Origin of the sequence: Streptosporangium sp. NPDC050855, assembly GCF_044456585.1 — a bacterium.
Classification (GTDB): Bacteria; Actinomycetota; Actinomycetes; order Streptosporangiales; family Streptosporangiaceae; genus Streptosporangium; species Streptosporangium longisporum.
Genome location: NZ_JBITFY010000001.1, coordinates 904,807 through 962,477 on the forward strand (window position 1 = coordinate 904,807; position 57,671 = coordinate 962,477).

The window sequence follows — 57,671 nt, forward strand, 5'->3', positions numbered from 1 at the left end:
ATCGAGGACGGCTTCGCCGTGCACCCCGGCGCCGACGCGCTCGTGCACGCCCAGGACAAGGCCGTGATGCGGGAGCGGCTGACCGCGATCGGCGCCCCCTGCCCGCCCTGGCGGCGGGTGGAGACGGCCGCCGACGTCGAGGGGTTCGCCGCCGAGCACGGCTGGCCCGTCGTGCTCAAGGCGGTCCGCGGAGGGTACGACGGGCGGGGCGTCTGGGTCTGTCGCTCGGCCGGGGACGCGGCCGAGGTACTGGCCTCCGGCGTGCCGCTGATGGCCGAGGGGTTCGTGACGTTCGAGCGGGAGCTCGCCGTGCTGGTCGCCAGGTCGCCGCACGGGCAGGGCGTCAGCTACCCGGTGGTGGAGACCGTCCAGCGGGACGGGATCTGCGTCGAGGTGCTCGCCCCCGCGCCCGGCCTCGACCCGGAGCTGGCCGCGACGGCCCAGCGGATCGCCCTGGACATCGCCAAGGAGCTCGGCGTGACCGGCCTGCTGGCCGTGGAGATGTTCGCCGTCCCCTCCGGCCTGATCGTGAACGAGCTCGCCATGCGCCCGCACAACAGCGGGCACTGGACGATCGAGGGTTCCCGCACCTCCCAGTACGAGCAGCACCTGCGCGCCGTCCTCGACCTGCCGCTCGGCTCTCCCGCGCCGACCGCCCCCGTCGTGGTGATGGCCAACCTGCTGGGCGGCGACGACCCCGACGTCTTCGCCAGGTACGAGCACGTGATGGCCCACGATCCCGGGATCAAGGTCCACTTCTACGGCAAGGAGGTGCGGCCGGGGCGCAAGATCGGCCACGTCACCGCGCTCGGCACCGACCTGGACGAGGTCCGCGCGCGCGCCCGGCACGCCGCGGTCTACCTCACCGAGGGACGGTACACCTGAGAGCCGCCGTCACCGGGGCCCGACCGCCCCGGGTACGGCATCACCGAGGCACGCGGCCACCGGGCGCGACCTCCCCCGGGGCGTGACCCCCGGGAGCACGGCATCACCGAGAACGCGGCCCCCGCGGCCCGCAGGCAGGGAGAGAGCATGACCACCGTCGGCATCGTCATGGGCAGCGACTCCGACTGGCCGGTGATGAGACTCGCCGCCGAGGCGCTCGCCGAGTTCGGGGTGGCCTTCGAGGCCGACGTGGTCTCCGCGCACCGCATGCCCGAGGAGATGATCGCCTACGGCGCCGGGGCGGCCGGACGCGGGCTGAAGGTGATCATCGCGGGTGCCGGGGGAGCCGCCCACCTGCCGGGCATGCTCGCCTCGGTGACCCCCCTGCCGGTGATCGGCGTGCCCGTCCCGCTGAAGTACCTCGACGGCATGGACTCCCTGCTGTCGATCGTCCAGATGCCGGCCGGTGTCCCGGTCGCGACCGTCGCCGTCGGGGGCGCCCGCAACGCGGGCCTGCTGGCCGTACGGATCCTGGCCGCCGCCGACGAGGGGCTCAGGGCGAAGATGGAGGCGTTCCAGGTCGCCCTCAAGGAGCAGGCCCATGCCAAGGGTGAGCGGCTTCGTGCCGAGGCCGCCCAGCTCGGAGCCTGATTATTCCCATTTTGACCACCATTTTAGGGAATTGCGGATAGACGGGAATGCACGGGGAAGGAGAGGATTCTCGCAGATTCGGGAGGTTGAGAATCATGAGGAATGCGATCCGTGCCATCCTCGGGCTCACCGTGGCGGTCCTGGCCGTGTTCGGCAGCGTGGGCGCGGGTGAGAGCCGGTCACCGGCCCACTCCGACGTGAGCTCCATCTCGGCGCGCTGACGCCCCGCCCGCGGTTCCCCGTACGGATTCCCCGTCCTTTCCGGGCCTCGCACCCGCGGGGTTCCCCTGTGCCACGCCGACACCCTGTCCCTGGTCCCTCACCGGATCGTTCGTCCTTTGCGGGCCTCGCGCCCGCGGATCCGCGCGTCCCCGTGTCCGCGCGACCACCGGCGCCGAAGGCGGTCCCGGTCTATCGTGTCGTCTACGTGGACCGCGACATCGAGGGGACGGCATCGATCGCCCCGAGACGTGGCGGAGATCCACACCCGTTCCGAAGAGAGCTCCGCGCGGGGCCCCGTCCCGGCCGGCGGGCATTGAGCGACGAAGGTGATGGACGACATGGACGCGGACCTCAGCAAGGCCGTCTGGCGCAGGGCGGCTCCCGAGGGGGACGGTGACGGCAACTGCGTCGAGGTGGCCGTGGTCGAGGACGTCGGCGAGGGCCACAAGGCTGGGGCCGGGCCGCTCTACGTGCTGCGCGACTCCAGGAACCCCGAGGGGCCGAAGCTGTTCTTCACCCGGGCGGAGTGGGACGCCTTCGTCGGAGGGGTGAAGCTGGGGGAGTTCGACAACTGATCGCGCCGGGGCTCACGGTCCCGGCCGGTCCGGGCGGTCCCTGCCCTCGGGCGGCGGGCCGGAAAGCCCGTTCCCAGGGCCTTTCATGACCCAGGTCAACGATTCTTCGTGCCCGTCTCCCTGAAATATCCACTAAAAGTATCGTTAATCCAAATTGAAGGCGATTTTATGTATTTGTCTTTCATGGCGGATACGGTGGATATCGAAAGATTCGAGAGATCGGCAATGAAGAGAGGTGGCCATGAACTTCAATGCGATCTTTTCCGGGACTTCCCGGCTCGGGCACGACCCGGACCGCTGGAGACGCCGCTATCGGCGTCGGCGCCGCTGGTACAGGGACTACTGGTACTACTACTGGTGACGTAGAGCACGGCGGACCGAGGAGCGACAAGACTCCTTGGACGCCGGTTGCGAAAGCGGCGGGCCCCCGGCCGATATCGGGAGCCCGCCGCTTTCGTGTGAGACCAGCGCCGTGCCGGACGGCCGTCGCGCGAAGCGCCTTTCACGCGAATCGCCTCGTGCGAAGCCCCTCCCACGTGAAGCGGTTCTCGGCGTCAGGCGCCGTTCACGTGAGACGGCCTGCGTGCGAGGCGCTTCCTCGTACCCGGCGGCGTCCCCGTGAGGCGTCACCGTCACCGACCCGGATCATGATCGCGGGCCGAGACCGGAACTCAGGGACGGCCGAGAGCGCGATAGTGCCAGCCCGCCGCCCGCCAGACCTCGGCGTCGAGGGCGTTACGACCGTCAACGATCTTGCGGGAGGCCACCGCCGAGCCCAGTTCCTCGGGATCCAGGGCGATGAACTCCTGCCACTCGGTCAGCAGCAGCACGACATGGGCGTCCTTGGCCGCCTCCAGCGCGGACCGCCCGTAGGACAGGTTGGGGTGGGCACGGCGGGCGTTCTCCTGGGCCACCGGGTCGTAGACGGTCACCCGGCCACCCTGTTCCCTGATCTTCACCGCCACGTCGAGGGCCGGGGAGTCGCGGATGTCGTCGGAGTTGGGCTTGAAGGCCGCGCCGAGCACCGCCACCGTACAGCCGCGGAACGACCCCCCGGCCAGCTCGCGGGCCAGGTCGACCATCCGGGCGCGACGGCGCATGTTGATCGCGTCCACCTCGCGCAGGAAGGTCAGCGCCTGGTCCGCGCCGAGCTCCCCGGCACGGGCCATGAAGGCCCTTATGTCCTTGGGCAGGCATCCCCCGCCGAAACCGAGCCCCGGGTTGAGGAACTTCCCCCCGATGCGGTCGTCGAAGGAGAGCGCCAGCGAGAGCTGCTTGACGTCGGCGTGCGCGGCCTCGCAGACCTCGGCCATCGCGTTGATGAAAGAGATCTTCGTGGCCAGGAAGGCGTTCGCGGCCACCTTGACCAGCTCGGCCGTCGGGTAGTCGGTGATCACTATCGGGGTGCCCATCTCCAGCATGGAGGCGTACACCTCCCGCATGATCTTCTCGGCCCGGTCCGAGGCGACGCCCAGCACGATCCGGTCGGGGTGCAGGGTGTCCTTCACCGCGAACCCCTCGCGAAGGAACTCGGGGTTCCACGCCAGCTCGGCGCCCGCGCCGATGGGCGCGAGCCGGGCCAGCTTGTCGGCCAGCCGCTGGGCGGTGCCCACCGGGACGGTGGACTTGCCGACGACCAGGCACTCACGGTTCAGGTGGGGGGCGAGCGACTCGATCGCCGCGTCCAGGTAGGACACGTCCGCGGCGTACTCGCCGGGCTTCTGGGGGGTGCCCAGGCACAGGAAGTGCACGTCCCCGAAGGCCGCGGCCTCCTCGTAGGAGGTGGTGAAGCGCAGCCGCCCGTTGGCCAGGTTGCGCCTCAGCACCTCCTCCAGCCCGGGTTCGTAGATGGGCAGATCCCCGGCCTGCAGACGGCCGATCTTCTCCGCGTCCACGTCGAGGCTGAGCACCTCGAAGCCCAGCTCGGCCATGCATGCGGACGTCGTCGCACCGAGGTATCCGGTTCCCACCATCGTCAGGCGGTAGGCCACTGGTGCTCCTTTCGGTTCTGCCCAATTCTTTGCCGTCAGGGTATCGGCATCCGGCACGGTCACTTTGCCACCTGCGCAAACGCCGGGACAGAGATCTGACGGGGTGGATCGCTCCATACTTTGTTGGACGTCCTACTATTTGCCCATGAGCTACCCTCTCTACGCGTTGCCCGAAGAGCACCAGATGCTCCGCGAGACGGTCCGCGCCCTCGCCGACGAGAAGATCGCCCCCCGCGCCGCCGAGGCCGACGAGACCGGGGAGTTCTCCTGGGACGTCTACAAGGCGCTCGTCGCGGCGGACCTGCACGCCGTGCACGTTCCCGAGGAGTACGGCGGCGCCGGTGCCGACGCCCTCGCGACCGTCATCGTCATCGAGGAGGTGGCGCGGGCCTGCGCCTCGTCCTCGCTGATCCCCGCCGTCAACAAGCTCGGCACCGTCCCGCTGCTGCTGTCGGCCTCCGAAGAGCTCAAGCAGCGCTACCTGGCACCGGTCGCACGGGGCGAGGCGATGTTCTCGTACGCCCTGTCGGAGGCGGAGGCCGGCAGCGACGCGGCCGCCATGAAGACCCGCGCGGTGGCGGACGGCGACCACTACGTGCTCGACGGCGCCAAGATGTGGATCACCAACGCCGGCGTGTCGGAGTACTACACGGTGATGGCCGTCACCGAGCCGGGCGTCGGGGCCAGGGGCATCTCCGCGTTCGTCGTGGAGAAGGGCGACGAGGGCGTCAGCTTCGGCGCCAAGGAGCGCAAGCTGGGCATCAAGGGCTCCCCGACCCGCCAGGTCATCCTCGAGAACGTGCGGATCCCGGCCTCCCGCATGATCGGCGAGCCCGGCACCGGCTTCAAGACCGCGCTGGCCACGCTGGACCACACCCGCATCACCATCGCCGCCCAGGCGCTCGGCATCGCCCAGGGCGCCCTCGACTACGCGGTGGGGTACGTCAAGGAGCGCAAGCAGTTCGGCAAGGCCGTCGCGGAGTTCCAGGGCGTGCAGTTCATGCTCGCCGACATGGCCATGAAGCTGGAGGCGGCCCGGCAGCTCACTTACGCCGCCGCCGCCAGGTCCGAGCGGGCCATGGAGGGCGAGCCGCAGAAGGACCTCACCTTCTTCTCCAGCGCCGCCAAGTGCGCCGCCTCCGACGCCGCCATGGAGATCACCACCGATGCCGTCCAGCTCCTGGGCGGGTACGGCTACACCAGCGACTACCCGGTCGAGCGCATGATGCGCGACGCCAAGATCACCCAGATCTACGAGGGCACCAACCAGATCCAGCGCATGGTGATGGCCCGCCAGCTCCTGAAGTAGGCCTTGAGGTGCACAGACCCCGCCCTCGTCTCCTCAGGGGCGGGGTTGGCCGTCTCCCGGTTCCGACGCTGAACGATCACTGTTCCGTCCCGGGGCTCAGGTCGATCAGTGGTCAGAGGCAGTGCCGAGGCCTCTCCCCTTCACAAGGAGTCTTTCGTGTCCTCCCCCGCGTCCCGGCTGCTGCTGACGATGGACGATGTCGTCCGCGCGATTAGGAGGAAGGTCGATCGTTCATGGCGTCCGCCAGATCGTCCTCGGTCAGGCGAAGGGTGAAGGCGCTGCCTGTTCGGTGCGGATCCCAGCCGTGGTCAAGGGCCCTGCGGATGGTCGCCGACACGAGTGCGGGTCGTACGGTCATCGCTCGTTCCCCGTACCAGGCGTCCGGCCGGGAGCAGGGGAGCGATACCAGGAGGACGCGTCCCGGCCCGTTGGCCGACTCCACCGCGAAGGTCAGCGGCCCCCAGCTGTTCGCCTGGCAGTACGTGGGCTTGCGGCGGATCCGCCAGCGGTAGGCGATGTCGTCGACCGTGATGAGCCGTGAGCCCTTCTTGGGAATCGACATGGGGACGGCCTCCTGCTGTTGTTCCGTCGCTGTTCCACGGGGAAGCCGGAACCGGCGGCAAGTGACGCGAGACGCCCGCAAGCGTAACTCCTGCTCAAGGTGCGCGATCGAGTCGTTGTCGCAGACGGGCCGGATCCGTGACCGGAGATGCCCAGATCTACGAGGGAACCAACCAGATCCAGCGCATGGTGATGGCCCGCCAGCTCCTGAAGTAGGCCCCGGGGTGCACGGACCCCGCCCCACCCTTCGGGGACGGGGTTCGCCGGCCCGCGTCGCCGGCCGGTGACAGGAGAACGGCCGGACGTCACGGCCCGTGGCGGTCGCTGTCCGGGAGGGCGGTGTCAGGGTGAGGCGGGGGCGGGTGAGGGGCCGTGCCAGTCGAGGCACACGGTGGTCGCGTCGTCGGCCATGTGCCCCTGACAGGCGTCTATCACCGCGGCGACCAGGGTCTGGACGACCTGCCTGGGGTGCTGGTGGCGGGTGTCGCGCAGGAGGGCGGGCAGGTCGACGGCCGCGGCGCCGCGTTCGTGCATGCCGTCGGTGATCAGCAGCAGCCGGTCGCCGGCGCGTAGATCCAGGCGCTGCACCCGGTAGGAGCCGCGCACGGAACCGCGCAGAGCGACGCCGAAGGGCGGGTCGATCTGCAAGGTCACCTCCGTCACCGTGCCCTCGCGCAGGCGCAGCGGCCAGGGGTGGCCGGCGTTGACGAGTTCGGCGCCGGTGCCGCCCATGCCGATGCGCAGCAGTTGCCCGGTGGTCAGGGCGCCGCGACCGTGGTCCAGTATGGCCTGGTGGGCCTGGCGTGCCTGCTCGGCGATGTCGGCGCCCGCGCGGCGGGCTCCGCGCAACGCGTTGACCGTGAGGGTGGCCAGCAGGGCCGCGTCGACGTCATGGCCCATGGCGTCGGTGAGGGAGACGTGCAGATTCTCATGATCGAGGGCGTAGTCGTAGGTGTCGCCGCCGATGTCGTCGGCGGGTACCAGGCCCGCGGCGAGGGTGAAGTCGGCCGCCTCGCAACAGGAGGCGTCCGGCAGAAGCCGGTACTGGATCTCCGCGGCCAGGCTCGTCGGGGTGGTGCGGCGGCGCACGTGGTAGAGGTCGGTGAAGCGCCGGTCGGTGATGATGATGTACGCCAGGGCGTGTGCGGCCTGGGCGACCTGCTCCAGCACGTCCTGGTCGAGGGCGGGAACGGTTACCTCCAGCACCCCGATCGCGTCGCCGCGGTTGCTGACCGGTGCGATCACCCTCTGCCCGCCCTCGCCGTCCGCCACCGAGTACGGCTCCTGGGTGCGCAGCACGTCGTCGTACTCACTGCCGTCGAGCCGGATGTACTCGGCGCCCTGCTTGTTCTGCTCCGTGCTCTGCTCGGTCACCCGCACCAGTTCGCGTCCGATGAGGTCGACGAAGAGGAAGGACACCCGCTTGGCCCCGAATCGCTCCCGCAGGTTGCGCGCCACCACGTCCAGGGACTCCATCGGCGCAGCGGCCTCCGCGGCCGCCAGTACCTCGGCCAGCTTGAGCCGTTCCTCGGCCATGCCGCCTCCTTCGTCTTCTTTCGTCGGTTACATCCGGCGGGATGGCATATGAGCCGACCTTTCCATGGTCTCGTACCGCGGGGGTCGGGCAGCCACCGGATCGATCGGCGGGGCTGAACCGATGTCGGACGGCTTCATGCTTCCACCGGCCGGGTCGTGGACCGCCGATCCGGCCCTCCCGCGCGGCGGCGAAGGCGACGCCCGGCCACATCAGGGTGGTCCGGACTCGAGGTGAGGGGCCCCGGCCGGTGCCGGAGGTTTCCCGGCCGACCGTCAGGCCGGCCCCAGGGCCGGTGGGGTGCCGAACGTCGAGGGCCCCGGCGCATCGTGGCGCCGGGGCCCTGTCGGCGTTCTCCCGGAAAACGTACGACGTGAGCGGGTCAGCCCGGCACCAGGGTCCAGGACTGCTGGTCGTTGACGAAGGTCGCGGACGTTCCCGCGACGTGGAAGGAGTCGGCGCGGCCGTTGTAGGGGTCGAAGGTCGACTGCAGGGCGGTGCCGCGGGCCTTGTTGACCAGGCGGTAGTAGCCGTCGGACGTGGCCGTGATCCGCCAGAGCTGGGCGTCACCGGCCGCCGCCGGGGTGTTCATGATCTTGTGGTTGCCGGTGCCGCCCGGGTAGGGGTCGGCCGTGGCGGTGAGCCGGGCGCCGGGGTATCCGACGTTGGTCAGGGTGTGGTAGCCGCCCCCGGCGTCGGCGATCTGCCAGCGCTGCTGGTCCCAGCCCCAGGAGGCGGGGGTGACGGCGGAGGCCCGGCCGGCGCCGCCGTCGAAGGCCTCGCCCGCCGAGTGCAGCGCGACGGTCGGCTGCGCCTTGTTGACCACCCGGAACACCCCGACCGGGCCGGTCCGGCGTCCGGCCGCGAAGGCGGTCCCGTGGCTGGTCGGCCTGCCGCCGGCGTCGTGGAGCGTGGAGAACAGGCAGGTGGGGCTGTGGGAGCAGTTGTCGGCGAACCAGGCGTAGCGCTGGACATAGGGCAGGCTCTCCAGCAGCGCGACGATCTTCTGGATCGCGGTGTCGGCGCGGGCGTGGGTGGGCGTGCCGTACATCGCCTTCCAGGCCGAGGTGTCGATGGTGCCGATCTCGGTGAGCCAGATCGGCTTGTGCCACTTGTTCCAGGCGTCGGCGAGGATGCCGCGTACCTCCTCGACGACACCGGGGCTGGTCCAGTCGGGGTAGATGTGCAGGGTGATGACGTCGACCCGGTAGCCGCGCTGCTGCGCGCCGGTCATGAAGTCGTCCAGCCAGCCGCTCCAGTAGTTCGCGGGCGCGGGGCTGCCGAGGGTCAGGCCGGTGCTCTGCAGGGACGGCCACGCGTCGAGCGCCTGGGTGACGGTCATGTTCGCCTGGTCGGCGAGGTCGGGCTCGTTGAAGCCGAGCAGGTGGGTGTACCTTCCCTGCTGCCGCCCGGTCGTCAGCGCCGAGATCGTGGCCGGGGTGGCCGCCGCGCCGTTCCACACCATGGGGACGAACTCGACGCCGTTTCCCGCCTGCCCGGTGGTCGACCAGTTGTAGTACCAGCGGGAGCCGGTGGCCGCCAGGCGGGCCTGGTCGCCGCTGTAGGCGATCGCGCCGACGCCCTTCTTCGGGGTGGAGTTCACCGGTACGCCACCGGCGTAGTCGACGAGGTAGGCGACGTCGCCGGTGGCGGTGACGGCGGCTCCGGTGCCGTTGACGACGTGGTGGATGCCGCCGCTGCCGACGAGGAAGACCGAGGCCATGCCGTGCAGGGCGACGCCGGCGCGGTCGGGCACCTCGATCGCCCGGTCGGCGAAGACCGGCTGGTTCCGGTTGAAGAAGGAGTAGACGCCCAGCCCCCAGGCCTGGTGGGTGGTGACGGACGTGCCCACCTTGTAGGAGGCGTAGCCGTTGGACGCGCCGTTCCTCCAGGCGGCCTGGCCGGGCGGGTCGTAGGGCAGCTCACTCTGGTAGAAGACGGTACGCCCGCCCTGGCCGTTCCAGACGGTCTGGTGCTTCTGGTAGTGCTCGACGAACAGGCCGAGCGCGGTGACGTCGTCGCCGTTGACGGTGACGCCGGTGTCGGCGGTGTTGGCCGACCATCCCACGCCCGTCCCATGGTCGGCGCGCCAGGCCCAGATGTTGTCGATCAGGACGTCGTCGCTGTTGATCAGCAGGCTGTTCGCCGCCCTTCCCGCGGTGGCGCCTCCGATGCGGAAGAACACGTCCTGGACGGAGACGGGGTCGGCGGCGTGTGACACGCCGGTCTTGGCGGCACCGACCGTCAGGAGGTTCGGCGAGGTGACGGGTCCGGCGTCGACCATGAACCCGGCGAGCCGGACGCCGTCGACGTCCGCGACCTCCAGGGCGGCGGTGCCGGTGGTGGGCTGCAGCGTGGCGAGCCCGAGGCCCAGCACGACGGTGCCGGCCCGCCGCACCGCGAGCGCCCGGTCGAGCCGGTAGATCCCGGGGGTCAGCAGCAGGTGCCTGCCCGCCGCGAGGTGGGCGTTGATGGTGGCGGCGGTGTCGGCGGGCCTGGCGATGTGGAAGGAGGAGATCGGGATCGAGGTGCCCGGCGAGGCTCCCCCGGCCCACGTGGTGCCCGAGGACGCGGTGCGCAGCGAGGGCACGAACACCGAGTAGGCGCCGGAGGCGTCCACGGTCAGGAAGGGCTTCTCCCTGCTGACCGGTGTGGTGGCGAGCGTGGTGATCTGCGGGTCGGGGAAGCTCTGCGGAGGGGCGCCCCGGACGCCGGAGAAGACGGTGTTCCACACCGAGCCGCTCCAGCCGCCGATCCGGCTGTCGCGGGTGTAGTACTGCTGCTGGGTGGTGGCGTCCACCCGCCCGTCCACCGCGGAGTCGGCGATGAAGCCGCCGCTGGAGTAGCCGAAGTTGGCGGTGCGCAGCTGCAGGTCACCCCGTACGTGGACGCGCCGCAGCGGTGCGGCCTGGGAGACCGCCCACCGGTTGACGCCGCCGGTGGGCGTGATGGAGAGGTTCTCGGCCGAGCGCCAGAAGTTCGTGAGCGCGTTCTCCCCGGCGGGGGAGGAGTCGGGCCGTCCTTCGACGCGGACGGCGCCGTTGACGACCACGTCGTCGGGGGAGGAGCCGAGCCCGGCGACGGAGGTGTAGTAGCCGATCTTCGCGTCCACGGTGTAGCCGCCGGGCTTGAACAGGAAGGCGGTGCGCCGCGTACCGAACTCGTCGTCCTTCTGGGCGGCGTACGCGTCGTCGAGCCGGGCCTGGACGGTGGCCGCGGGCGTCGACGGGTCGAAGATCGTGACGTTGGGGCCGAAGTCCGGTGCGGCCGCGCCGGCGGTCGGGGCGGGAAGGACGGTGAGGGCGCCGGTGAGCAGGGCCGCCGCGGTGAGCGTGCCCGTCAGCCGCAGGGCGTGGCGGCGGTGGCCGCCGGGTGGCCGGAGCGGGCGTCTCCGGGCGTGGATGGACATGATGCGATCTCCGATCTCGGGGGGTGTGGGCATGGCGAACGGAACGCCGATCGGGGAGGGGAACGCGTGCGCGGGAGCCGCCGGGCCGCGGTGCGGCGGCGGTGCGGGTCCCGGGCGGGGAGGGGACGGATCCTGTGACGGGGGGCGGGTGGTGGGAGCCGTCCCGGCGGGAACGGCGAGGGCGGGCCCGGCGCGCGGCGGGGAGCGCCCACGACGCCGTCCCGGATTGTTAAATCGTTTTAGAAGATCCCGGGTTCCGTTAACGTACGTGTAATGCGGAAGGCCGTCAAGGGTCCTTCCGGCCAACGATGCCCGGCCCGGCCCGAGGCTCAGAAGGGTGCCTACGTGCTTCTGCGGCGCGAAGTGGGGAACGTTGCCCACGAGGGTCCCGCCTGTACCATTCGGATGTGACGTCGTCCGGAGGGGGAGACATGGATTCGGGCGCCCGGCGGCGGCGGGTGACGATCGTCGACGTGGCCAGCCGCGCCGAGGTCTCCACCACGGCGGTGTCGAAGGTCCTTCGCAACGCCTACGGGGTCAGCCCCGCGATGCGCGAGCGCGTCAGGGCGGCGATCGACGAGCTCGACTACCGGCCCCAGGCCGCGGCGCGCGCCATGCGGGGCCGGACGTTCACCATCGGCGTCCTGCTGCCCCACATCAGGAACCCCTTCTTCGCCGACATCCTCGACGGGCTCCAGGAGCAGGCCGGCAAGGCCGACTACCAGGCGATCATGATCCAGGGCGGGGAGAACCCGCAGGCCGAGGAACGGGCGATCAACGCGCTGGTCGACAGGCAGGTGGACGGGATCCTCATGGTCGTCCCCCTCACCTCCCGGCCGCGCCTGGAGGAGATCGCCAAGGACGTGCCGACCGTCGTGCTGGGCCGCCACGAGCGGTCCTCGGTCTTCGACTCGGTCTTCGACGACGACGAGCTCGGCGCCGAGCTCGCGGTGGAGCACCTGATCGCCCTGGGGCACCGCAGGATCGCGCACATAGGGCAGAAGGACAAGAGCCGCGCCCGGCCGGTGGACCTGCTGCACACCATCAGGGCGGAGACCTACCGGCGCGTCATGCGCGACCACGGGCTCGACGCCGAGATCGACGTCGTCGCCACCTCGTACACCGAGGAGGGCGGCTACGTGGGCGCCCGCGAGCTGCTGGGCCGTCCCCGGCGGCCCACGGCCGTCTTCGCCGGCGCCGACCTGGCCGCCCTGGGCGCGATGGCGGCGGCGCACGAGGCCGGGCTGTCGGTGCCCGGGGACATCTCCATCGCCGGCTACGACAACACCAGGATGGCGGCCCTTCCCAACATCTCCCTGACCACCGTCGAGCAGGACGGCGTGGTCATGGGGCGTACCTCCGGGCGTCTCCTGCTGGAGCGGATCGAGGGGCGGACGTCGTCGGTGCGCTTCTCGGTGACGCCGTCGCTGGTGGTCCGTGACTCCACCGGTGCCCCGGTCCGGCCCTGAGCCGGCCGGCCCGGAGAGGACGATCCAGATGGGGCGGGCCCGTGAGCTGGGAAAACAATGGGTAACGTTATCCGTGATGACGCGATATCGTGTCCACGTGCAGGATGATCTCCCAGCGTTTCGGCGGGTAACGGTTGAGAATCGTTGCCCGTCGGCGACCTTGACGGGCTGTCGTGTGACGCCTACGTTAACTCGCAATCGGGCCTTAAAACGATTTCATAGGACCTTGGAGAGCGTCATGAACACCTCTCACCGCGCGCTGGGAGCGGCCCTCGCCGTCCTCACCATGGCGGCCCTGACCTCCTGCGGCTCTGACCCCCGACCGGCGGCCGAGGGCGGGGGCCCCGTGACCCTGACGTTCCTGGTGGACAACAGCCAGGCCACCATGGACACGGCCAAGGCGCTCGCGGCCGCGTTCACACGGGCCAACCCCACCGTCAAGGTCGAGACGGAGACCCGCCCCGGCGGGACCGAGGGCGACAACATCGTCAAGACCCGCCTGTCCACCGGCGACATGGCCGACGTGTTCTGGTACAACTCCGGCTCGCTGCTCCAGGCGCTCAACCCGGCCCAGACCATGGTCGACCTCACCGGAGACCCGGTGCTCGCCAAGGTGCAGAAGGACTACCTGCCCGTCGTCACCCAGGGCGGCAAGGTGTACGGCGTCCCGGCCGGCACCGCCATGGGCGGCGGCATCCTCTACAACCGCAAGGTCTACGAGAAGCTCTCCCTGAAGGTGCCCACCACCTGGGCCGACTTCATGGCCAACAACGAGAAGATCAAGGCCGACGGTCTCACCCCGGTGATCGCCACGTTCAAGGACACCTGGACCTCCCAGCTCCTCGTGCTGGGCGACTACTACAACGTCCAGGCCGCGGTGCCGACGTTCGCGCAGGACTTCACCGCCAACAAGGCCAAGTTCGCGACCACGCCGGCCGCGGTGGCGGGATTCCAGCACCTGGCCGACCTGCACGCCAAGGACATGCTCAACAAGGGCTTCGGCTCGGCCACCAACGAGCAGGGCATGAAGATGCTGGTCGAGGGCAAGGGCGCGCACTACCCCATGCTCAGCGCCCAGCTCCCGCCGCTGGTGGCCACCACCCCGGCGGCGGCCACCGACATCGGCTTCTTCGCCGTCCCGGGCGACGACCCGGCCGTCAACGGCGCCACCATCTGGGAACCGCCGGGCATCTACCTCGCCAAGACCGGCGAGCACCAGGCCGAGGCGAAGAAGTTCCTGGCCTTCATCGCCTCCCCGGAGGGCGCCGACGCCGCCAACAAGGCCGTCCAGCCGGCCGGTCCGTACCGGATCGAGGGCGCCGAGCTCCCCGACGACGCCATCCAGGTGGCCAAGGACCTCCAGGTCTACATCGACAGGAAGGCCACCGCGCCCGCCCTGGAGTTCGTCTCCCCGGTCAAGGGCCCGGCCCTGGAGCAGATCACCTCCGCGGTCGGCTCGGGCCTGACGCCCCCGGCCGAGGGTGCCGCCCAGTACGACAAGGATGTGGAGAAGCAGGCCAAGCAGTTGGGCCTGGCGGGGTGGTGACCACCCCCCAGCGCACCACCGGACCCCGCACGGACGCGGGGTCCGGTACCCGCCGCCGGCCGGCCCGCCGCGCCGTGAGGAGCCCGTACCCCTACGCCCTCTACATCCCGGCGGCCGTGGTCTACGTCGTGATCTTCCTGATCCCGACCGTGATGGCCTTCTACTTCTCGCTGACCCGCTGGACGCTCTTCGACAGCACGTTCGTCGGGTTCGAGAACTTCGTCGACTTCTTCTCCGAGCAGAACCTGCGCATCGGATTCCAGAACACCATCGTCTACGCGGTGCTGACCAGCGGGCTCAAGGTCGTGCTGGGCATGGCGCTGGGGGTCCTGCTGACCTCGAAGCTGAGGCTGAGCGGATTCCTGCGCTCGGTGGTGTTCTTCCCGGTGCTGGTCAGCACCGTCGCGGTCGGCATCACGTTCAGCGCGCTGCTGCGCCCCGACACCGGGCTGGTCAACAAGGCACTGGCCCTGGTGGGCGTCTCCGGCCCCGACTGGCTGGGCGACGCGAGCACCGCCCTGCTGTCGGTGGTGATCGTCGACGTCTGGAAGGGCGTCGGCCTGGCGGTCGTCATCTACATCGCGGGCATCCTGTCCATCCCGCAGGACTACTACCAGGCGGTCGCCGCCGACGGCGGGACGGCCTGGCACAGGTTCCGCCACGTCACGCTCCCGCTGAGCTGGCCCGCGACGTACTCGGTCATCATCCTGTCGTTCATCGGGGGCCTGCGGTCGTTCGACCTGATCTGGACGATGACGCGCGGCGGGCCCGGGTTCACCAGCGACGTCATCGCGTCGATCATCTACAAGCAGTACCAGGCCGGGTTCTTCGGCCTGTCCACGGCGGGCAACGTCATCCTCTTCGTGGTGGTCACGGCCATCGTCGTGCCGCTCTCGTACGTCCTCGGCAAGCGGGAGGTCTACTCATGAGGACGCTGCGCAGGTCCGCGGGCGAGATCGCCGTCCTGCTCGTCGCGACCGTCGTCTTCCTCGTCCCGTTCTCCTTCATGGTGCTGACCGCGGTCAAGGACGAGGCCGAGTCGGCCGACCTGAGCTTCGCGCTCCCGACGAACTGGCCCGTCGTCGAGAACCTGATCGCGGTGATCTCCGCCCGGGACTACGTGCTGCTGAGGGCCTACCTGAACAGCACGATCATCACCGTCGCGTCGGTGGCGCTGGTCGTCGTCTTCGCCGCCATGGCCGCCTTCGTCCTGCAGCGCCGGGGCGGCGTCGTCGGCACGATCGCGAACGTCCTCGTGCTCTCCGGGCTGATCATCCCCCCGGCGATCGTGCCGACGATCTGGCTGCTGCAGGCCATCGGCCTGTTCAAGACCCTGCCGGGCATCATCCTGGTCGAGGTCGCCTTCCAGGTGTCGTACGCGATGCTGCTGTTCCGGGCGTTCATCGCCGCGATCCCGCGCGAGCTCGACGAGGCCGCGCAGCTCGACGGGTGCAGCGGGCTCCGGCTCTTCTTCAAGGTGATCTTCCCGCTGCTGCGGCCGGTGACGATCACGGTCATCCTCACCAGCTCGGTGACGATCTTCAACGACTTCGTCAACCCGCTGTACTTCCTGCCGGGCGACGACAACGTGACCGTCCAGGTCACCCTCTACAACTTCCAGAGCCAGTACAGCACCCAGTGGAACCTCCTGTTCATGGACATCGTGCTGATCACGATCCCGCCGCTGCTGGCATTCGTCTTCTTCAACCGCAAGATCGTCGCCGGCATGACCGCCGGGGCCATCAAGGGTTGACCCCGAAGGAGCATCACGCCCCGTGACCACCGAACCCGCCCTCCGCGTCGAACCGCCCGTCTTCGAGCACCACCGGGAACCGCTCGGCATCGGCCAGGAGGCTCCCCGGCTGTCCTGGAGGACCGTCACGGACCTGCCGGACTGGCTGCAGCGCGCGTACGAGATCGAGATCCGCGACGCCGACGCCGACGCCGACGGCGATGGCGACGGCGACGGCGCGCCCGTGTACGCCACCGGGATCGTCGAGGACGACGCCTGCGTGCTGGTGCCCTGGCCCGGCGAGCCCCTCGCGTCGCGCCGGAGCCGGCGGGTGCGGGTCCGCGTCCACGGCCGCGACGGGTCGGCGAGCGACTGGAGCCCGTGGGCCCGGGTCGAGGCCGGGCTGCTGGAGCCGGGGGACTGGCACGCCCGCGCGGCCGCACCGCCGGTGGAACTGCTCGGGGAGCCCGACGGGCCCGCCGTCCACCTGCGCCGGGAGTTCACCGTGCGCTCGCCCGTCGTGCGGGCACGGCTGTACGTCACCGCCCACGGGCTCCACGAGGTCGAGATCAACGGTTCCGTCGTCGGCGACGACGTCCTGGCCCCCGGGTGGACCAGCTACTCCCACCGGCTGCGCTACCGCACGCACGACGTGACCGCCCTGCTGCGGGAGGGCGACAACGCCATCGGCGCCACCCTGGCGGACGGCTGGTTCCGGGGACGGGTGGGGTTCGAGGGCGGGCGCACCGGCGTCTACGGCGACCGGACCGCGCTGGTGGCCCAGCTGGAGGTCGTCCACGAGGACGGCACCGTCTCGCGGGTGGTCACCGGCGAGGGGTGGCGGTGCGCGCGGGGCGCCGTCACGGCCGCCTCGCTCTACGACGGCGAGCGTTTCGACGCCCGCCTGGTCCCGGACGGCTGGTCGCGGCCGGGGTTCGACGACGCCGGATGGGTCCCCGCGGACGTCGTGGCGTTCGACCCCGCCCGGCTGGTCGCGCCGACGGGCGCCGCCGTGCGCCGCGTCGAGACGCTCGCCCCGGTGGCGGTGCTGACCGGCCCTTCCGGCGAGACCATCCTGGACTTCGGCCAGAACATCTCCGGCCGCCTGCGCATCCGCGTGCAGGGCCCCGCCGGTCACACCGTCACGCTGCGGCACGCCGAGGTGCTGGAGAACGGGGCCCTGTCCCTGCGCCCCCTGCGCCACGCCGCCGCGCGCGACGAGTACACGCTGCGCGGGGACGGGGACGCCGAGGAGTGGGAGCCCACGTTCACCGTGCACGGTTTCCGGTACGCACAGGTGGACGGCTGGCCCGGCGCCTTCGACCCCGAGGCGGTACGGGCGGTGGTCTGCCACACCGACATGCGCCGCACCGGGCACTTCACCTGCTCCGACGCCGAGCTGACCAGGCTGCACGAGAACACCGTGTGGAGCATGCGGGGCAACTTCGTCGACATCCCCACCGACTGCCCGCAGCGCGACGAGCGCCTCGGCTGGACGGGCGACATCCAGGTGTTCGCGCCCACGGCGTCCTTCCTGTACGACTGCGCGGGCCCGCTGACGTCCTGGCTGGAGGACCTGGCGGCCGAGCAGGAGGAGTACGGCACGGTCCCGCACTACGTGCCCTGGATCCCCCTGGTGTTCGAGGTCGGCCCGGCCGCGGCCTGGGGCGACGCCGCGGTGATCGTGCCCTGGACGCTGTACCGGCGCTTCGGCGACCTGGGCCTGCTGGCCGCCCGCTACCCGAGCATGACCGCCTGGGTCGACCAGGTCGCCGGCCTGGCCGGGGACCGCCACCTGTGGGACACGGGCTTCCAGTTCGGCGACTGGCTCGACCCGGCGGCGCCCCCGGACCGGCCCGAGAAGGCCAGGACCGACAGCGCCCTGGTGGCCACGGCCTACCACGCCTGGACCGCGCACCTGGTGGCCGAGACCGCCGCGCTGCTCGGGCACGAGGAGGACGCGGCCCGCTACGCCGCGCTCGCCTCGGCGGTCCGCGAGGCGTTCCGCGGCGAGTACGTCACCCCGGCGGGCCGCCTGAGCAGCGACAGCCAGACGGCGTACGCCCTCGCGCTGAGCATGGACCTGCTGGACAAACCCGAGCAGCGGGAGCGGGCGGGCCGCAGGCTGGCCGAACTGGTCGCCTTCGACGACCACCGGATCGCGACGGGCTTCGTGGGAACGCCCCTGGTCTGCGACGCCCTGGCCGACGCCGGGCAGCTGGAGACGGCCTACCGGCTGCTGCTGCAGCGCGAGTGCCCGTCCTGGCTGTACCCGGTGACGATGGGGGCCACCACCATCTGGGAGCGGTGGGACAGCATGCTGCCCGACGGGACGGTCAACCCGGGCGAGATGACCTCGTTCAACCACTACGCCCTGGGCGCGGTGGCCGACTTCATGCACCGGGTGGTCGCCGGTCTGGCACCGGCCGGGCCCGGCTACCGGCGGATGCGGATCGCGCCGCGCCCCGGCGGGGGCCTGACCTCGGCCTCGGCCGACCTCGACACCCCCTACGGGCACGCCGCGGTCTCCTGGCGGCTGGCCGGCGGCACCCTCACGGTGACGGCCGTCGTCCCGCCCAACACGGTCGCCGAGGTGGACCTGCCCGGATCGGCCCCCGCCGAGGTCGGCTCGGGGACGCACACGTTCACCGTCGCGCTCTGACGAGGGGGGCACGCGGGCATACTGGGGACGTGTCCCGACGTGATCCGCGGCCCCGAGGCCGTTCCGTGCCCGCCGCCCCGTGCCCGTGCGGGCTGCCCGCCTCGTACGCGGACTGCTGCGGGCGGCTGCACGGCGGGGAGACGTCCGCGGCCACGGCCGAGGCGCTGATGCGGTCGAGGTTCAGCGCCTTCGGCGTCGGCGACGCCGCGTACCTGCTGAGCACCTGGCATCCGTCGACGCGCCCGCCGGGCGTCGAGCTCGACGACCGGATCCGGTGGACGCGGCTGGAGGTGCTGGAGACGACCGGCGGCAGCGCCGTCCACACCGAGGGCACCGTCCGCTTCCGCGCCCACTACGTCGAGCGCGGCCGGGCGGGACACCTGGACGAGCACAGCCGTTTCGCCCGGCACGCGGGCCGATGGGTGTACGTCGGCGCGATCTAGGAGGTCCGTTCCACCGCGCCCCGTCCCGCGGTCTCGTGTCGTCCGCACGCGCGGACCCGGTCGGGACGTGCCTCCCGGACCGGGTCCGCGCGTGCGGACGCGCCTACCGGTAGACGCCGAACTCCCAGAGCGAGTAGCCGTACGCCGTGCCGCGCCTGGCCAGGTTCACCCGCACGTACCGGGCCGACGCGGTGACGTCGATCCCGTCGAACCCGCCGTCACCGGAGGTGGTCGAGTAGACGTCGGTCCAGGTGGAGCCGTCGCCCGAGGTCTGGATCCGGTACTCCCTGCCGTACGCGCCCTCCCAGCCGAGCTGGACGTGCCGGATCGGGGTGGTCGCGCCGAGGTCCACCTGGATCCACTGCGGGTCGGCCCACTCGCTGGCCCAGCGGGAGGTGAAGCTGCCGTCGGTGGCCCGGCCCGGGGTGAACGGGCCGCCGTCGCCGGTCGCCTGGTGGCTGGAGGCGGTGGTCGGCTTTCCGAGCGCCACGTTGGTCCCGGCGACCGTCGGCGGGACCACGCGGAACGAGCGCTGCTCGATGCCGGCGTTGCCGTGCCCGTCGAAGGCGTACACGTACACCTTCCAGACGCCCATCTGCTCCGGCGCGGTCGCGGTGAACCTTCCGGGGCCGGTCTGGGTGAACCTGACGTGCTTGAAGCCGCGGTCGCCGGTGACGTGCTTGTCGCTGTACATCAGGTTGTAGCGGATCGGGTCGCCGTTCGGGTCGGACGCGGCGACCTCGACGGTGAAGGGCCTCCCGGCCTGGACGGCGGTCTGCGAGCCGACCGTCATCGAGGTGATCTCCGGCGGGGTGTTCGCCGAGGGCCGCCCGGTGTAGACCTCCTTGAGCGCGTGGTAGCCGTGCCGCCGCCAGCCGCCGGTGGTGGTGTTCAGCCACACGCCGCCGAAGTCGTTCTCCAGGCCGTAGTGGAACATGGTCGCGCCGAGCGCGACGCCCGTGTGGCCCTTGATCGCGTTCCAGCTCGCCGTGTACTGTGCCCGCTTCTCCAGGTCGGTCGGCTCGTCCGGGACGCCGTTGACGTCGTTCTCCACCTCCCACTCCCCGTCGGGGCCGGCCTCGGTGACGATGTAGGGCTTGGTGTACCCGCCGCTGACCCAGTCCTGGCGCACGGTGCCGATCGCGCCGTAGGAGTTGACCGCGAGCAGGTCCAGGGCGGGGGAGTGGGCCCGGTAGTAGGTCCAGGCGTGGGTGTAGGCGTCGGTGGAGGTGACCGGGTGGTTCGGGTCGGCGGCGTGGATCGCCTCCGTCACCTCGTTGACGAACTTCGCGTACGCCACCCGGCGCTGCTCGACCACGTCGGCGGGCAGGCCGTGGTCCTGCATGGTCAGGACGACCTCGTTGCCGACGTCCCACATGAGCACGCCCTGACGGTTCTTCAGGGCGTTGACCCGGGCGACGATCTCGTTCTTCACGCTGGTCTTGTACGCGGTGTCGTTGACGTAGTCGGCGCCCTGGTTGAGCCAGTGCCCGACGATGACCTTGATCCCGTGCCGGGCGGCAGTGTCGAGCAGGGCCGGGGTGTGGGCGTCGTCGACGCCCCAGGTGCGGATCGTGTTGACGCCCATGGCCGCCAGGTCGCGCATGTAGCCGTCGGCCGCGGCCTGCGGCGGGCCGTAGGTGATCCCCTTGATCTGGTACGGGGAGCCGTTGACCTGGAGCTGCCAGTCGCCCTGCGTGCCGGTCACCCGGACCGTGCTCGGCCCGGCCGGGACCGGCGGGTCGGTCATGGCCGCGGGGACGGTGCCGCTCTGGCGGGAGACCGTGACCCGGTCGACGCTCAGCACGCCCCCGGAGGTGGTGGCGGGGGTCGGTGTGGTGACGCCCGCGAGCGCGTTGGGCAGCGAGCCGCCGATGGCCAGGTCGAGGCGGAGGTAGAAGCCGTGGTGCACGGCGGCCTTCCAGGCGGCGACGCCGACCTGGCTCTCGCGCACGACCCAGGTCTGCCGGCCGTCGAGGTAGAAGCGGATCTCCTCGTCGGTCCTGGTGCGGTCGATGACCTGGGTGTACTCGTGGTAGCCGCTCTGGCAGCCCTCGCAGGTGGCGAAGCCGCTGGTGCGGCCGTCGTACTCGTTGCACACCCCGCCGGGGGCGGTGCCGCAGTGCAGGGTGTTGGCCAGCTGGTCGCGGCCGTTGACGCCGGTCATGATGTCGGTCTCGCCGACCGAGGGCCAGTTGTTGTAGTTGCCCCGGTAGGCCGCGCCGGTCGCGCGGAAGCCGGGCCAGTAGCCCAGCGCGCCGGCCACGCTCGGCTGCTTGAGCCGGGCGCTGAACCTGAGCATCTCGCCGGGCCGCGGTTCGAAGTCGGTACGCTGGGTCTCGATCCGGCCGGAGGTCCAGTTGCCGGCGCCGTCCCTGATCGCCTTGATGTTCAGGTTTCCGGTGCCGTCGAGGGAGACGTTGGCGGTCGAGGCGCTCATCGTCTCGACCTCGCCGGTGCCCCAGTTGGCGGGGCCGCCGGGGTAGGAGGTGCCGGTGCGCAGGATCCAGTTCGCCGCCGAGGGGGAGCCGCCGGCCGCGCCGTCGAAGTCGTCCTTCCACACCTCGGTCCAGGTGCCGGGCTCCTCGGGCTCCTCGGGATCGCCGGTGCTGCCGTAGACCTGGAACTCCCACAGGGAGTAGCCGTAGCCGGTGGCGCGGGTGGTGCCGTGCATGCGGACGTAGCGGCCGGTGCCGGTGAGGGTGTGGGTCTGGGTGCCGCCGGTGGAGTTGGTGGTGGAGTACAGGTCGGTCCAGGTGGTGCCGTTGGTGGAGGCCTGGATCTTGTAGGCCTTGGCGTAGGCGCCTTCCCATCTCAGGACGACCTGGGAGAGGGTGGCGGTGGCGCCCAGGTCCACCTGGATCCACTGCGGGTCGCTGAACGCGCTGGACCACCGGGTGCCCGTCAGGTCTCCGTCGACCGCCGCGGACGCGCCCCAGGCGGCGCCCTCGGTCGACGAGGCCGTCGCGGGCCTGCCCTGGGAGAGCAGGACGTCGGCGGCCGCCCGCCCGGAGGCCGTCCCGGCCGCCGACGTCCCGGCGGCCGACGCGGACGCCCCGGCCGGCGGCGCGACGAGGGCCAGGCCGGAAACGACCAGTCCCACCAGGGCGGCGACGACCGGGCCTGCCCGGAATCGGCCCGAACCACGAGCTGGATACACGATCTCTCCTCGAGAAAGGGGGGTGCCCGCCGCGAGCGACGGGGAGGGAGAGCGCTCTCCGACATCGAGAGTGCTCCCGGGAATCGGGCATGTCAAGGCTCTCCCGGGTGCGGTCCTGAAACGCGCTGCTCACACCGTGGAAACATGTTGGTAGGACATAAGCGTCAGACGTCACTTTTCGCACGGCCGATGTCGCTTCTCCGGCCATGGGGACGCGGCCGCGCGGGTGCGCGGACATGGCGGAGGGATGAACGGTGGATTTCGGATCGGATGGACGGGCGTCTTGACAATCCGCAACGGAGACCATCAGTCTCGAAGGAGAGCGCTCTCCAACCGCCGTTCCCGCGGCCACCCCCCTCCGAAGGAGAGTCGATGCAACCATCCCGACGTACGGTCAGGTTCCGCCTGGGACTGGTCGCAGCCACGATCACCGCGCTGGTCGCGGCCGGTCTGACGATCATCACACCCGCCCTCGCGGCGGACACCCCGCTCTCCCAGAACAGGCCTGCGACCGCGTCCTCCAGCCAGGGCGCCGGCTACGGCGCCGGGGCCGCCTTCGATGGCGACAACGGGACCCGGTGGTCCAGCGCCTCCGCCGACCCGCAGTGGATCCAGGTGGACCTGGGCGCCACCGCCACTCTCTCCCAGGTCGTCCTGAGATGGGAAGGCGCCTACGCCAAGGCCTACAAGATCCAGGCCTCCACCAACGGCACCACCTGGACCGACCTGTACTCCACCACCAACTCCACCGGCGGCACCCAGACCCACACCCTCACCGGCACCGGCCGCTACGTCCGCATGCACGGCACCACCCGCGCCACCGGCTACGGCTACTCCCTGTGGGAGTTCCAGGTGTACGGCACCGGTGGCGCCACGACCACCCCGCGGCCGAAGCCGACGTTCACCGACGAGGTGACGCACCACGAGTTCCAGGCCAACTGCTCCTGGACGGCGAACCGGCCCGACGACCCGATCGTCTACCCCGGCCTGCCGGGCGCCTCGCACATGCACACCTTCGTCGGCAACAGGACCACCAACGCGAACAGCACGGCCTCCTCGCTCCTGGGCGGCGGCACCTCGTGCACCAACCCGCACGACAGGTCGGCCTACTGGTTCCCGAGCTTCTACAAGGGCGACCAGCTCGTCCAGCCGGTCGGCGACCAGGTCATCTACTACAAGTCCGGCATCCTCAACTACTGGCAGGTGCAGCCCTTCCCGCAGGGCCTGCGCTTCGTCGTCGGCAGCCCGACCGCGACGCTGGCGGAGTTCCGGGACTCTCCCGGCGCCGTCGAGGGCTTCGAGTGCGGCGACCTCTCCCGCAGCTGGGACATCCCGACCTCCTGCGTGCCGGGCAGCCAGGTGAACGTCCGCTACCAGGCGCCGAGCTGCTGGGACGGCGTCAACCTGGACAGCCCCGACCACAAGCGCCACATGTCCTACCCCGAGAACGGCTACTGCCCGCCCTCCCACCCGGTGGCGGTGCCGATGCTGGAGTTCAAGATCGCCTTCCCGGCGAGCGGTGACCTGTCGCAGGCGCGGCTGGCCAGCGGCCGCGGCTACACCTGGCACTACGACTTCTTCAACGCCTGGGACGACCCCGCCATCCTGGACGCCCTGGTGACCCACTGCATCAACGGCGGTCTCCAGTGCAACCCGCGTGGCTACGACCTGTACAAGCCGCACCGCGGCGCCGCCCTCACGGAGAACTTCGAACTGCCCTGACCCGCCAGCCCTGACCCGCCAGCCCTGACCCGCCGGCCCTGACCCGCCGGCCCTGACCCTCCGGCCCGGACACCCGCCCGGCCTCCCGCGCCGGGGACCGCGCCATCGGTCCCGGGCGGGAGGCCGGGCGGGAGGCCCCGCCGGGACGCTCCGGCCCTCGCCCGGCCTCTCCCCGGCCTCTCCCCGGCCCCTCCCCGGTTCCCGGTGGGGGACCGGGAAGGGGCGGGGACCCGATCTTTCCGCGTATCCATCCCCGCCCCGTCCGGTACGGACCCGGGCGGGATCCGTGATGTTTCGGAGAGCGCTCTCCGACAGTGAAGGGGACCATGTGAGCATCGACGGGCTCGACCGGCTGGTGGAGAAGCTGGACCTGGAACGGAAGGTGCGGCTGCTCACCGGGGCGAGCGTGTGGTCCACCCACGCCGAACCGGACATCGGGCTGCGGGCCATGGTCCTCTCGGACGGCCCCGTCGGGGTGCGCGGGGACGGCTGGGACGAGCGGAACACCTCACTGACCCTGCCGTCGGCGACCGCGCTGGCCGCGACCTGGGACGAGGAGCTGGTCGCCCTGCTCGGCGGGCTGCTCGCGCGCGAGGCGCGGCGCAAGGGCGTGCACGTGCTGCTCGCCCCCACGCTCAACCTGCACCGCTCCCCGCTCGGCGGGCGCCACTTCGAGTGCTACTCCGAGGACCCCCTGCTGACCGGGCGGATCGGCGCCGCCTACATCCGGGGCGTCCAGGCGGGCGGGGTGGCCGCCACCGCCAAGCACTACGTCGCCAACGACTCCGAGACCGAACGGCTCACCCTCGACGCCCGCGTCGGCGAGCAGACCCTGCGCGAGCTGTACCTCGCGCCGTTCGAGGCGGCGGTCCAGGCGGGCGTCTGGGTCGTCATGTCCGCCTACAACGGGGTGAACGGGACCACCATGTCGGAGAGCCCCCTGCTCGCAGACCCGCTCAAGGGGACGTGGGGGTTCGACGGGGCGGTGGTGTCGGACTGGGGAGGCGTACGCTCCACCGTCGCCACCGCCCGAGCCGCACAGGACCTCGCGATGCCGGGACCGCGAGGCGCGTGGGGGGAGGCCCTGGTGGCCGCGGTGCGCGCGGGCGAGGTGCCCGAGGCCGCGATCGACGACAAGGTCCGGCGCCTGCTCCTGCTGGCCGCCCGGGTCGGCGCGCTGGATCCCGGCCTCCCGGGCCCCGACGGCCCGTCCCCCTCCGCGATCCCGGCCGCCTTCCCGGACCCGTCCGCCCCCGCGTTCCCGGCCGTTCTCCCGGACGCCGCCACCTTCCCGGTCCCGTCCGTCTTCGCGGAACAGGACGCCCTCCCCGGCGCGTCGGGATCGCAGGACCGGGACCACGGGCACGCCCGGACCCTGCTGCGCCGGGCCGTGGCGGCGAGCGCCGTCCTGTTGCGCAACGAGGGCCCGCTGCTCCCCCTGGACCCCCGGCGCCTGCGCAGGGTCGCCGTGCTCGGGCCGAACGCCGCCGCGGCCCGGATCCAGGGCGGCGGGAGCGGGGGCGTGTACCCGCCGTCCGTGGTCTCCCCGCTGGAGGGCGTCCGCGAGGCGCTCTCCGGTACGGCGGAGGTGGTCCACGCGCCCGGCCCGTCCCTCGGCGACCGTCCCACCCCGCTGGTCACGGGCAACGCCCGTGACCCCCGTACCGGTGAACCCGGCGTCCTGGTCCGGCTGCTGGACGCGGCGGGCGCGGAGCTGCACGCCGAGCACCGGCTGACCGGCCGCATCCTGGAACCCGCGCGGATCGACGCCGCCGTCACCGTCGAGATCCGCGCCCTGCTGACCCCCGAGGCGGACGGCGTCTGGGACCTGGCCGTCGCCGGGTGGGGCCACGTCCTGCTGGAGGCGGACGGCCGGGTCCTGGTCGACGAGGAGGTGGAGCGGGACACCGACGACCCCGCCACCGTGCACCTGTCCCCGCCGTACCGGCGCGCCCGGCTCGCCCTGACCGCGGGCCGGCCGGTGGAGCTCGTCTCCCGCAGGCGCCTCGATCCCGGCAGCGGGATCGCCTCGTCCCTGGCCGCGGACCCGCCCCGGCGGGCCGACGAGGTGGAGCTGGCCGCCGCGGTGGAGCTCGCCCGGGACTGCGACGCCGTCGTCGTCGTGGTCGGCACCACCGAGGAGATCGAGAGCGAGGGCGCCGACCGCGCGCACCTGCGCCTGCCGGGGCGCCAGGACGAGCTCGTCCGCGCGGTCGCCGCGGCCAACCCGGCCACCGTCGTGATCGTCAACTCCGGCGGCCCGGTGGACCTGCCCTGGCGCGAGGAGGTGCCGGCCGTGCTGCTGAGCTGGTTCCCCGGGCAGGAGGCCGGGCACGGCCTCGCCGACGTCCTGTTCGGCCGCGCCGAACCGGGTGGCCGGCTGCCCACCACCTGGGCGGACCGGGCGCTGGTCTCCACGCTCCCCCGCGACGGGACGCTTCCCTACACCGAGGGCCTGGACATCGGCCATCGGGCCTGGCTGCGGCGGTCCACGCCCCCCGCGTACTGGTTCGGGCACGGGCTCGGCTACACGTCCTGGTCCTACGAGGGGCTCTCGGTGCCCTGGAACGCGCTGCCGGGCGCCCCGGTGCCGGTGCGGGTCCGGCTGCGCAACACCGGCCACCGCGCCGGACGGGAGGTCGTGCAGGTCTACCTCTCCCGGCCGGACACGGACGTGGTCCGCCCGGTCCGCTGGCTGGCCGGGTACGCCCTGGCCGACGCCGGGCCGGGCGAGGTCGTCGAGGTCGTCGTGGACGTGTCGGCACGGGCCTTCCGGCACTGGTCGGCCGAGCATCACGGCTGGCGGGTCGAGGAGGGCGCCTTCACGGTCCTCGCCGGGCGTTCGGCCGCCGATCTGCCGCTCGGCGGAGCGACGTGGCTCGCGGGGACGGACCGGCCGGTGGGCTCGCGGACGCCCGAGGCGGCCGCGGTGACGCGGGAGCCCGCCTGACGGCCGTCGTGCGCGGGCACCGCCCGTGAGGGCGGCCTACCGGTCGGCGAACGGGAGACCGGCCCGCAGGGGAGGGGCGTCCTGGGCGCCGCCCGGCGGAGGGCCTGCGGACGCGGAACGGGAGACCACGGTGAAGGACGCGTCCAGGTTGGTGAGTTTGAGCAGTTTGAGGACCGCGGGCGGGGCCCCGGCCAGCAGGAGGGGCGTGCCGCGTTCCCCGGCGTGCCGTCTGATCGCGATCAGCGCGCTCAGGCCGCAGGCGTCGATGAAGGTGACCCCGGACAGGTCGACGACGACCGTTCCCGGGGAGGTGTCGATGATGTCCTGCGCGAAGGCGAACAGGTACGGTCGCGTGGCGAGGTCGAGCTCACCGGCCACCGTGATGACCACGAAGTCACTCGCGTGTTCGCTCGTGAGTTGAAGTGCGTTCATCGCCCACTTCCCTGCAGGCTCACGTGAATGTACGTATCCGGCCAGGGGGTGTCGTGCGGACGCCTGGCCTCAGCTCACCGTTCCGGGCCTCGTCGTGCGGGCGTGGCGGGGAACGGACGATCTGAAGCCACGATACTCCCTAACGGTGCGAATCATCGCTTTCCGTGATCGTATAGCTTCGAAGCGAAGTGTAGATGCCAACCCGCACATGTGCCAGCTATTCCAGGAAAGAGCGTGCCGATCATGCCGATCGACCGCCCTCACCTGCCCTTTCGTCCCCGTACGGCACCTGTCGGGCACCGGCGGGACGGCGGGCGTGGCAGGGCGGGGGTCAGCCGGTGGAGTGGCTCGGGGCCATGGCGTCCAGGGCCTCGCGCAGGTCGCCGCGCACCTCGAAGTGGCGGTCGAGATTGGTGATCGTCAGCAGATGGGTGATCATGCCGGGGCTCACCACCAGCATGAGGCGGCCGCCCGCCTCCTTGGTCCGGGTGAGCGTGCCCACCAGGACGCCCAGCCCGACGGAATCGCAGAACGGCACGCCGGTCATGTCGAGCACCAGGTTCGGGGCGCCCGACGCCTCCAGGGCGCGGTCGATCTCCGCGCGCAGCCGGGGAGCGACGGACATGTCGAGCTCGCCCGTTGCCCGTACGACCGCGCAGGGACCGCTGCGCCATGTCTGAACATCGAATGTCGAGATCACGATCATCACCTCCGTGCCTTTTTTCCTGCCCGGATGAAAGCTTGTTAAGCGCTTCACTCACTTTTTGCAGATATTGTCCGTTGCTGTTCTGGCGGACGGTGTCGCCGAGGGGGAGGGCGTCGCGGTCGCGGTCGCGACCGGCTCCTTGACCGTGATCTTCTTCGCGACCGGGTGCCTGCGACCGGCCACCACCTCGATGGCGTCGCCGAGGCTCGCCAGCGGCCGCAGCTCCGCTCCGGACAGCGCCGCGGCGACGGTACGGGCCGAGTCCTCGCGGCCGGGGCCGTACCGCACGACGGTCCTGTCGAAGTCCTTCTGCGGGGTGTTGCCCGCGATCTCGGGGACCAGGAACCCGGCCTTCTGCAGCTCGGCCCTGGTCCGGGCGCCCAGGCCGGTGATCGTGGTGCCGTTGAGCACCCTGAGGGTGATCCGCGACGGCGGCACGGTGAGCGCGGGCGCGGAGGGGGAGGCCGAGGGGGTGGGCTTCGGGGTCTTGACCCGCGGGGTGGGCGCGACGAGCGTCTCGTCGGCGTTGATCCGGCGGAACAGCTCCCTGGCGCCCGCCTGGTCCCAGAGCACGGCCGACTCGCCGGTCGGCGTCTTGTAGTCGACGTCGGCGAGCGGGACCGTGGCGAAGGCCACGTCGTCGGTGGAGACGTTCTTGAGCTGGTCGGCCAGGCCGAGCAGGTCCTTGCGGAGCGCGTCGTCCACCCGGATCGTCTTCAGCGAGGTGTCGACGAAGTCGGCCAGCCTGAGCGGGTTGGTGAGCGTGTCACCGCTGAGGGCCTGGTTCAGCAGGGCGGACATCACCTGCTGCTGGCGGTCGATGCGGTCCAGGTCGGAGCGGGCGGTGGCCCTGGTCCGGGCGTAGGCGAGGGCCTCGACGCCACCGAGGGGGTAGGTCCCCGGCTTGAGGTAGAGCGCGGTCTTCGGGTCGTTGATCGGGACCGGGGTGCACACCGAGATGCCGCCGAGCGCGTCGACCACGTCGATGAAGCCGAGCACGTTGACCTCGATGTAGTGGTGCAGGGTCAGGCCCGTGGCGGCCTGCACCGCGCGCGTCGCGAGCCTGGGGCCGCCGAGCTGGTAGGCGGCGTTGATCTTGTGCTGGCCCTTGCCGGGGATCGTCGTCCAGGTGTCGCGCGGGAGGCTGACCACGGTGACCTTGCGGTGGTCCTCGGACAGGTGGACGACCATCATGGTGTCGGTCCGCTCACCGCTCTCGCGGCCCAGCTTGAGCCGGTTCTGCTGTTTGCGGGTGAGGTCGTCGCGCCTGTCGACGCCGACCACCAGTATGTTCATCGCGCCGGTGCTCGCGTGCGTCCCCGACACCCCCGCGTCGACCGGCCTGATCTTCGCCGTCGCGTAGTTCGTCAGCCCCCAGGTCACCCCGGAGCTGCCCAGCACCAGGCAGGAGAGCGCGCCGGCGATCACCAAGCCGCGGCTGCGGGCGCGTGCCCCCCTCGCCGACCTGCGGTCACGCCGTGGACTCACCCTGACGCTGCCGTAGGCGTCGCCGCCCACGTGCACACCCGAATCCTCCTCCGGGTCGCGCATGCATGGCCCCCTAGCCTCCAGCCGGGTCGATCAGGTACCCGTTCGTACAGTAGCGTGAGCGACGCCATGAAGCAGTTCCCCGACTCGCCCGCGCCGGCGTCGTCTTCCGAGACACGCGTCTGGCCCCCGATCTCCATCGTCATCCCGGTGCTGAACGAGGAGCGCCATCTGCGGGAGGCGGTGCGCCAGGTCCTGTCGCAGCGGTACGCCGGGCCGATCGAGGTGGTCCTCGCCATCGGCCCCTCGCGCGACCGCACCCAGGAGGTGGCCGACGAGATCGCCGCCGACGACCCCCGTGTGGTGGTGGTACCCAATCCGACCGGGCGCACCCCCAACGCGCTCAACGCCGCCATCGCCGCCTCCAGCAACGAGATCGTCGCCAGGGTCGACGGCCACGCGATGCTGCCCGACGACTACCTCCAGATCGCCGTGGAGACGCTCGAGGAGACCGGCGCCGACAACGTGGGCGGCGTCATGGCGGCCGAGGGCGTCACGCCGTTCGAGCAGGCCGTGGCCCGTGCGATGACCTCCAAGATCGGCGTCGGCGGTGCCCGCTTCCACACCGGGGGCACGGCCGGCCCGGCCGACACGGTCTACCTCGGGGTGTTCCGCCGCTCCGCGCTGGAGCGGGTCGGCGGCTACGACGAGCACTTCCAGCGGGCCCAGGACTGGGAGATGAACCACCGCATCCGCGAGTCGGGCGGCCTGGTCTGGTTCCAGCCGCGGATGCGCGTCTCCTACCGGCCCAGGCCCGACCTGGGCGCCCTGGCCAGGCAGTACTTCCACTACGGGCGCTGGCGCCGGGTGGTCGCCCGCACCCACGAGGGCACGATCAACCTGCGCTACCTGGCGCCGCCGCTGGCCGTGCTGGCCATCCTGGCGGGGCTGCTGGTCTCGCCGTTCTTCTGGCCCGGCCTGCTGATCCCCGGCGGGTACGTCGCGGCGATCCTGGCGGGGTCGGCGGTGACCGGCAGCGGCCTGCCCGCTCCCGCGCTCGCCCGGCTGCCGCTGGTCTACATGACCATGCACATGTCGTGGGGCTGGGGCTTCCTGACGAGCCCGCGAAGGCTCGGCAAGCCGGAGCGCGCGGGCGGCTGACCCCCTGCCCGGAAGGCCCCTGCCCGGAAGGCCCCTGTCCGGAAGGTCCTGTCCGGAAGGCCCCGATCCGCGCGTCCCCTGTCCGGACGGCCTCAGTCCGGACGGCCTCGGTCACCGGCCGCCGCGGCCCGCAGCAGGGTCTCGGCGATCAGCAGGTCGACCGGGTGGGTCACCTTCATGTTCCGCTCGCTGCCCGGCACGACGTGGATCGGCACCTCGGGCAGGTAGCGCAGCAGCACGCCGCAGTCGTCGGTGGGCGGCCGGTCCCCGAACCCGGGGTCGGCGAACGCGCGCTCGTACGCCTCGCGGATCACCGACAGGCGGAAGCACTGCGGGGTCTGCACGCGGCGCAGGGTGGAGCGGTCGGGGACGTCGAGGACGAACTCCCCGTCCGGCCCGGAGGAGGTCACCACGATCGTGTCGGAGCTGGGGATCGCGACCTCGACGGCCCGGTGGGTCCGCAGCGCCTCGACGCAGTCGGCGATGATCCGGGGCTCGGCCAGCGGGCGTACGGCGTCGTGCAGCAGGACGTCGCACTCGCGCGCCCCCAGGGCCCGCAGCGCCCGCCAGGTGGTCTCCGGACGGGTCTCGCCGCCCTCCAGCACCGCGGTGACCTTGGTGAGGCCGCCGCGCTCCACGATCCGCTCCACCTCGGCGGTGAAGCCGGGCGCCATCAGCACCATGATCTCGTCGATCTCCGGCACCCCCTGGAACAGGGCGATCGTGTGCTCCAGGATCGTCCTGCCGGCTATCTCCAGCAGCTGCTTGGGGGTGCCGCGGCCGACGCGCCGGCCGACACCCCCCGCCAGGACCACCGCGACGGTTCGGGGACGGGGTGCGCGTTCGGCCACGTTCGCCTTCCTTCGACAGTTCGGATATGGCGAGCGTAACGGGTGCGTACCCGATCGTCCGGCGCGCTCCCGTGCTATCCCGTCAAGATCTAGCTACGCTGAGTGCGCACTCCCCGATTCGTACGGTGACCCCGTCGGATACGAAGGAGCCCGTATGCCCGACCCTCGCGCCACCGCCTCGCCCGGCACGCCCCGGACGGTCGCGGTCGTGCTCGCCACCACCGAGGCGTCCCACCTGCGCTGCCCGGACGGGACGCTGCTCGAACGGCTGACCGCGCAGCTGTCGACCCTGCCGGTGCGGGACGTGCACGTGGTGGCCCGCTCCAGCGACATCATCCACGCGCCCGGCGGCACCTACATGATCGGGACCGAGGGCTCCCGGGGGCTCGCCGACGACCTGCGCAGGGTCGCCAAGGCGGCCGGCTCGTCCCCCGGCCCGGTGCTGGTGGTCGCCGGTGACCTCCTCGCGCACACCGAGGCGCTGGCCCTGCTGGCCAGGCACCCCTCGCAGGGCACCGCGGCGCTGGTGGGCGACGAGGGGGACGGGCCGGGCCCGTCGCGCCCGCCGGTCAGGACCGAGGGCGGGGCGGTGACCGCCGCCGGCACCTCCTTCCACCGGGTCGGCGCGGCCAACGGCACCTTCCGCGGGGCGCTGCAGATCGGCGTCGCCGACCTGACGCTCCTCGCCGAGGTCGCCGAGGCGCTCGCCGAGCTGGCCGAGACCGGCCGCCTCGGCCCGATGGACGGCGCCGAGGCGCCGGGCCTGCTCCTGACCGGCCTGGTCCGCTCGGGCGTCCGGGTGCGCGTGGCCAGGCTCGGCCGCCTGCACGGCGACCGGATGGACGGGCAGGCGGACACCGACGCGGCCGTACGGCGGCTGGAGAAGGTCGACGAGGCCGAGGCCCGGCTGGACGACGCGGTCAAGGGCAACGACGGCTTCTTCGCCACCTACGCGGTGAGCTCCTGGTCGCGGCATCTGGTGAGGCTCGCGGACGAGCTCCGGCTGACGCCCAACGCCGTCACCGGCATGTCCGTCGGCCTCGCCGCGCTCGCCGCGGTCTGGTTCTCCACCGGCACCCGGCCGGGCATGATCGCCGGAGGGGTGCTGCTCTACCTGTCGTTCGTGCTCGACTGCGTGGACGGCCAGCTGGCCCGCTACACCCGCGCCTTCTCGCCGCTCGGGGCGTGGCTGGACGCCACCTTCGACCGCGTCAAGGAGTACGTCGTCTACGTGGGCCTCGCCTTCGGGTACGCGGCCGGGCTGGAGAGCACCGGAGGCGGCCCGGACGGCATCTGGGCGCTGGCGGTGGCCGCGCTGATCCTGCAGATGCTCCGCCACATGATCGATTTCTCGTACGGCGGGGCGCGTGCCGACGCCGCCCGGGCGAGGGCGGCCCGATCCGCGCCGGAGGGCTCCGGAGTCCCGCGTTCCCGCAGGAGGGACCCGGGCACCGGCCTGGAGGACGCGCTGTGGGACACCTCGGAGCCCGGGACGACGGTCTCGCGGGCCGCCCTGGCCGACCCGGCCGATCCCGCCGACCCCGCCCGCCCGGAGGGCCTGTCCGGGTGGCCGGTGCCGGTGCCGCTGCTGGAGCCGAAGTGGCGGGCCGCGTTCGCCTCGCCCGAGGCGGAGCAGGTACCGGCGACGGCCGAGCACGGGGACGGCCCGGCACCCGTCCTGGACGACCGGGCGGGCACCGGGAGCCTCCTGGACGAGTGGACGGGCACCGGAGGATCCGCCGGCGGGCGGGCGGGCGTCATGGACGCCGGTGTGGACGCCGCCGGGGCGGTGCCCGGGAGCACCGCAGGCTTCACCGGGAACGACGCGGGGGACCGGCGCGGGACCACGGGGACCGCCGGGACCGCCGGGACCGCCGGCGGCTCCGGGATCCCCACGCGCGCGATCGAGCCGGACAGGGACAACGCGGTCGTGCGGCTCTCCGAGACCATGGAGAAGGTCTCCCTCGCCCGCTGGCTCAAGAAGATCGTCGTCCTGCCCATCGGGGAACGGATGGCGCTGATCGCGCTGACCGCGGCGTTCTTCAACGCCCGGGTGACCTTCCTCGCCCTGCTGGCCTGGGGCGGGGTCGCGATGGTCTACATCCTCGCGGGCCGGATCGGCAGGTCGCTGAACCGATGACCGGTATCGGACACGACGCCGGGCGCCGTGAGCTCCGCGGGCGCCGCGAGCACGGTGGGCGCGGTGGGCGCGGCGGGCGCCCCGGCCGGCGGCCCGCGCTTCCGTCCGGATCCCTCCCGGGGGGAACGCCCCGGCGGACACCGCGGGGGACACCACGGGGGACACCGCGGGGGACACCACGGGGGACACCGACACGAACGGGGGAACGGGTGTGATCGCGATGTCCGTGCACATGACGCCGGTGCCGCGCAGCGCAGTGGTCGCGTACCGGGACGACGGGGTGCTGTCGCGGGGCATGGGCGCGCTGGTGGCGGGGCAGCTCCCGCCGCTGCCGCCGGCGATCGTCGGGATGTTCGTGACCGGGGTGCTGCTGCTGGTCGGCGTGGCCGGTACCGACGGCCCGGCGGTGTTCGCCCCGGCGGTGGTGCTGCTGCTGACCGGTCCGGGCAGCTCCCACCCGCACGACGGCAGGCTCGACTGGCTGGTGCCGCCGATCCTGCGCCTCACCGAGTACGGCTTCGTGGCCTCGGTGGGCTTCGCGCACGACGTGCCGCCGGTGCTGATCTTCATGCTGCTCGGCGCTATGGCGTTCCATCACTACGATCTGGTCTACCGGTTGCGGCAGCGGGTCTACCCGCCGTCCTGGCTGGCCTCGGCCGGTCTCGGCTGGGACGGCCGGATGCTGCTGGTCGCGCTGGGCGGCCTCGCCGGGCAGGTCACCGCCGTCTTCGCGCTGCTCGCGCTGTACCTGTGGTGCCTGTTCTCCTGGGAGAGCGTCACCTGCTGGCTGGCCGCCCCCCGGGTCGGGGTGGACGCGGCCGACCTCGGCGCGCACGACTGAGGACCCCCGTGACGCACGATCGGGAACATCCGGCAAACTCCGGATTACACGATCAGGCCCCGAAGGCAACTAACCTTTGGGGCCTAGGAGTGCCCGCCGGGAGGCTCTCACCCGAATGAGGAGTGCACGTTGCTGGGAATGGTGCTGGCCGCCGGGGCCGGACGACGCCTGCGGCCGTACACGGACACGCTGCCCAAGGCTCTCGTGCCGGTCGACGGCGACACCACGATCATGGACATCTCGCTGCGGAACCTCGCGGCCGCCGATCTCCGTGACGTCGTGGTCATCGTCGGCTACCAGGCGCAGGCCGTACACGAGCGCAAGGCCGAGCTGGAACGGCGGCACGGCGTGAAGCTCACCCTCGTGCACAACGACAAGGCCGAGGAGTGGAACAACGCCTACTCGCTCTGGTGCGCGCGCGAGTACTTCGACCAGGGAGTGCTCCTGGTCAACGGCGACACGGTGCACCCGGTCTCGGTGGAGGAGACGCTGCTGTCGGCGCCGGCGACCAGCGACATCCTGCTCGCGGTGGACGACGTCAAGAAGCTCGCCGACGAGGAGATGAAGGTGACCCTCGACGAGGACCGTCACCTGCGGCGCATCACCAAGCTGATGGACCCGTCCGAGGCCGCCGGTGAGTACATCGGCGCCACGCTGATCCGTTCCGGCATCGGCGAGCGCCTCGCCGACGCGCTGAAGGCGACCTTCGAGCGCGACCCGCAGCTGTACTACGAGGACGGCTACCAGGAGCTCGTCGCCCGCGGCGAGAAGATCGCGATCGCCCCCATCGGGGACGTCCCCTGGGTCGAGGTCGACAACCACGACGACCTCGCCAAGGCGCGGGAGATCGCGTGCCGATACTAGCCAGGATGCTGCCGGCCCCCCTGTCGATGGAGGTCCGGCGCGGTGCGGTCGCCCAGCTCGGCTCGCTGCTGGCCGACAGCAGGGTGGCGACCTCCGGCCGGGTGGCGGTGGCGGTGGGCGCGGGCCAGGGGGACCGGATCGCCTCGGTGATCGCCCCCTCGCTCGGCGAGGCCCGGGTCTTCCGGGTCCCGGACGGTTCGGTGGACGCGGCCGTCTCGCTCGGCGCGGACCTGCGCAAGGGCGCCTACGAGGCGGTCGTGGGCATCGGCGGCGGCAAGACCATCGACGTGACCAAGTACGCCGCGTCGCTGGCCGGGATCCCGATGGTCGCGGTGGCCACCAACCTGTCGCACGACGGGATCTGCTCGCCGGTGGCCTCGCTCACGCACGACGGAGGCAAGGGCTCGTTCGGCGTGCCCATGCCGCTGGCCATCATGGTCGATCTCGACTTCGTGCACGACGCGCCCGCCTCGCTGGTCCGCTCCGGTGTCGGCGACGTGGTCAGCAACCTGTCGGCGATCGAGGACTGGCAGCTCGGCGCGGGCGAGCGCGGCGAGCCGATCGACGGCCTGGCCTGCGCGATGGCCCGTACCGCGGCGGAGGCGGTGATCGGCCGGGGCGACTCGATCGAGTCCGACGCGTTCCTGACCGTGCTGGCCGAGGCGCTCATCCTGTCGGGCATGTCGATGGTGGTCGCCGGGTCCTCCCGTCCCTCCAGTGGCGGAGATCATGAGATCCTGCATGCCGTGGATCAGCTCTTTCCCGGTACCTCCAATCACGGCGAGCTCGCCGGGATAGGTGCCGCGTTCTGTTTCTTCCTCCGCGAGGACTCGCGCAGGCTCACCCAGGTCGTCGACTGCCTGCGCGGGCACGAGCTGCCGGTCACCCCCGCCGACGTGGGGTTGTCCGCCGGGCAGTTCACCGAGGCGGTCGCGCTGGCGCCGTCCACCCGCCCCGGCCGTTACACGATCCTTGAGCACCTGCGCCTGTCGGAACCGGAGATTCGCGAGCGGGTGGAGGATTATGTCCGGGCCGTCGGTCGCTGAGCTCCGTGCGGTGGCCCAGCCGCAGTCGACCATGGGCCGCAACAGCGGCGAGCACTGGGCCGGCTCGCTGTACATGCGCAAGCTGTCGATCTACGTCACCTGGGTGCTGGCCAAGACGCCGATCACGCCCAACCAGACCACCTGGCTGATGATCCTCACCGGGGTGCTGGCCGGGGTGGTGCTCGCGCTGCCCGGCCTGTGGACGGCCGTGCTGGCGGCCCTGCTGGTCCAGCTCTACCTGCTGCTCGACTGCTCCGACGGGGAGCTGGCCCGCTGGACCCGGCGCACCTCGATCACCGGGGTCTACCTCGACCGGGTCGGCCACTACTTCGCCGAGGCCGCCCTGCTGATCGGGCTGGGGTTCCGGGCCTCGCAGGTGCTGCCCGACTGGTACACGGTCGCGGGCTTCGCCGCCGCGCTCGGCGCCATCCTGATCAAGGCGGAGACCGACCTGGTGGACGTGGCCCGTGCCCGGTCGGGCCTGGTCGCGGCCACCGAGTCCTCGGCCGAGCAGTTCGGCTCGCGCGGGCTGGGCATGGCGCGCAGGGCCGCCGCGGCGCTGCGCTTCCACCGGATCGTGCAGGCGGTCGAGCTCTCGCTGCTCGTGGTGGTCGCCGCGATCTGGGACGCGATCAACGGGGGCCTGGCCGCGACGAGGGTGCTGGTGGTGGCCTGCGTGGTGGTGGCGGTGCTGCAGATGGTCCTGCACCTGATCAGCATTCTCGCCTCCAGGCGGCTTTCGTGAGGAACCGGATGGCGGCCGGGCGCGTCGTAGGAGCGGGCACCCCTTTGTTTGGTGGGTGTTCGTCGGCGGTTCCGATACGCTTGTTCCCCGGTAAACGCAGAACCCCAGGCCCGGCCAGATGTGCCCGATCCAGCAGACTCGGTGATCATGAAAGTATGCTCCGCACGTGCTCTCGACGCGTCAAGGCGATGACCCGTTGAAGATCTCGTGCGTCATCCTCACCATGGGCAACCGGGTCCCCGAGCTGGACCGGGCGGTGGAGTCCGCGCTGAACCAGGTCGACGGCGACGTCGAGGTGGTGATCGTCGGTAACGGCGCCGACGTCCCCGAGCTGTCGGTCTCGGTGCCCGCCGGTTCCTCGGCCTCGATCAGGAGCGTGCGGCTGAGCCACAACGCGGGCATCCCCGCGGGCCGCAACCGGGGCGTCGAGGAGTGCTCGGGCGACGTCGTCCTCTTCCTCGACGACGACGGCTGGTACGCCGACACCGGCCTGGTGGCCCACCTGCGGGAGCGCTTCTCCACCGAGCACGACCTCGCGGTCGTCTCCTTCCGGGTGAAGGACCCCGACGGGGGCGTCGGGCAGCGCCGGCACGTCCCCCGGCTGCGCGCGGGCGACCCCGAGCGCTCCTCCCCGGTGACCACCTTCCTGGGCGGCGCGTGCGCGATCCGCCGTTCGGCGTTCCTCCAGGTCGGCGGGCTTCCCGAGCGGTTCTTCTACGCGCACGAGGAGACCGACCTGGCCTGGCGGCTCCTCGGCGAGGGCTACCGCATCGAGTACGACGCCAAGACCGTCATGTACCACCCGCAGGTCCCCCCCACCCGGCACGCCGACTTCTACCGGCTCAACGCCCGCAACCGGGTCTGGCTGGCCCGCCGCAACCTCCCCTGGGTCCTGGCGGTGCTGTACCTGCTCAACTGGATCGTCCTGACGCTGGTCCGCGAGCGCTCCCGCTCCGCCCTGCGCGCCTGGTTCACCGGCTTCGTCGAGGGGCTGCGCGAGCCCGCCGGAGAGCGCCGCCCGATGGGCTGGAACACCGCCTGGCGGATGCTCCGCCTCGGCCGTCCCCCGATCGTCTGACCCCCTCCACCGTGGACGTGTACACCCTGGGCGAGGCGTTCGGCGTCGTCACCAGCGGCCGGATCCGCCACGAGCACGAGGCCAGGCTGGACGTCACCGGCGCGGAGTTCACCGTCGCGGTCGGGCTGGCCCGGCTCGGGCACGGGGTCGGCTGGCTGGGCAAGGTCGGCGACGACGAGCTGGGCGCGCGGATCCTCACGGCGCTGCGCGGCGAGGGCGTGGACGTCTCCGACGTCAGGGTGGACGAGGCGGCGCCGACCGGTCTGCTCCTGCGGGAGTCCAGGCTCGGCCAGCCCCCCTGGGTCACCTACTACCGCACCGGGGTCAGGCTAGCCCAGGGCAACGTCCCGATCGACCGGATCGCGGCCTCCCGCCTGCTGCACGTCAGCGGGATCACGGCCGCGCTGAGCGCGCGCGACGCCATGAACGCCGCGATACGGGCGGCGCGGACCGCCGGGGTCGCGGTCTCGGTCGCGATCGACTACAACGACCGGCTCTGGCCGGACCTGCGCGAGGCCGAGGAGATCCTCAGCGTGCTGGCGTGCTCGGCCGACGTGCTCTTCGTCCGGCAGAGCGAGCTCGACCTGGTCAAACCCGCGCTCACCGGGGACCGCGAGGTCATCGTGATCCGCGGCACCCGGGGGGCGAGCGTCCGGGTGGACGGCGTCCGTCACGACGCGCCCGGCCTGTCCACGCCCGTGGTGGACCGCAACGGGTCGGGGGACGCCTTCGTGGCGGGTTACCTCAGCGCGCTGCTGGAAGGGCTGCACCCCGCGGACCGGCTGCGCCGCGGCTTCCTGCTCGGGGCCTTCGCCTCGTCGGGCCCCAGCGACTGGCAGGGCCTGCCGACCAGGACCGAGCTGCCGCTGCTGGACCTCGACGCCTGACCCCCGCCCGCCCCCGCGGGTGTGCCCGGCCCGTGAGCGCCTACCATCGCCTTCGTGTCGAACCGAGAACTCGTCGTCCTGGGCACCTCCAGCGCGGTCCCCACCCGCCGCCGCAACCACAACGGCCATCTGCTGCGCTGGGACGGGTACGGCCTGCTGTTCGACCCCGGCGAGGGCACGCAGCGGCAGATGATCCACGCGGGCGTGGGCGTGCACGACGTCGACTGGATCTGCCTGACGCATTTCCACGGCGACCACTGCCTGGGGGTGCCGGGGATCGTCCAGCGGATGTCGCGGGACGGGGTGACCGAGGCGGACGCGGCCTTCCCGGCGAGCGGCGAACGGTACTGGGAGCGGCTGCGGCACGCGACGGTCTTCCACGACGTCGTACGGATCCGCGAGCACCCGCTCTCGGGGCCGGTGGCTGAGCTCGACACCGGCGGCGCGCCCTTCACGCTGACGGCCCGCAGGCTCGACCATCCGGTGGAGGCGTACGGTTACCGGCTGACCGAGCCCGACGGCGTCACCATGCTCCCGGACGAGCTCGCCGCCCGCGGCGTGCGCGGCCCCGACATCGGGCGGCTCCAGCGGGACGGCCGGGTCACCGCTCCGGACGGCCGGACGGTGACGCTGGCCGAGTGCGGGGTGCGCCGTCCCGGCCAGAAGATGGCCTTCGTCATGGACACCCGGCTCTGCGACCCGGTTTTCGAGCTGGCCGACGGCACGGACCTGCTGGTCATCGAGTCGACCTACCTGGACGAGGACGCCGCCCTGGCCCGGGACCACGGGCATCTCACGGCGGGGCAGGCGGGCCGGGTCGCCTCCGAGGGCGGGGTCGCGCGGCTGGTCCTGACCCACTTCTCCGAGCAGTACCGCGCCGAGGACGAGGAACGCTTCGCCGCCCAGGCGGCCGCGGTGTTCGGTGGGGACGTGGTCGTCGCCCGCGACCTCGGCCGCGTCCCGGTCCCGCCGCGCAGGGCCCTTCCCGCTCGCTGACCGGTGTGGACGGGCCGGGGGCGGCGTTCGGCCGGAGGAACCCCTTCGCGCAGGCCCTTCCCGCTCGTTGATCGGTGTGGACGGGCCGGGGGCGGCGTTCGGCCGGAGGCGCCCCTTCGCGCAGGCCCTTCCCGCTCGCCGACCGGCCGGTCCCGTGGCCGGTCAGGGCTCCTTGGCCTCGCCGAAGGACATGGCCATGTGGGAGACCGTGGTCGTCATCAGGGCGCGCCTGGGCAGGCCGAGCTCGCTCAGCTCCTTGGCGATCGAGTGGTTGCCCAGCCGGATCAGCGCGCCTCCGGGACGTGCCCGGACGCCCCGGGGTGTCATCGACCACGGGATGCGCCGGGTGACGCCCTCCAGGTGGCTGTAGGCGTCCATGGCGGTCATCATCCCGGTGCCCGGCACCGGGACGCCGGGTTTGATCAGCAGGTCCAGCACCATGCGGCCGTCCTTGCGCAGGATGCACCGCTTGTAGGGGGTGGACAGGCGCAGGTCGATGTCGGCGAGCTCCTTGGGAAAGCCCCAGATCGAGCGGCCGGCCTCCAGGGTGAAGCCCTGGTCGACGGGGAGCCAGTGGACGAACGCCCCCGCGCCCGCCGTGCGCAGCTCGGCCAGGTTCGCGCGCAGCCCGCCGCCCGGGGCGTGGCCGGACCCGGGAGGCCGGACCAGGAAGGCGATGCCGAACTCGTGGTACGGGTCCAGGTCGCCGTCGACGTAGTCGGCGAACATCAGCGTGCACAGCGCCTTACGGGGCAGCACCTCGGCGACGTCCAGGTTCGAGTAGGCGATCACGGCTCGCGCGGCGTCCGCCCGGACCAGGTAGGAGGCGGCGCAGACCGCGACGTCGCGGATGCGCACCGGCATGGCGACCTCGCGTCCCTGGATCAGATGACGTGCCATGCCTCCAGTACACCAATCTCCAGCCGTGACGTCACTGTTTTACCTGCCCATTCCTCAAGCATTCCTATGAATTCACCGGCTTTGTCCGGCCAGTTGTGATGGGCCAGTGCCTCGGCGTGACCGCGCGCCCCCATCTCCGCGGCCCCCGCCGGGTCGTCCCGAAGGGCCAGCACCGCGCGTACGGCCGCGTCCGCGTCCCCGTAGGGGACGACGGTCCCGCACCCGGTCCGCTCGACCAGCGCGGTCACGGCGGGCAGCGGCGTGCTGACCACCGGGATCCCGCGCGACATGTAGTCGATGACCTTGGCCGGCAGCGGGGGCCGGCCCGGCGCCCGGCGGGGGAGCGACAGGCCGGCGATCGCGCCCTCGGCCATCCGCAGCGCGTGCCGGTTGGGCACGTGGCCGTACCAGTCGAGCAGGCCCTGCCGCTGCGCGTCCCGCAGCATCGGCCTGACCCGGGCGTCGGCCGAGCCGATGAGGTCGAGCCTGATCCCGTACGGGAGCAGCGCGCGGGCCATGCCGATCAGCTCGTCCACGCCACCGGCCTCGGACAGGTGGCCGATGTGGACCACCCGGTTGCGACCGGGCGGCGCGGGCGGGAGGGCCGGCACGTAGGCGGCGTCGGGCACCACCGGGTGGGGCCGGTCGAACCGGTCGCGCAGGGACTCCTCGGACAGGATGAGGCGCAGGTCGCGTTCGGCGCGGGCCTCGACGCGGCGTACCAGCGCGGACAGGGCCCGGCGCGGGTGCCAGGCGGGGCCGGAGCCCGCGTCCTGCACGGCGGCGGCGCGTACGTCCCAGACCGTGACGGGGCGGCGTCCGGGCAGCCGGAACAGCAGCTCCAGGTCGTGCACGATCAGCAGGTCGGCGCCCTCCACCCCGCGGGCGAGAGCCCTGCGGGCGGCCTTGATCGAGCGCCCGCGGCGGTTGCCGATCGCCCGCGGCACGTCGATCGCGCGGATCGGCGGATCCGGGGTGACGTTGCAGTCGGTGAAGGGGGCGACGTAGGTGATCTCGTGGCCGGCGTCCAGAAGCGCCCGGATCTGCCGGTGCATGATCCGGGCGTCTTCCGGGTGATGAACGATCGTGGCGACACATACCCGCATACGCCGATGGTGGGCGTTTGTTCCGTCCTCCCCGGAGGGGTTGGGTTAACTACCGGGGAACCGCCGCTGAACTCTCCTGGGCGGGCCCGGCAGCTCCGGCGGGCCCCTCCGGTCCGGCGGGCCGGCCGGACGTCGCGGCGGCGTCGGCGGGCGCCGGGGACGGGCGGCGGTAGAGCCAGACCAGGCGGGGTTCGAGCAGCCACTTGAAGAGCCTGCGGGTCTCGGGCAGGCAGAGCACGATGGCCAGGGCCAGCGAGCTCGACGCGATCGCGGCCACGCCCAGCGGGCCGTACAGCCAGGGGAAGCTCAGCCAGCCCTGGTCCTTGGCGATGACCACGACGACGCCGTGCAGCAGGTAGGCGTACAGGGTGCGGGTCCCCAGGTCGGAGAACCAGGTCTCGCGCCTGGGCACCAGCGCGAGCACCGCGAACGTCATGACCAGCGCCGCGACCAGCACGGCGGCGCGCACCCCGAACCCCAGCCACCAGGTCATGTCCATGGCCTTGAAGCTGTAGCGGAAGTAGATCGGGTCGAGCGGCACCCGGGGCGCGATGACGATCGCCACCCCGGCGGCGCAGGCCAGGACGACCGCCGAGGTGATCCTGACCCACAGGGGCTTGAGCAGGTCGAAGTGCTCGGGCTTGAGCAGCAGGCCGAAGACGTAGAACGGGAGCAGGCCGAAGAAGCGGTCGATGCTGAAGTCGCCGGAGATCTCGGAGAAGCCCGCGGCCATGTAGATGACCACGGCGACCAGCAGCGGCTGCCGCATCCGGGTCCAGATGGGCGTGGAGATCCGCCAGAGGACCAGGGCGAGCAGGTACCAGTTCAGCCAGGCCGGGTCGATGATCGTGAGCGTCCACTTCTGGCCCAGCGCGAAGCGCAGCAGCGCGTACCCGATCTCCACCACCACGTACGGGATCAGCAGGGTGTCGACCAGCTTGTTGATCTTCGCGTTGGAGTTCCAGAAGTTGCGTCCCAGATAGCCGCTGATCAGCACGAACGCCGGCATGTGGAACATGTAGATGAACAGGTACGCGGCCTCGGCCGAGTGCGCCTTCAGGGTGGGCACCAGCGCGTGGCCCGTCACCACCAGGGCGATCAGGACGAACTTCACGTTGTCCAGGTAGGGCTCGCGCTTCTTCCTGGCCGCGGGGGCGGGCTCCTCGGCGACCGGCTCGCGCTCGCGCTCGGCCCGCCGCTCCTGCTCGGCCGCGGGCCCCTGGTTCCAGAACGAGGGCTCGCCCTGGCCACCGGCGTTCTCCCAGTAGGAGAAGGGACGCTCCTCCGGAGCCGGAGCCGGAGCCGGAGCCGGGACGGGACCAGGCACGGGGGTGGCCCGCGGCAGGGACCGCCCGGTCTGCGGTGCTGACTGCGGTGCGGACTGCGGCGCCGGCTGCGGTGCGGTGTGGGGGTGTCCGGCACCGGGGAACGGCTCGGGGAACGACGGGTGCCCCGGGCCTGCCGTCCGGCCGTGCCCCTGGGGCCGGGCCGCCCCACCCGGCGGGGGCACGGCGTACGGGTGCGCGCCCGGCTGCGGGTGGGCAGTCGGATGGGCGGGCGGCGGGGAGCCGGGGGGCACCCCCCGGTCCGGCCGGGGGGCGGGGACCCGGGAGGCGGCGTACGGGTCGGAGCCGTGGGAGGCGGGACCCTGCGACGCCGGGCCGTACGGGTCGGAGCCGTGCGAGGGGCTGCGCGGGGCGGGGGGACGCTCCTGGGCCCAGGACGCGTCCCGCATCCAGGCCCGGTCGTCGTGCCCGCCGGCGCGGTCCTCGGGCGTCCGCGGGGGAGCGACTCCCGGCGGATCGGGTGTTCCAAGGGGAGCGGGCGTTCCCAGGGGGGGTGTCCCCGGGAGGTCCTCGCGCGCCCAGGCCGGGCCCTCCTGTGCCCAGGCGAGGCTCTCCTGCCCCCAGGACTGGTCGTCGCGCGCCCAGAACGACCCCTCCTGGGACCAGGCCGGGTCGTCGGGGCTCCAAGAGGCGCCCCGGGGCACCGGCTCGGGCTCCAGCGGCTTGGACAGGTCGAGCGGATCGCGGGAGTCGTACGGCTCGCCGGGGTGGGCCTCCCGGTACACCGGGTAGGCCCCCCACTCGGTGGCCTCACCGGGGCGGTCGTCGCGCGTGTCGTCGCGTACGTCGTCGCGCGGGCCGCCGTGCCGGGGCGACCGCCCGAAGGTGGTGGCGCCGTAGCCGGGCGGCTCCGGCCACGCGGGCCGGGAGGGCCCGGAAGGCCCGGAAGGCGCAGAAGGCACAGAAGGCACAGAAGGCCCGGAGGGCTCGGAGGATCGGGAAGGCCGGGAGTCGCCGGGCTCCGGGTCGGGAAGGCGGTGTCCGCCGGACTCCGGCCACGGGGAGCGGGACGGCTCGAATCCCAGGGGCGGGGTCCGGGACGCGTCCGGTCCCGGGTCGGACCTCCGGCCCTGTCCGCCGGTGGACCGGCCGGGGCCGGCGTCGGAACCGCCGTCGTCCTGGGGGGCCGGCACCTGGAAGGATCGGATGTCGCTCACGGGGGGATGGCTCAGCTATCTCTCGGAGGCCGGGGAGTGGTCGGGCAGACCGACGGGGCGCCCGGAGCGGGCCGGATGCGCGGGGGTTCGCCGTGCCGCCGCCACCACCCTAAACCGACCGTGCGCCCTGTGTCGCACACCCGCTTCGATTCCGGAGGTTCCCGGGTAATCGTGACCGTCCACGATCCGGCGGCCCGGCCGCACGGTGCGGGCACGGCGGGCCGGGGCACGGGCCGGCCGGGGACCACGGGCTCACGATGCCACGCCCGGCGGGCGCGTCCCGCCGCGGGACGGTCCCACGCCGGCTCCCGTCCGCGCCGTCAGACCGTGACGACGACCTTCCCCGGCGCGTGCCCCCGCTCCTGGTACCCGACGGCCGCCGGGATCTCCTCGAACGGGTAACGGCGGTCGATGAGCGGGGTGAGCCTCCCGTCCTCGATGAGCTCGGTCAGCGTCACCAGGTTCCGCCCGATCCCCGTGCTCCGGACCAGGTCGACCATGACGATCCTCTGCGACACGAACGGCGACATCGCGAGCGTCGCGAAGATGCGGCCGACGGGCCGCACCCACCGCCCGCCCGGCCCGCCGATCAGCGCGCAGGTCCCGCCGGGGGTCAGCACGCGCCGGTACGCCCGCCACGGGTGGCTTCCCGCGATGTCCAGGAGCAGGTCGTGGCGCCGCCCGTCGCGGGTGAAGTCCCGCGCGGTGCGGTCGACGACCTCGTCCGCGCCGAGCGAGCGGACCAGCTCGACGTTCCGCGTGCCGCACACGGCGGTGACCCTCGCGCCGAACGCCTTGGCGAGCTGTACGGCGAACGTGCCCACGCCTCCCGACGCCCCGTTGACGAGCACGCTCTGCCCCGGCCGGACCCGCCCGGCGTCCCGCAGGGCCAGCAGTGCGGTGATGGCCGCCAGCGGCACCGCGGCCGCCTGCTCGTACGACAGGTTTCCCGGTTTGGGCGCGAGCTCGTCCTCGCGGACGCACGCGTACTCGGCGAAACCGCCCTGCTTGGGCATCCCGAAGACCTCGTCCCCGGGACGGAACCCCGTCACCTTCCGGCCCACCGCCTCGACCCGTCCCGCGATGTCGGCGCCCAGCACGCGGATCTTCGGTGCGCGCAGCCCGGGACCGCCGCCCATCAGGCGCGCGACGTACGGCTCCCCCCGCATGAGGTGCCAGTCGTAGGGCTGGACGGAGGTGGCGCGCACCCGGACGAGCACCTCGTCGTCGGCGGGCACGGGCGTGTCGATCTCGGTGAGATCCAGGACGTCGGGTGAGCCGTACGAACGCAGGACGAACGCCTTCATGACATTCCTCATTCCTCGTGGGTGCGGGACGGGACATCGGCCCGCCGGAGGCCGTCAGCCTCATGGAGCGGCCGGATCGGCGCGTCGCCCGCGCCGCTGGACGGCCCGTGGAGCGCCGGGGCCGCCGGTGCCGGCGGCCGGACGGTGACGAGCGCGTCCCGGGCCACGCAGGGTCAGCGTAGGAGTCCCGCGCGGAGGGTCCATCGGCCGAAAGTACGCCTGATCAGTGGATGATCGGCCAGTGCGGAGCGGGCCTTTCCGGCGATGACCGCCGCCGTGCAGGCGGTCACGATCGGGGCATGACCGATGAGAGCCCGACGGGCCGCACCCTGTCCGAGCAGCCGCCGCGACACCGACCCGCGGACGGACGGGACACGCGGGGAACCTCCACCGGACCGGGCGCGAGGCCGGACGGCGGAATAAGCGCCGGGACGACCGCCGGAACGAAAGACGGGGTGAACGGCAGGACGAACGCCGGGACGAACGGTGGAAGGAACGCCGGGGCGAAAGGCGGAAAGGGCGGGACGAACCGGCTCGCGCTCGCCGGGCTGATCGCGCTCGGCGTCGTCCCCCTGGTCGCCGGAGCCGCCCGCCTGACCGAGCTGACCGGTGGTGCGGAGATCACGCCGGAGAACGCGCGGTTCTTCGCGGCGCCCGTGCCCGTGGTGCTGCACATCGTGGGCGTCGGCCTGTACACGCTTCTGGGGGCGTTCCAGTTCGCCACCGGTCTCCGCCGGCGCAGACCCGGCCTGCACCGCGCCGCCGGGCGGGTCCTGGTCCCGGCCGGGCTCGTCGCGGCGCTCACGGGGTTGTGGATGACGGTGTTCTATCCGCCCGCCCCCGAGGGGAGCGATCTGCTGTCCGCCGTCCGGCTCGTGTTCGGCACGGCCATGGTGGTGGCCATCGTCCTGGGCGTCGCCGCGATCCGGCGGCGGGACGTCGCCCGGCACCGTGCCTGGATGATCCGCGGGTACGCGATCGGCCTGGGCGCGGGCACGCAGGTGCTGACCCTCATGCCGTGGTTCCTGATCGTCGGGACGCCGGGCAAGGTCACCACCGCGCTGCTCATGGCCGCCGGCTGGGTGATCAACGTCGTGGTGGCCGAACGGATCATCCGTGGGAGGCCGCGTCCCCGACGTGATCGTCCGTGAGCGGCCACCGTTCCGGCCCGGATCCTGACAGGGGTCGTCACCGTTCCGAGCCGGGTCCCGGCCCGGGTCGTCCCGTGAGCGGCCACCGGCTCGCCTCAGCTCCCGGCGCGGCCGGTCTCGTAGGCCCATATCGCGATCTCGACGCGATTGCGGGCGCCGAGCTTGGCCATCAGGCTGGCGATGTGGGACTTGACGGTGCTGAGGGAGATGTACAGCTCGGCGGCGATCTCGTTGTTGGTCCGCCCGCGCGCCACGGCGGCCAGGATCTGCTCCTCCCGGTCGGTGAGCGCCTCGACGGGCCGCACCGGGGTCGCGCCCGCGTTGCGGGTGAAGGTCCCGAGCAGGCGCGCGGTGACGCTCGGGGCGATGAGCGCGTCACCGTCGGCGGCGGCGTGGACGGCCTGGGAGAGCAGGACCGCGCCGGCGTTCTTGAGCAGGAACCCCCGGGCGCCGGCCCTGAGCGCGGCGTAGACGTACTCGTCCAGGTCGAAGGTGGTGATGACGACGACGGCGAGGGGGTCGGGGACGTCCGGTCCGGCGAGGGCGCGGGTGGCCTCGATGCCGTCGATGCCGGGCATGCGGATGTCGAACAGGCACACGTCGGGGCGCAGCCGCCGTGCGAGCTCGACGGCCCGCCGCCCGTCGCCGGCCTCGCCGACGACCTCGATGCCCGGCTGGGCGTTGAGGATCATGGTGAGCCCGGTGCGGACGATCTCCTGGTCGTCGGCGACGAGCACCCGTACGCTCACGTCGCCGCTCCGGTCCGGGGCAGCACGGCGCTCACGGTCCAGCCCCTGTCGGGGTCCGGGCCGGCCACGCAGGTGCCGCGGAGCAGGTGGGCGCGCTCGATCATGCCGATGAGCCCGTACCCCGGTGACGCGACCGGGCGGATGAGGCCGCCGTCGCCGTCGTCGTTCACGCGCAGGCGCACCGACGCGTCGTCGGCGGTGACGCGGACCTCGATGCGGGTGGCGTGCCGCGCGTGCCGTCTGGCGTTGGTGACGGACTCCTGCGCGAGGCGGTAGATCGCGGCCTCCACCGACGGGGGGAGGTCGCCGAGATCGCCCGAGATCTTCACGTCGACGGACGGGCCGGAGGAGCCGTGGTCCGCGAGGTGCTCGATGTCGGCGATGCGCCGGCCGGGCGCCAGGTCCATCGGACGGTCCGTGCGCAGGACGCGGACCATGGCCTGCATCTCGGCCAGGGCGCGTCCCGCCTCGGCCTCGATGACGCGCAGCGCGTCGGTGGCGGCCTCCGGTCGTGAGCCCGACGTGGCCAGGCCCGCCTGGGCGCGTATCGCCATCGCCGAGACGTGGTGGGCGACGGTGTCGTGCAGGTCGCGGGCGAGCTGTTCGCGTTCGAGCAGCTTGGCCTGGTCGAGCTCGCGCGCCCTGGCCCGGGCCCGGTAGCGCAGCGCCCCGCCCAGGGTGACGGTCGAGGACAGGAAGGCGAACGCGCCGACCGCGTCGGCGACGGTGGTGTGCACGCTGAGCACGGTGAGGGCGGCCGAAGCGAGCATGATCACGAGCCCGGTCACGGCCTCGCGTCCCGACCCCCACCGGAACAGCGCGTACGGGAGGATGAGCTGGTAGATCATCGTGTACAGCTCCGACAGGGGCTCGCCCACCAGCAGGGAGGGCAGCCCGCCGACGGCGAAGCAGATCACGACCATCAGCAGCGGCCTGGTGCGGCGCCACAGCAGGGTGGGCGCCAGCGCGACGGCGACGCCCACCGAGACGGCCCGCCACGGCAGGTCCGGACGCAGGACCCCTTCGAGCACCGCGACCGGGACGATCACCCCCACGAGCACCCAGTCCCGCCACACGCGCCGCGGAGCGTCCGGGGGGCGGGGTTCGTCCCAGAGGGAACGAAGGACGGCGAGCACCCCATCATCGTACGGACCCGCCGGACGACCCGGAGCGGGCCGCGGGCCCGGCCCCGGGACCGGGCCGGGGGCGTCAGGTGCAGGGGTTGGTCTTGCTGTCCACGACCTTGTCGGTGAGGGCGTCGGGGATCTTGGGAAGGGCGCGGACACCCGGCCAGTCGGCACCGATGATCAGCTGGATGACCGGCCCGTCCGGGGCCTTGCCGCCGGCGGTGGGCGGGGGCGCCACCGTCGGCACGTACTTCTCCGTGGTGAGGGGCTTGACCTTGCCCGCGACCGGGGCGCGCTTGTCGCCCGAGAGCCTCGCGGCCACGGCGTCACCGTAGGAGACGCCGTCGGCGGCGTCCTTCTTGGCGTAGCGCACCGTGGTGGTGGGCACGTTGCCGGTCGCCGGGCGGGCGTTGCCGACGTGGGTGACCACGAACCCCTGGTCCGCCAGCTCGTCGGCGACCTGCTTGGCCCGGCCCGGCGTGTCGGTGCCGTTGAACACCTGGAGCCTGACCTGCTCGCGCTTGACCGCGGGCTTGGCCTTGGGGTCCGGGGGCGGGGTGACCTCGGTGTCGTTCTTGATCGCGGCGAAGAGCTGGTTGGCGTACGGCTGCACCCAGGCGACCCGGTTCGGGTCGTCGGGGTGGGGACCCCACGGGACGGTGATCAGCTTGACGCCGCTGGCGGTCAGCTTCTGGGCGCTCTGCCCGATCTGGAGCAGGGTGCCGGTGTCCTCGGCCAGGGCCTTGTCCATCCGGACGGACTGGGCTGCGGTCTTGATGAAGTTCAGCATCTTGGCGGGGTCGCTCAGCAGCTCGGTGCTGGTGGCCTTCTTCACCACCTGGCTGAGGAAGACCTGCTGGCGCTTGATGCGGCCGATGTCGCTGCCGTCGCCGTAGTTGCGCAGCCGGACGTAGCCCAGCGCCTTCTCGCCGGCCAGCAGGTGCCAGCCGGCCGCCAGGGTGAGCTTCGCCTTCTTGTCGTCGACCGGCTTGGTCAGGCAGACCCGGACGCCGCCGAGGGCGTTCACGATGTTCTTGAAGCCGGTGAAGTCGACCTCGACGAAGTGGTCGATGTGGATGTCGGTGAGCGCTTCGAGCGTGGTGATCGTGCAGGTGATGCCGCCCTCGTTGTAGGCGGTGTTGATCATCTCGGTCCGGGCCGGGACCTGCTGGCCCGTCTCCGACTTGCAGGGGGGCATGTCGACCACGGAGTCGCGCGGGAAGCTGACGAACGTCGCCTTGTCGCGGTCGGGGGCGATGTGCATGAGGATGATCGTGTCGGTGCGCTTGCCCGCGTTGGCCATCTTCTGGCCGTACTTGAGGTTGTCGCCCTCGCGGGTGTCGGAGCCCACGATGAGCACGTTGAGCGCGCCCGTGGCGTTCACCGGCCGGTTGTTGCCGAGCTTGCCGGAGAGGTCGACCGTCTGGAACTCGCCCAGCGTGTCCCGGTAGACCTTGTATCCGCCCAGGGTGCCGAGCACCAGCACCCCGGTCGCCGCGATGCTCGCCCAGGCGCCGATGCCGAGGCGCCGCGGCCTGCGGCCCCTGCCCTTGGGCGGGGCCTGCCCGGGGGGCGGCGGATTCGCGGACGGGCTCGGCTCGGTGGGTGTCTGCGCTCCCGCTCGCCGCGTCGCCCGGCGGCCGGGGGAGGTCGTCTCGGCCCGGCGGTCTCTGACGGTGGCCTGCCGGTGGTCGCTCATGCGGTCCTCCCGCTCGGCGGCGTCTTCCGGTGGTGATGCGGCTCGATCATCGCGCCCAAAGAGTAGATCATGGGGTGCGCACCAGGAGCCGTGATGATGCGAACTTGGCCAAGACCGCCCCCTGAGGCCGCTGCGGGATCCGGCGGCCAGCATACTCAGATACGGACATTTAGTGGAATGTTACGGAATTTAGGTTTACTTACGATCAGTGCTGCTGCCAGGCAGGCGGCGGGCACCGCGGGCAGCACGTAGCGGTAGTCGAACTCGGCCACCGCCGGAGGCATCACCAGCAGCACCGCCGCCACCGACCAGGGCAGCGCCCACGCCGTGGAGTCCGGGCGGAACCGCCGGACGCACGCCGCCGTGGGCGGCAGCAGCAGGATCACCAGCACCGCCGCGCCCGGCAGTCCGGCGACTCCCTGGTAGGTACGCATCCAGCCCGCGTACGGTTCGACGATCCGGGTGGAGATCGGGCCCCGCTGGTAGCGTTCCGCGGCCTGGGCCCCCACCGTCGCCGGATAGCGCCCCGGGGGCGCGGGCGGCGTCGCCGGGAAAAGGTAGTAGTCGTAGATCTCCTGATCCGGGTAGACCGGGCGGCCCACGGTGAACGACCGGGCCAGCTCCGAGGCGACCGAGCCCAGGTAGGCCAGCGGCTGACTGCGGATCGCCAGCGAGGCGAACCGCCCGGCCAGCGCGTCGTTCTCCCGGGTGAAGGTGATGCCGGGCAGCCTCACCAGCGGCGAGTCCTGCGACCAGACGTACTCCTGCGCGGGAGGGCGCAGGGTGGCCGGGCGCGGGTCGCAGAGCACGGCCAGGTCCGGCGGCGGTCGCATCACCCCGCAGTCGGCGAAGGTCATCGTCTTGGCGTACAGGAAGACGCCGTTCGCGCCCACGATGCCGATCCGCTGGTACGTCGCGTGGAACCAGGCCCCGTAGCCGAGGATCGGCACCGCCGCGGCGGCCAGCATGATCCCCGCCGCGAGCACCCGGCCGCGCTCCCGGAAGATCAGCCAGGCCGCGAAGAGCGCCACCAGCGGCAGCCCGACGGTCCTGGTCAGCGTCGCCGCCGCGAGCAGCAGGCCGATCCCGGCCGCGGTACGCCGCCCGATCCGGCCCCCGGACCTCGTGTGGCCGCGTACGGCCAGGCAGGTCGCCGCGACGACCAGGAGCGTGAAGAGGGTGTCGGAGACCAGCAGGTGTTCCAGCTCGATCTGGTAGGCGTCCAGCAGGGAGGGGGCGGAGGCGAGGGCCGCGGCCCAGCCGGGCGCGCCCAGCCGCCGCGCGGTGAGGTAGACCAGCAGGCCGACCAGCAGGCCCAGCAGGTGCTGGACCACCGTGACCACGGCGAAGTCGTGGAACGGCTCCAGCAGCCGCAGGAGCATCGGGTACCCGGCGGGCCGGACCAGGTCCGGGCGGGGCTTCAACGCGGTGACGACGTAGGTGTAGGAGTCGGGGAACCAGAGCGCGGGACGGTAACCGAGCACGGTGACCAGCCGCAGCACGACCCCCGCGCCCAGCAGCCCCAGGAACCAGCGATGCTCCCGCAGCCCGCGCCCGGCGGAAGAGCCCTGCTCCCCGGTGAGGTCCTGCTCCCCGGCGGAGCCGTGCCCGCCGGGGGGAACGTGTCCGCCCGGGAGCCCGCGGACGCCCGGGAACCGCCGACGCAGCCGCGCCCACCCGACCACTCTTCCCCCTCCTCGCACGCTGGCGTACGCTACCGGCTTCCCCGCGACGCCGCGCCCGCGGCCGGGTACGGGCACGGCGCGCCCGTCGCGGCCCGGGGTTGGCACTACGCTCTGGTCGCATCATGACCACCGGCCCGCTGGATCGCGCGCGCACCACGCCCTCGGCGGGCAGGGTGCTCGCCGTGCTCCCGGTCCTGCCCGCGCTGGCGGTGGCGGGCTGGCTGCTCGCCGGTCTGCCGCTGCTGCTGCTCGGTGCCTTCCGGCCGCTCGCCGCGGTCCCGCTCGGGCTGGTGATCGTCACGCTGCTGTGCCGGTACGGCCTGCGGCGCGTGCCGGAGATCGCCGGGACCACCGCCCGGCAGGTCGCCTCGGTGGTCGCGGTCGCCCTGGGCTCGGGGATCTTCAACGGCCTGCTGCACGGCGAGCAGTTGATCGTCCGCCGCGACCCCGGCACCTACGCGCAGTACGCCCTCTGGCTGGCCGGGCACGGCTCCCTGCCGGTGCCCCGCGGGGAGTGGGCCTTCGGCGGCGCCGACCCGGCGCTGCGCTTCGACAGCGTGGGCTTCTACGACTTCGGCGGGGCCGTCGTGCCCCAGTTCATGCCCGGGGCGCCGATGCTGCACGCGGCAGGCGCCTGGGCGGGCGACATCGCCGGGATGCTGCTGGTGCCCCCCCTGCTGGGGGCGGCGGCCGTGCTCGTCGTCGGGGGCATGGCCGCCCGGCTCATCGGACCCCGCTGGGCCTGGCTCGCCGCGCTGCTCTTCGCCGTCTGCCTGCCGATCCTCTACACCTCGCGGACCACCTTCAGCGAGATCCCCTCCCTGATCCTGATCTTCGGGGGCCTCGCCCTGCTGCACGACGCCCTGCCGCCCGGCGCCGGAGCACGGTCCCGCGCGGTCACCGGGTCCCCGCCCGGCCCGGGTGCCGGGTCCGGGCCGGTGGGCCTCGGGGGGGCGGACCCCGGGAGGGCCGCGGGAACGAGAGGGCTCGCGGGCCTGGCCGGGCTGGTGATCGGGCTGGCGGTCATGGTCAGGATCGACGGGCTGCGCGACCTGCTCCCGGTGCTCGCCTACGCCGGGCTGCTGATCGCCCGTGGCCGGGCCGGTGAGCGGGAGGCGGGCCGGGCGGGCGTGCCGCTGCTCGGCGGGCTGGTGGCCGGGGCCGGGCTGGGGCTGGCCGCCGCCTACCTGCTGTCGCGGCCGTACCTGAGGTACCTGTCGGGCTCGCTGGTGCCGCTGCTGGTCATCTGCGGCGCGGTCGTGCTCCTCATCGCGGTGGCCGCGGCGCTCGCCCCGCGTCTCGCGGGCCCGGTGCGGCGGGCCGCCCGGGTCCGGTGGCTGCCCGGGGCCGCCTCCGGCCTGGTCGTCCTGGCCGCCGCGGCCTTCGCGGTGCGGCCGTGGCTGCAGACCGTGACCCGCCGGCCCACCACGCCGGAGGACCGGACGACCTCCCTCTTCATCGCCGCGGTCCAGAAGGCCAACGGCCTGCCGACCGAGGCGTACCGGCTCTACTACGAGAACTCGGCGCACTGGGTGGCCTGGTACGTCGGGATCCCGGCGGCGCTGCTGGCCGTGCTCGCCGCGGCGGTGCTCGCCCGCAGGCTGGTACGGGGGACGGCCGCAGGATGGGCGCTTCCGCTGGCCGTCGTCCTCTGGACCACCGCGGGCACCCTCTACCGTCCGGCCATCACCCCCGACCACCCGTGGGCCGCCCGCCGGCTGGTCCCCGTGATCATCCCTGGCCTGGTCCTGCTGGCCGTCTGGGGCCTTCGCCACCTGCGCGACCGGGCCCGCCGGTCCGGGTACGGCCCGGCCGCGCGGCGCCGGATCACCGTGGGCGGTGCCGTCCTGCTGCTGGCCTTCCCCGTGATCACCTCCGCGGGGACGGCCTTCACCCCGGTCGAGCGCGGCGAGCGCGCAGCGGTCGAGGCGCTCTGCGCGGCCCTGCCCGCCCGCGCCTCGGTGCTCGTCGCCGAGCGCGTCACCGCCGACCGCTTCACCCAGGTCGTCCGGGGCACCTGTGACGTCCCCACCGCCCGGATCGTCCTGGCCCCCCGCTCGGACGTGCCCGCCCCCGCCGACGTCGCCCGGCTGGCCGCCCGGGTCCGCGCCGCCGGGCGCGTCCCGGTGCTGCTCGCCGCCAAGGACACGCAGCTGTCCGCGTACGGGATGCCCGTCCAGGTCATGAACCTCCGCGTCCGCCAGGACGAACGCTCCCTGGTCGACGCGCCGAACGCCACCTGGTCCCTGTCCGCCGACGTCTGGATGGCGGTCCCGGCCGCGGGTACGTGAGGAACGTCACCGGTCGGCCATGGAGCCGTTCTGTCTCAGGTGATCGAACTCGTATGACTGTGTCACCATGTCTATTCGTATTTCCGTTTATCAAGATGAGTGATTACTTGAACATGACGGGCCCTCATTCACGTGCCGGGAACGACGCGGCCATCACCGGGGAATCGCTCCTCGTGCCCCCGGAGGGAGAGTTCCCCGCCGGAAAACGGACCCGGCTCCGTCGAGTCCTGCCGATCGCCGTGGTGACCGCCGCCGTGCTCCTCGGCGCCACCGGAGCCGCCACCCGGTACGACCGCGACCCCGTCCGGGTGCTCCCTCCACCGGCCGGCCCCTGGCCCGAGGGCGGGACGTTTCACGTCATGCTCTGCACGAAGGACGCCCCCCAAACGTCGTGCCGCAAGCGGGCGGCGACCCCGGCGCAGAGACGATCGGTCGAGGAGAGACTGCGGGCGATGCCGGAGGTCGCGCAGATGGCGTTCGTGCCTCCGGAGACGGCGATGGCCCGCCTCAAGGCCGACCTGTCCGAGAACTCCCCCGAGAACCGGACGCTGCTCTTGGCCTTCGAACAGGAGGAAATGCCCGAGGCTTTCGAGGGCACGCTTCACCGGAGAGCCGATTTCAGGTCGTTCGGAACCACCATGAAGGGCATGCCGGGCGTCGCATCCATCTTCGCCCACGGTCGTTCCTTCTGGGAGGACAAGGCGGACGTCTACGTCGGGCTGTGCCGGGCCGTGGAGGCGGAGCCCGACGAGGCGCGAGAGGCGCCCGGCCCCTGCGTGGGGCGGGGAGCGGCGACGCCGGAGGAGCGAAAGGCCGTCGAGGCGAGACTCACGGCGTTCGAAGGGGCCGAGCGCGTCTACTTCGAGGACGCGGGTCATGCCCGCCGGGTTCAGCGGTATCAGGTAGTGAACCATCTGTCCTTGGTCGCCGCTTTCAGGATGATAGGACCGGCACCCGAGGGATACCACGTCAAGCTCGCGGATCCGGCGGCCTCGCAGAAGGTCATCGACGCGGTGGAGGGCATGCCGGGCGTGGCTTGGGCCGACCTCACGGAAACCGACTGAGGAGCCGGGCCGTGCCCGAAGGCGCGTAGTGCGCTCGGTTCCCGGCCGGGCAGAGTATTCTCGCCCGTCGAGAAGCATGCCGAGAGCCCGAGAGTGGATCAGCCGTGGACGCAACACCGTACGTGACCATCGTCCTGCCGTGTTACAACGAGCAGGACCACGTCATCGCCGAGGTCGAGCGGATCTGCGAGGCGATGGACCACAGCGGGTACACCTACGAGCTGGTGGCCGTCGACGACTGCTCCACCGACCAGACCCTGGCCAGGCTGCAGGAGGCCGCGCCCCGGTTCCCGAACATGCGGATCAGGGCCTTCCACCGCAACGGCGGCTCGGGCACGGTGCGCAGGATCGGCACGCAGGAGGCGCGCGGCGAGATCGTCGTGTGGACCGACGCCGACATGACCTACCCGAACGAGCGCATCCCCGAGCTCGTCCAGATCCTGGAGAAGGACCCGGCCATCGACCAGGTGGTGGGCGCGCGGACCAGCGAGGAGGGCTCGCACAAGTTCCTGCGGGTCCCGGCCAAGTGGTTCATCCGCAAGGTGGCCGAGCGGCTGGCCGGGCAGAAGATCCCCGACCTCAACAGCGGGCTGCGGGCGTTCCGCAGGTCGGTCGCCAAGCCCTACCTGCGGCTGCTGCCGCCCGGCTTCTCCTGCGTCACCACGATCACGCTGTCGTTCCTGTCGAACCAGCACGACGTCTACTACCTGCCGATCGGCTACAGCAAGCGGGCCGGGAAGTCGAAGTTCAGCTTCGTCTCCGACGCCTACCGCTACATCCTGCAGGTGCTGCGGATGGTCATGTACTTCAACCCGCTCAAGGTGCTCATGCCGCCCGCGCTCTGGCTGATCGGCGTCGGGGTGGCCAAGGGGATCTACGACAACGTCAGGACGCCCTTCTACCTGGCCAGCAACACCACCTTGATCTTCATCTCCGGCCTGCTCATCGGCTCGCTGGCGCTGCTGGCCGACCTCATCGTGCGCTCCCGGAGCGAGTAGGTGCGCGTCGTCCTGGTCGGGCCGACGTACCCCTACAAGGGCGGCGGCGCCGCGCACACCACCGAGCTGGCCCACCGGCTGCGTGCCGCCGGGCACGACGTGGTGATCGAGTCCTGGCGGGCCCAGTACCCCTCCTTCCTGTATCCGGGCAGGCAGACCGCGGACACGCCCGACGGCGAGCCCTTCGGGAACGTGCGGCGCGAGCTGGACTGGCGCCGCCCGGACGGCTGGGTCCGCGCCGGGCGGAGGCTCCGCGACGCCGACCTGGTCGTCCTGACCGTCCTCAGCCCGGTGCAGGTCCCGCCCTACCTGGGCGTCCTGGCCGGGCTGGGCCGCGGGACCCGGACGGTGGCGCTCTGCCACAACGTGCTCCCGCACGAGCCCAAGCCGTACGACAGGCCGCTGATGAGGGCCCTGCTGCGCCGGGTGGACGCGGTGCTGGTCCACTCCGAGGGGCAGGCGGCCAAGGCCCGGGAGCTGGGTGCCCGGTCGGTGCGGACGGCCGAGATGGCGCCGCACCTGCCCGCGCGGGCCCCCGGTCACGCCGGGCGCGCCGCGACGACCGGGGGCGTGCACCGGCGGCTGCTCTTCTTCGGCCTGGTCCGGCCGTACAAGGGGCTGGACCTGCTGGTGCGCGCGCTGCCCGAGGGCGTGTCGCTGCGGGTGGCCGGGGAGTTCTGGGGCGGCCTGGAGGAGCGGACCAGGGAGCTGGCCGCCGAGCTGGGGGTATCGGATCGGGTGGAGCTGCGGCCGGGGTACGTGGCCGCGGCGGACGTGCCGGGGCTGTTCGCGGACGTGGACGCGCTGGTGCTGCCCTACCGGAGCGGGACGGCCAGTCAGCAGGTCTGGATGGGCCACGAGCACGGGGTGCCGGTGATCGCGACCCGGGCGGGGACGCTGGGCGAGCACGTCACCGACGGGGTGGACGGGCTGCTGGCCGAGCCCCGCTCGGTCGAGGACCTGCGCGCCGTGCTGGCCGCGTTCTACCGTCCCGGTGAGCCCGAGCGGCTGCGCGCCGGGGTCAAGCCCGTCGAC

44 protein-coding genes (2 of these 44 only partly in view) are annotated in these 57,671 nt (G+C 72.3%); 27 read left to right on the top strand and 17 right to left on the bottom strand.

Annotated elements, in window-relative coordinates; genetic code table 11:
* From ACIBCT_RS04195 to ACIBCT_RS04210, 4 genes are all read left to right on the top strand, one after another.
* A protein-coding gene (locus ACIBCT_RS04195; RefSeq protein ID WP_399186093.1) for a 5-(carboxyamino)imidazole ribonucleotide synthase crosses the window boundary here: on the top strand, positions 1–885 show its 3' portion. 228 nt of this gene lie to the left of the window's left edge; only the last 885 of its 1,113 coding nucleotides appear in the window; its start codon lies off the left edge, out of view; it ends in the stop codon at positions 883–885.
* Positions 886–1,032: 147 nt separating this feature from the next.
* Complete coding sequence (gene purE, locus ACIBCT_RS04200; protein ID WP_399185922.1) at positions 1,033–1,536, top strand: 5-(carboxyamino)imidazole ribonucleotide mutase; 504 nt, start codon at positions 1,033–1,035, stop codon at positions 1,534–1,536.
* Positions 1,537–1,631: 95 nt separating this feature from the next.
* Positions 1,632–1,757 carry a hypothetical protein gene (locus ACIBCT_RS04205; RefSeq protein ID WP_399185923.1) on the top strand — a complete coding sequence of 42 codons (126 nt, stop codon included), beginning with the start codon at positions 1,632–1,634 and terminating at the stop codon, positions 1,755–1,757.
* Between the two features lie 330 nt (positions 1,758–2,087).
* Positions 2,088–2,333, top strand: a complete 246-nt coding sequence (locus tag ACIBCT_RS04210) for a DUF397 domain-containing protein (RefSeq protein ID WP_399185924.1) — start codon at positions 2,088–2,090, stop codon at positions 2,331–2,333.
* 671 nt (positions 2,334–3,004) lie between these two features.
* Here the strand turns inward: ACIBCT_RS04210 and ACIBCT_RS04215 are convergent.
* Positions 3,005–4,306: a UDP-glucose dehydrogenase family protein gene (locus tag ACIBCT_RS04215; protein ID WP_399186094.1), complete on the bottom strand. Its 1,302-nt coding sequence runs from the start codon at positions 4,304–4,306 to the stop codon at positions 3,005–3,007.
* Positions 4,307–4,469: 163 nt separating this feature from the next.
* Here ACIBCT_RS04215 and ACIBCT_RS04220 point away from each other — a divergent pair, with 163 nt between their 5' ends.
* Complete coding sequence (locus tag ACIBCT_RS04220) at positions 4,470–5,633, top strand: acyl-CoA dehydrogenase family protein (RefSeq protein WP_399185925.1); 1,164 nt, start codon at positions 4,470–4,472, stop codon at positions 5,631–5,633.
* 211 nt (positions 5,634–5,844) lie between these two features.
* On the opposite strand, the gene ACIBCT_RS04225 is transcribed toward ACIBCT_RS04220, so the two are convergent.
* The 3 genes from ACIBCT_RS04225 to ACIBCT_RS04235 all read right to left on the bottom strand — a co-directional run bounded on the left by ACIBCT_RS04225 (position 5,845) and on the right by ACIBCT_RS04235 (position 11,137).
* Entirely contained in the window at positions 5,845–6,195 is a 351-nt protein-coding gene (locus tag ACIBCT_RS04225; RefSeq protein WP_399185926.1) for a hypothetical protein, read from the bottom strand.
* Between the two features lie 341 nt (positions 6,196–6,536).
* Positions 6,537–7,730: a PP2C family protein-serine/threonine phosphatase gene (locus ACIBCT_RS04230; RefSeq protein ID WP_399185927.1), complete on the bottom strand. Its 1,194-nt coding sequence runs from the start codon at positions 7,728–7,730 to the stop codon at positions 6,537–6,539.
* Between the two features lie 380 nt (positions 7,731–8,110).
* A complete protein-coding gene (locus ACIBCT_RS04235; protein ID WP_399185928.1) occupies positions 8,111–11,137 on the bottom strand; it encodes a glycosyl hydrolase in 3,027 nt (1,008 codons plus the stop codon).
* Between the two features lie 431 nt (positions 11,138–11,568).
* On the opposite strand from ACIBCT_RS04235, the gene ACIBCT_RS04240 reads away from it, so the two are divergent.
* The 6 genes from ACIBCT_RS04240 to ACIBCT_RS04265 all read left to right on the top strand — a co-directional run bounded on the left by ACIBCT_RS04240 (position 11,569) and on the right by ACIBCT_RS04265 (position 18,989).
* The gene (locus ACIBCT_RS04240) at positions 11,569–12,606 is read left to right on the top strand and encodes a LacI family DNA-binding transcriptional regulator (protein WP_399185929.1); all 1,038 of its coding nucleotides are present in this window, start codon (positions 11,569–11,571) and stop codon (positions 12,604–12,606) included.
* Positions 12,607–12,844: 238 nt separating this feature from the next.
* Positions 12,845–14,152: an ABC transporter substrate-binding protein gene (locus tag ACIBCT_RS04245; RefSeq protein WP_399185930.1), complete on the top strand. Its 1,308-nt coding sequence runs from the start codon at positions 12,845–12,847 to the stop codon at positions 14,150–14,152.
* A 74-nt stretch (positions 14,153–14,226) separates the two neighbouring features.
* Positions 14,227–15,081 carry a carbohydrate ABC transporter permease gene (locus ACIBCT_RS04250; RefSeq protein ID WP_399185931.1) on the top strand — a complete coding sequence of 285 codons (855 nt, stop codon included), beginning with the start codon at positions 14,227–14,229 and terminating at the stop codon, positions 15,079–15,081.
* Complete coding sequence (locus tag ACIBCT_RS04255; protein ID WP_399185932.1) at positions 15,078–15,905, top strand: carbohydrate ABC transporter permease; 828 nt, start codon at positions 15,078–15,080, stop codon at positions 15,903–15,905. The genes ACIBCT_RS04250 and ACIBCT_RS04255 overlap by 4 nt, the downstream gene beginning before the upstream one ends.
* Positions 15,906–15,927: 22 nt before the next feature.
* Positions 15,928–18,546, top strand: a complete 2,619-nt coding sequence (locus ACIBCT_RS04260; protein WP_399185933.1) for a glycoside hydrolase family 78 protein — start codon at positions 15,928–15,930, stop codon at positions 18,544–18,546.
* Between the two features lie 65 nt (positions 18,547–18,611).
* Positions 18,612–18,989: a YchJ family protein gene (locus ACIBCT_RS04265; RefSeq protein WP_399185934.1), complete on the top strand. Its 378-nt coding sequence runs from the start codon at positions 18,612–18,614 to the stop codon at positions 18,987–18,989.
* Between the two features lie 103 nt (positions 18,990–19,092).
* Here ACIBCT_RS04265 and ACIBCT_RS04270 read toward each other — a convergent pair whose 3' ends face one another.
* On the bottom strand, positions 19,093–22,149 hold the full coding sequence (locus tag ACIBCT_RS04270) for a discoidin domain-containing protein (protein ID WP_399185935.1): 3,057 nt from the start codon (positions 22,147–22,149) through the stop codon (positions 19,093–19,095).
* A 372-nt stretch (positions 22,150–22,521) separates the two neighbouring features.
* Here ACIBCT_RS04270 and ACIBCT_RS04275 point away from each other — a divergent pair, with 372 nt between their 5' ends.
* Entirely contained in the window at positions 22,522–23,871 is a 1,350-nt protein-coding gene (locus ACIBCT_RS04275) for a DUF1996 domain-containing protein (RefSeq protein ID WP_399185936.1), read from the top strand.
* A 328-nt stretch (positions 23,872–24,199) separates the two neighbouring features.
* Positions 24,200–26,821: a glycoside hydrolase family 3 C-terminal domain-containing protein gene (locus ACIBCT_RS04280; protein ID WP_399185937.1), complete on the top strand. Its 2,622-nt coding sequence runs from the start codon at positions 24,200–24,202 to the stop codon at positions 26,819–26,821.
* Between the two features lie 36 nt (positions 26,822–26,857).
* Here ACIBCT_RS04280 and ACIBCT_RS04285 read toward each other — a convergent pair whose 3' ends face one another.
* The 3 genes from ACIBCT_RS04285 to ACIBCT_RS04295 form a co-directional block, all read right to left on the bottom strand.
* A complete protein-coding gene (locus tag ACIBCT_RS04285) occupies positions 26,858–27,253 on the bottom strand; it encodes an STAS domain-containing protein (protein WP_399185938.1) in 396 nt (131 codons plus the stop codon).
* A gap of 331 nt (positions 27,254–27,584) precedes the next feature.
* Positions 27,585–27,953 carry an STAS domain-containing protein gene (locus ACIBCT_RS04290; RefSeq protein WP_399185939.1) on the bottom strand — a complete coding sequence of 123 codons (369 nt, stop codon included), beginning with the start codon at positions 27,951–27,953 and terminating at the stop codon, positions 27,585–27,587.
* Positions 27,954–28,010: 57 nt separating this feature from the next.
* Positions 28,011–29,510 carry an LCP family protein gene (locus ACIBCT_RS04295; RefSeq protein ID WP_399185940.1) on the bottom strand — a complete coding sequence of 500 codons (1,500 nt, stop codon included), beginning with the start codon at positions 29,508–29,510 and terminating at the stop codon, positions 28,011–28,013.
* A gap of 66 nt (positions 29,511–29,576) precedes the next feature.
* Between ACIBCT_RS04295 and ACIBCT_RS04300 the strand changes: the two genes are divergently transcribed.
* Entirely contained in the window at positions 29,577–30,608 is a 1,032-nt protein-coding gene (locus ACIBCT_RS04300) for a glycosyltransferase family 2 protein (protein WP_399186095.1), read from the top strand.
* A 92-nt stretch (positions 30,609–30,700) separates the two neighbouring features.
* Here ACIBCT_RS04300 and ACIBCT_RS04305 read toward each other — a convergent pair whose 3' ends face one another.
* Entirely contained in the window at positions 30,701–31,459 is a 759-nt protein-coding gene (locus ACIBCT_RS04305) for a 2-C-methyl-D-erythritol 4-phosphate cytidylyltransferase (protein WP_399185941.1), read from the bottom strand.
* Between the two features lie 154 nt (positions 31,460–31,613).
* On the opposite strand from ACIBCT_RS04305, the gene ACIBCT_RS04310 reads away from it, so the two are divergent.
* The 8 genes from ACIBCT_RS04310 (at position 31,614) to ACIBCT_RS04345 (ending at position 40,056) form a co-directional block, all read left to right on the top strand.
* Complete coding sequence (locus tag ACIBCT_RS04310) at positions 31,614–33,599, top strand: CDP-alcohol phosphatidyltransferase family protein (protein ID WP_399185942.1); 1,986 nt, start codon at positions 31,614–31,616, stop codon at positions 33,597–33,599.
* A gap of 220 nt (positions 33,600–33,819) precedes the next feature.
* Positions 33,820–34,440 (top strand): DUF5941 domain-containing protein, encoded by a 621-nt coding sequence (locus tag ACIBCT_RS04315; RefSeq protein WP_399186096.1) that lies wholly within the window; start codon positions 33,820–33,822, stop codon positions 34,438–34,440.
* 129 nt (positions 34,441–34,569) lie between these two features.
* A complete protein-coding gene (locus ACIBCT_RS04320) occupies positions 34,570–35,304 on the top strand; it encodes a sugar phosphate nucleotidyltransferase (RefSeq protein WP_399185943.1) in 735 nt (244 codons plus the stop codon).
* Between the two features lie 5 nt (positions 35,305–35,309).
* On the top strand, positions 35,310–36,350 hold the full coding sequence (locus ACIBCT_RS04325; RefSeq protein WP_399185944.1) for an iron-containing alcohol dehydrogenase family protein: 1,041 nt from the start codon (positions 35,310–35,312) through the stop codon (positions 36,348–36,350).
* Positions 36,328–37,095, top strand: a complete 768-nt coding sequence (locus ACIBCT_RS04330; RefSeq protein WP_399185945.1) for a CDP-alcohol phosphatidyltransferase family protein — start codon at positions 36,328–36,330, stop codon at positions 37,093–37,095. Before ACIBCT_RS04325 ends, ACIBCT_RS04330 begins: the two co-directional genes overlap by 23 nt.
* Positions 37,096–37,291: 196 nt before the next feature.
* A complete protein-coding gene (locus tag ACIBCT_RS04335) occupies positions 37,292–38,173 on the top strand; it encodes a glycosyltransferase family 2 protein (RefSeq protein WP_399186097.1) in 882 nt (293 codons plus the stop codon).
* A gap of 11 nt (positions 38,174–38,184) precedes the next feature.
* A complete protein-coding gene (locus ACIBCT_RS04340; RefSeq protein WP_399185946.1) occupies positions 38,185–39,060 on the top strand; it encodes a sugar kinase in 876 nt (291 codons plus the stop codon).
* 54 nt (positions 39,061–39,114) lie between these two features.
* Positions 39,115–40,056 (top strand): ribonuclease Z, encoded by a 942-nt coding sequence (locus ACIBCT_RS04345; protein ID WP_399185947.1) that lies wholly within the window; start codon positions 39,115–39,117, stop codon positions 40,054–40,056.
* A gap of 162 nt (positions 40,057–40,218) precedes the next feature.
* Here ACIBCT_RS04345 and ACIBCT_RS04350 read toward each other — a convergent pair whose 3' ends face one another.
* The 4 genes from ACIBCT_RS04350 to ACIBCT_RS04365 all read right to left on the bottom strand — a co-directional run bounded on the left by ACIBCT_RS04350 (position 40,219) and on the right by ACIBCT_RS04365 (position 45,872).
* A complete protein-coding gene (locus ACIBCT_RS04350) occupies positions 40,219–40,956 on the bottom strand; it encodes an acetoacetate decarboxylase family protein (RefSeq protein ID WP_399185948.1) in 738 nt (245 codons plus the stop codon).
* Positions 40,941–42,062, bottom strand: coding sequence for a glycosyltransferase (locus ACIBCT_RS04355; RefSeq protein WP_399185949.1), 1,122 nt, complete (start codon positions 42,060–42,062; stop codon positions 40,941–40,943). Before ACIBCT_RS04355 ends, ACIBCT_RS04350 begins: the two co-directional genes overlap by 16 nt.
* A 49-nt stretch (positions 42,063–42,111) precedes the next feature.
* Positions 42,112–44,310 (bottom strand): acyltransferase family protein, encoded by a 2,199-nt coding sequence (locus ACIBCT_RS04360; RefSeq protein WP_399185950.1) that lies wholly within the window; start codon positions 44,308–44,310, stop codon positions 42,112–42,114.
* Between the two features lie 575 nt (positions 44,311–44,885).
* Positions 44,886–45,872: an NAD(P)-dependent alcohol dehydrogenase gene (locus ACIBCT_RS04365; protein WP_399185951.1), complete on the bottom strand. Its 987-nt coding sequence runs from the start codon at positions 45,870–45,872 to the stop codon at positions 44,886–44,888.
* 455 nt (positions 45,873–46,327) lie between these two features.
* Between ACIBCT_RS04365 and ACIBCT_RS04370 the strand changes: the two genes are divergently transcribed.
* Entirely contained in the window at positions 46,328–47,023 is a 696-nt protein-coding gene (locus ACIBCT_RS04370; protein WP_399185952.1) for a DUF2306 domain-containing protein, read from the top strand.
* Between the two features lie 95 nt (positions 47,024–47,118).
* Here ACIBCT_RS04370 and ACIBCT_RS04375 read toward each other — a convergent pair whose 3' ends face one another.
* The 4 genes from ACIBCT_RS04375 to ACIBCT_RS04390 form a co-directional block, all read right to left on the bottom strand.
* Positions 47,119–47,772 (bottom strand): response regulator, encoded by a 654-nt coding sequence (locus ACIBCT_RS04375; RefSeq protein ID WP_399185953.1) that lies wholly within the window; start codon positions 47,770–47,772, stop codon positions 47,119–47,121.
* Positions 47,769–48,908, bottom strand: coding sequence for a sensor histidine kinase (locus ACIBCT_RS04380; RefSeq protein ID WP_399185954.1), 1,140 nt, complete (start codon positions 48,906–48,908; stop codon positions 47,769–47,771). The genes ACIBCT_RS04375 and ACIBCT_RS04380 overlap by 4 nt, the downstream gene beginning before the upstream one ends.
* Before the next feature lie 73 nt (positions 48,909–48,981).
* Positions 48,982–50,598 (bottom strand): LCP family protein, encoded by a 1,617-nt coding sequence (locus ACIBCT_RS04385; protein WP_399185955.1) that lies wholly within the window; start codon positions 50,596–50,598, stop codon positions 48,982–48,984.
* A gap of 155 nt (positions 50,599–50,753) precedes the next feature.
* Positions 50,754–52,283 (bottom strand): phospholipid carrier-dependent glycosyltransferase, encoded by a 1,530-nt coding sequence (locus tag ACIBCT_RS04390; RefSeq protein WP_399185956.1) that lies wholly within the window; start codon positions 52,281–52,283, stop codon positions 50,754–50,756.
* Between the two features lie 122 nt (positions 52,284–52,405).
* On the opposite strand from ACIBCT_RS04390, the gene ACIBCT_RS04395 reads away from it, so the two are divergent.
* From ACIBCT_RS04395 to ACIBCT_RS04410, 4 genes are all read left to right on the top strand, one after another.
* Complete coding sequence (locus tag ACIBCT_RS04395) at positions 52,406–54,574, top strand: hypothetical protein (RefSeq protein WP_399185957.1); 2,169 nt, start codon at positions 52,406–52,408, stop codon at positions 54,572–54,574.
* Between the two features lie 53 nt (positions 54,575–54,627).
* Positions 54,628–55,638: a permease-like cell division protein FtsX gene (locus ACIBCT_RS04400; RefSeq protein WP_399185958.1), complete on the top strand. Its 1,011-nt coding sequence runs from the start codon at positions 54,628–54,630 to the stop codon at positions 55,636–55,638.
* A gap of 104 nt (positions 55,639–55,742) precedes the next feature.
* A complete protein-coding gene (locus tag ACIBCT_RS04405) occupies positions 55,743–56,636 on the top strand; it encodes a glycosyltransferase family 2 protein (RefSeq protein ID WP_399185959.1) in 894 nt (297 codons plus the stop codon).
* Positions 56,637–57,671, top strand: the 5' portion of a protein-coding gene (locus ACIBCT_RS04410; protein WP_399185960.1) for a glycosyltransferase family 4 protein. The gene runs 48 nt beyond the window's last position; the window shows 1,035 of its 1,083 coding nt (coding positions 1–1,035); its start codon is at positions 56,637–56,639; its stop codon lies beyond the right edge, outside the window. It begins immediately after the preceding gene.

Coding starts and splice junctions, on each gene's coding strand:
- ACIBCT_RS04205 (WP_399185923.1), top strand. CDS start 1,632: ATGAGGAATGCGATCCGTGCCATCCTCGGGCTCACCGTGGCGGTCCTG.
- ACIBCT_RS04275 (WP_399185936.1), top strand. CDS start 22,522: ATGCAACCATCCCGACGTACGGTCAGGTTCCGCCTGGGACTGGTCGCA.
- ACIBCT_RS04355 (WP_399185949.1), bottom strand. CDS start 42,062: ATGCGGGTATGTGTCGCCACGATCGTTCATCACCCGGAAGACGCCCGG.
- ACIBCT_RS04210 (WP_399185924.1), top strand. CDS start 2,088: ATGGACGACATGGACGCGGACCTCAGCAAGGCCGTCTGGCGCAGGGCG.
- ACIBCT_RS04395 (WP_399185957.1), top strand. CDS start 52,406: ATGACCACCGGCCCGCTGGATCGCGCGCGCACCACGCCCTCGGCGGGC.
- ACIBCT_RS04330 (WP_399185945.1), top strand. CDS start 36,328: ATGTCCGGGCCGTCGGTCGCTGAGCTCCGTGCGGTGGCCCAGCCGCAG.
- ACIBCT_RS04350 (WP_399185948.1), bottom strand. CDS start 40,956: ATGGCACGTCATCTGATCCAGGGACGCGAGGTCGCCATGCCGGTGCGC.
- ACIBCT_RS04300 (WP_399186095.1), top strand. CDS start 29,577: ATGAAGCAGTTCCCCGACTCGCCCGCGCCGGCGTCGTCTTCCGAGACA.
- ACIBCT_RS04295 (WP_399185940.1), bottom strand. CDS start 29,510: ATGCGCGACCCGGAGGAGGATTCGGGTGTGCACGTGGGCGGCGACGCC.
- ACIBCT_RS04235 (WP_399185928.1), bottom strand. CDS start 11,137: ATGTCCATCCACGCCCGGAGACGCCCGCTCCGGCCACCCGGCGGCCAC.
- ACIBCT_RS04255 (WP_399185932.1), top strand. CDS start 15,078: ATGAGGACGCTGCGCAGGTCCGCGGGCGAGATCGCCGTCCTGCTCGTC.
- ACIBCT_RS04215 (WP_399186094.1), bottom strand. CDS start 4,306: ATGGTGGGAACCGGATACCTCGGTGCGACGACGTCCGCATGCATGGCC.
- ACIBCT_RS04240 (WP_399185929.1), top strand. CDS start 11,569: ATGGATTCGGGCGCCCGGCGGCGGCGGGTGACGATCGTCGACGTGGCC.
- ACIBCT_RS04315 (WP_399186096.1), top strand. CDS start 33,820: ATGTCCGTGCACATGACGCCGGTGCCGCGCAGCGCAGTGGTCGCGTAC.
- ACIBCT_RS04230 (WP_399185927.1), bottom strand. CDS start 7,730: ATGGCCGAGGAACGGCTCAAGCTGGCCGAGGTACTGGCGGCCGCGGAG.
- ACIBCT_RS04325 (WP_399185944.1), top strand. CDS start 35,310: ATGCTGCCGGCCCCCCTGTCGATGGAGGTCCGGCGCGGTGCGGTCGCC.
- ACIBCT_RS04385 (WP_399185955.1), bottom strand. CDS start 50,598: ATGAGCGACCACCGGCAGGCCACCGTCAGAGACCGCCGGGCCGAGACG.
- ACIBCT_RS04225 (WP_399185926.1), bottom strand. CDS start 6,195: ATGTCGATTCCCAAGAAGGGCTCACGGCTCATCACGGTCGACGACATC.
- ACIBCT_RS04365 (WP_399185951.1), bottom strand. CDS start 45,872: ATGAAGGCGTTCGTCCTGCGTTCGTACGGCTCACCCGACGTCCTGGAT.
- ACIBCT_RS04310 (WP_399185942.1), top strand. CDS start 31,614: ATGCCCGACCCTCGCGCCACCGCCTCGCCCGGCACGCCCCGGACGGTC.
- purE (WP_399185922.1), top strand. CDS start 1,033: ATGACCACCGTCGGCATCGTCATGGGCAGCGACTCCGACTGGCCGGTG.
- ACIBCT_RS04400 (WP_399185958.1), top strand. CDS start 54,628: ATGACTGTGTCACCATGTCTATTCGTATTTCCGTTTATCAAGATGAGT.
- ACIBCT_RS04220 (WP_399185925.1), top strand. CDS start 4,470: ATGAGCTACCCTCTCTACGCGTTGCCCGAAGAGCACCAGATGCTCCGC.
- ACIBCT_RS04245 (WP_399185930.1), top strand. CDS start 12,845: ATGAACACCTCTCACCGCGCGCTGGGAGCGGCCCTCGCCGTCCTCACC.
- ACIBCT_RS04285 (WP_399185938.1), bottom strand. CDS start 27,253: ATGAACGCACTTCAACTCACGAGCGAACACGCGAGTGACTTCGTGGTC.